Annotated in this window: 53 protein-coding genes and 2 pseudogenes (2 of these 55 running past the window's edge); 40 read left to right on the forward strand and 15 right to left on the reverse strand. The window is 53.7% G+C overall.

From position 1 onward, the window contains the following. Together acrD and narQ are read right to left on the reverse strand one after the other, a co-directional pair. Positions 1–2,519, reverse strand: the 5' portion of a protein-coding gene (gene acrD, locus HV311_RS06815; RefSeq protein ID WP_016153965.1) for a multidrug efflux RND transporter permease AcrD. The gene continues 595 nt to the left of window position 1, outside the view; 2,519 of the gene's 3,114 nt are visible here — the first part of the coding sequence; its start codon is at positions 2,517–2,519; its stop codon lies beyond the left edge, outside the window. 184 nt (positions 2,520–2,703) lie between these two features. After that, the gene (narQ, locus tag HV311_RS06820) at positions 2,704–4,401 is read right to left on the reverse strand and encodes a nitrate/nitrite two-component system sensor histidine kinase NarQ (RefSeq protein WP_016157109.1); all 1,698 of its coding nucleotides are present in this window, start codon (positions 4,399–4,401) and stop codon (positions 2,704–2,706) included. Between the two features lie 263 nt (positions 4,402–4,664). Between narQ and aegA the strand changes: the two genes are divergently transcribed. The 3 genes from aegA (at position 4,665) to HV311_RS06835 (ending at position 8,544) form a co-directional block, all read left to right on the forward strand. Then, positions 4,665–6,644 (forward strand): formate-dependent uric acid utilization protein AegA, encoded by a 1,980-nt coding sequence (gene aegA, locus HV311_RS06825; protein ID WP_049270080.1) that lies wholly within the window; start codon positions 4,665–4,667, stop codon positions 6,642–6,644. A 157-nt stretch (positions 6,645–6,801) separates the two neighbouring features. Next, entirely contained in the window at positions 6,802–7,377 is a 576-nt protein-coding gene (gene nudK, locus HV311_RS06830) for a GDP-mannose pyrophosphatase NudK (protein WP_016157107.1), read from the forward strand. 123 nt (positions 7,378–7,500) lie between these two features. Further along, a complete protein-coding gene (locus HV311_RS06835; RefSeq protein ID WP_016153961.1) occupies positions 7,501–8,544 on the forward strand; it encodes a DUF1176 domain-containing protein in 1,044 nt (347 codons plus the stop codon). Here HV311_RS06835 and tkt read toward each other — a convergent pair. Beyond that, a complete protein-coding gene (gene tkt, locus HV311_RS06840) occupies positions 8,534–10,528 on the reverse strand; it encodes a transketolase (RefSeq protein ID WP_191220894.1) in 1,995 nt (664 codons plus the stop codon). The two genes, HV311_RS06835 and tkt, sit on opposite strands and share 11 nt — an antisense overlap. Positions 10,529–10,808: 280 nt before the next feature. Here tkt and maeB point away from each other — a divergent pair. Then, positions 10,809–12,623 (forward strand): annotated as a pseudogene (maeB, locus tag HV311_RS06845) (NADP-dependent oxaloacetate-decarboxylating malate dehydrogenase); the annotation flags it as partial. A gap of 239 nt (positions 12,624–12,862) precedes the next feature. Here maeB and HV311_RS06850 read toward each other — a convergent pair. Further along, positions 12,863–13,885, reverse strand: coding sequence for an IS110-like element IS5708 family transposase (locus HV311_RS06850; RefSeq protein ID WP_000156884.1), 1,023 nt, complete (start codon positions 13,883–13,885; stop codon positions 12,863–12,865). Between the two features lie 80 nt (positions 13,886–13,965). On the opposite strand from HV311_RS06850, the pseudogene HV311_RS06855 reads away from it, so the two are divergent. From HV311_RS06855 to eutR, 18 genes and pseudogenes are all read left to right on the forward strand, one after another. Next, positions 13,966–14,451: pseudogene (locus tag HV311_RS06855) on the forward strand (phosphate acyltransferase); the annotation flags it as partial. Positions 14,452–14,611: 160 nt separating this feature from the next. Then, the gene (eutS, locus tag HV311_RS06860; RefSeq protein WP_003037995.1) at positions 14,612–14,947 is read left to right on the forward strand and encodes an ethanolamine utilization microcompartment protein EutS; all 336 of its coding nucleotides are present in this window, start codon (positions 14,612–14,614) and stop codon (positions 14,945–14,947) included. A gap of 12 nt (positions 14,948–14,959) precedes the next feature. Then, a complete protein-coding gene (gene eutP / locus HV311_RS06865) occupies positions 14,960–15,439 on the forward strand; it encodes an ethanolamine utilization acetate kinase EutP (protein ID WP_016153958.1) in 480 nt (159 codons plus the stop codon). Further along, a complete protein-coding gene (gene eutQ, locus HV311_RS06870; protein WP_094168970.1) occupies positions 15,417–16,118 on the forward strand; it encodes an ethanolamine utilization acetate kinase EutQ in 702 nt (233 codons plus the stop codon). Before eutP ends, eutQ begins: the two co-directional genes overlap by 23 nt. Positions 16,119–16,127: 9 nt before the next feature. Further along, positions 16,128–16,931 carry an ethanolamine utilization cob(I)yrinic acid a,c-diamide adenosyltransferase EutT gene (gene eutT / locus HV311_RS06875; protein ID WP_019077358.1) on the forward strand — a complete coding sequence of 268 codons (804 nt, stop codon included), beginning with the start codon at positions 16,128–16,130 and terminating at the stop codon, positions 16,929–16,931. Then, positions 16,928–17,944, forward strand: a complete 1,017-nt coding sequence (gene pta / locus HV311_RS06880) for a phosphate acetyltransferase (protein ID WP_191220895.1) — start codon at positions 16,928–16,930, stop codon at positions 17,942–17,944. The genes eutT and pta overlap by 4 nt, the downstream gene beginning before the upstream one ends. Positions 17,945–17,979: 35 nt before the next feature. Beyond that, on the forward strand, positions 17,980–18,273 hold the full coding sequence (gene eutM, locus HV311_RS06885) for an ethanolamine utilization microcompartment protein EutM (protein ID WP_003835054.1): 294 nt from the start codon (positions 17,980–17,982) through the stop codon (positions 18,271–18,273). A 114-nt stretch (positions 18,274–18,387) separates the two neighbouring features. Further along, positions 18,388–18,675: an ethanolamine utilization microcompartment protein EutN gene (gene eutN, locus HV311_RS06890; protein ID WP_016153954.1), complete on the forward strand. Its 288-nt coding sequence runs from the start codon at positions 18,388–18,390 to the stop codon at positions 18,673–18,675. A gap of 11 nt (positions 18,676–18,686) precedes the next feature. Continuing rightward, a complete protein-coding gene (locus HV311_RS06895; protein WP_016153953.1) occupies positions 18,687–20,090 on the forward strand; it encodes an aldehyde dehydrogenase family protein in 1,404 nt (467 codons plus the stop codon). A gap of 12 nt (positions 20,091–20,102) precedes the next feature. Further along, positions 20,103–20,942, forward strand: a complete 840-nt coding sequence (eutJ, locus tag HV311_RS06900; protein WP_016153952.1) for an ethanolamine utilization protein EutJ — start codon at positions 20,103–20,105, stop codon at positions 20,940–20,942. Then, positions 20,932–22,119, forward strand: coding sequence for an ethanolamine utilization ethanol dehydrogenase EutG (gene eutG / locus HV311_RS06905; protein ID WP_016153951.1), 1,188 nt, complete (start codon positions 20,932–20,934; stop codon positions 22,117–22,119). Before eutJ ends, eutG begins: the two co-directional genes overlap by 11 nt. A 27-nt stretch (positions 22,120–22,146) precedes the next feature. Next, positions 22,147–23,379 carry an ethanolamine utilization protein EutH gene (gene eutH / locus HV311_RS06910; RefSeq protein WP_016153950.1) on the forward strand — a complete coding sequence of 411 codons (1,233 nt, stop codon included), beginning with the start codon at positions 22,147–22,149 and terminating at the stop codon, positions 23,377–23,379. Then, entirely contained in the window at positions 23,376–24,779 is a 1,404-nt protein-coding gene (gene eutA, locus HV311_RS06915; RefSeq protein ID WP_094761073.1) for an ethanolamine ammonia-lyase reactivating factor EutA, read from the forward strand. The genes eutH and eutA overlap by 4 nt, the downstream gene beginning before the upstream one ends. Positions 24,780–24,790: 11 nt before the next feature. Further along, positions 24,791–26,152, forward strand: coding sequence for an ethanolamine ammonia-lyase subunit alpha (eutB, locus tag HV311_RS06920; protein ID WP_003038029.1), 1,362 nt, complete (start codon positions 24,791–24,793; stop codon positions 26,150–26,152). A gap of 20 nt (positions 26,153–26,172) precedes the next feature. Next, the gene (eutC, locus tag HV311_RS06925; RefSeq protein WP_016153947.1) at positions 26,173–27,069 is read left to right on the forward strand and encodes an ethanolamine ammonia-lyase subunit EutC; all 897 of its coding nucleotides are present in this window, start codon (positions 26,173–26,175) and stop codon (positions 27,067–27,069) included. A gap of 9 nt (positions 27,070–27,078) precedes the next feature. Continuing rightward, positions 27,079–27,738, forward strand: a complete 660-nt coding sequence (gene eutL, locus HV311_RS06930) for an ethanolamine utilization microcompartment protein EutL (RefSeq protein WP_016153946.1) — start codon at positions 27,079–27,081, stop codon at positions 27,736–27,738. Positions 27,739–27,749: 11 nt separating this feature from the next. Beyond that, positions 27,750–28,280, forward strand: a complete 531-nt coding sequence (gene eutK, locus HV311_RS06935; RefSeq protein ID WP_191220896.1) for an ethanolamine utilization microcompartment protein EutK — start codon at positions 27,750–27,752, stop codon at positions 28,278–28,280. Between the two features lie 48 nt (positions 28,281–28,328). Further along, positions 28,329–29,381 (forward strand): HTH-type transcriptional regulator EutR, encoded by a 1,053-nt coding sequence (eutR, locus tag HV311_RS06940; RefSeq protein WP_019077354.1) that lies wholly within the window; start codon positions 28,329–28,331, stop codon positions 29,379–29,381. 67 nt (positions 29,382–29,448) lie between these two features. Here the strand turns inward: eutR and hemF are convergent, their stop codons facing one another. Continuing rightward, positions 29,449–30,348, reverse strand: coding sequence for an oxygen-dependent coproporphyrinogen oxidase (gene hemF, locus HV311_RS06945; RefSeq protein ID WP_191220897.1), 900 nt, complete (start codon positions 30,346–30,348; stop codon positions 29,449–29,451). A gap of 2 nt (positions 30,349–30,350) precedes the next feature. After that, a complete protein-coding gene (gene amiA, locus HV311_RS06950) occupies positions 30,351–31,220 on the reverse strand; it encodes an N-acetylmuramoyl-L-alanine amidase AmiA (RefSeq protein ID WP_016153942.1) in 870 nt (289 codons plus the stop codon). 211 nt (positions 31,221–31,431) lie between these two features. Here amiA and HV311_RS06955 point away from each other — a divergent pair, with 211 nt between their 5' ends. The 6 genes from HV311_RS06955 (at position 31,432) to HV311_RS06980 (ending at position 37,134) form a co-directional block, all read left to right on the forward strand. Beyond that, on the forward strand, positions 31,432–31,857 hold the full coding sequence (locus HV311_RS06955) for a GNAT family acetyltransferase (protein ID WP_003038048.1): 426 nt from the start codon (positions 31,432–31,434) through the stop codon (positions 31,855–31,857). Beyond that, positions 31,844–32,293, forward strand: coding sequence for a DUF2919 domain-containing protein (locus tag HV311_RS06960; protein WP_191220898.1), 450 nt, complete (start codon positions 31,844–31,846; stop codon positions 32,291–32,293). Before HV311_RS06955 ends, HV311_RS06960 begins: the two co-directional genes overlap by 14 nt. A gap of 59 nt (positions 32,294–32,352) precedes the next feature. Continuing rightward, positions 32,353–32,928: an RpoE-regulated lipoprotein gene (locus HV311_RS06965; RefSeq protein WP_016153940.1), complete on the forward strand. Its 576-nt coding sequence runs from the start codon at positions 32,353–32,355 to the stop codon at positions 32,926–32,928. Between the two features lie 94 nt (positions 32,929–33,022). Beyond that, the gene (gene yfeX, locus HV311_RS06970; protein WP_016153939.1) at positions 33,023–33,922 is read left to right on the forward strand and encodes a porphyrinogen peroxidase; all 900 of its coding nucleotides are present in this window, start codon (positions 33,023–33,025) and stop codon (positions 33,920–33,922) included. A 456-nt stretch (positions 33,923–34,378) separates the two neighbouring features. After that, positions 34,379–35,755 (forward strand): argininosuccinate lyase, encoded by a 1,377-nt coding sequence (argH, locus tag HV311_RS06975; RefSeq protein ID WP_047416385.1) that lies wholly within the window; start codon positions 34,379–34,381, stop codon positions 35,753–35,755. Positions 35,756–35,817: 62 nt separating this feature from the next. After that, entirely contained in the window at positions 35,818–37,134 is a 1,317-nt protein-coding gene (locus HV311_RS06980) for an anaerobic C4-dicarboxylate transporter family protein (protein ID WP_191220899.1), read from the forward strand. Between the two features lie 121 nt (positions 37,135–37,255). Here the strand turns inward: HV311_RS06980 and HV311_RS06985 are convergent, their stop codons facing one another. Continuing rightward, a complete protein-coding gene (locus HV311_RS06985) occupies positions 37,256–38,572 on the reverse strand; it encodes an anaerobic C4-dicarboxylate transporter family protein (RefSeq protein ID WP_016153936.1) in 1,317 nt (438 codons plus the stop codon). 144 nt (positions 38,573–38,716) lie between these two features. On the opposite strand from HV311_RS06985, the gene HV311_RS06990 reads away from it, so the two are divergent. The 7 genes from HV311_RS06990 (at position 38,717) to cysM (ending at position 45,338) form a co-directional block, all read left to right on the forward strand. Next, entirely contained in the window at positions 38,717–39,373 is a 657-nt protein-coding gene (locus HV311_RS06990; protein WP_191220900.1) for a FadR/GntR family transcriptional regulator, read from the forward strand. Positions 39,374–39,547: 174 nt separating this feature from the next. Then, on the forward strand, positions 39,548–40,339 hold the full coding sequence (ucpA, locus tag HV311_RS06995; RefSeq protein WP_016153934.1) for an SDR family oxidoreductase UcpA: 792 nt from the start codon (positions 39,548–39,550) through the stop codon (positions 40,337–40,339). Positions 40,340–40,495: 156 nt separating this feature from the next. Beyond that, positions 40,496–41,512: a sulfate ABC transporter substrate-binding protein gene (locus HV311_RS07000; RefSeq protein ID WP_047416381.1), complete on the forward strand. Its 1,017-nt coding sequence runs from the start codon at positions 40,496–40,498 to the stop codon at positions 41,510–41,512. Next, the gene (cysT, locus tag HV311_RS07005) at positions 41,513–42,346 is read left to right on the forward strand and encodes a sulfate/thiosulfate ABC transporter permease CysT (RefSeq protein ID WP_003038061.1); all 834 of its coding nucleotides are present in this window, start codon (positions 41,513–41,515) and stop codon (positions 42,344–42,346) included. Continuing rightward, the gene (cysW, locus tag HV311_RS07010; RefSeq protein WP_047416379.1) at positions 42,346–43,221 is read left to right on the forward strand and encodes a sulfate/thiosulfate ABC transporter permease CysW; all 876 of its coding nucleotides are present in this window, start codon (positions 42,346–42,348) and stop codon (positions 43,219–43,221) included. The genes cysT and cysW overlap by 1 nt, the downstream gene beginning before the upstream one ends. Then, positions 43,211–44,308, forward strand: a complete 1,098-nt coding sequence (gene cysA, locus HV311_RS07015) for a sulfate/thiosulfate ABC transporter ATP-binding protein CysA (protein WP_016153931.1) — start codon at positions 43,211–43,213, stop codon at positions 44,306–44,308. The genes cysW and cysA overlap by 11 nt, the downstream gene beginning before the upstream one ends. A 118-nt stretch (positions 44,309–44,426) precedes the next feature. Continuing rightward, positions 44,427–45,338 (forward strand): cysteine synthase CysM, encoded by a 912-nt coding sequence (cysM, locus tag HV311_RS07020; RefSeq protein ID WP_016153930.1) that lies wholly within the window; start codon positions 44,427–44,429, stop codon positions 45,336–45,338. Positions 45,339–45,429: 91 nt separating this feature from the next. On the opposite strand, the gene HV311_RS07025 is transcribed toward cysM, so the two are convergent. Together HV311_RS07025 and ptsJ are read right to left on the reverse strand one after the other, a co-directional pair. Next, positions 45,430–46,146, reverse strand: coding sequence for a type 1 glutamine amidotransferase (locus HV311_RS07025; RefSeq protein WP_016157091.1), 717 nt, complete (start codon positions 46,144–46,146; stop codon positions 45,430–45,432). Positions 46,147–46,159: 13 nt separating this feature from the next. Beyond that, the gene (ptsJ, locus tag HV311_RS07030; protein WP_191220901.1) at positions 46,160–47,452 is read right to left on the reverse strand and encodes a MocR-like B6 salvage transcription factor PtsJ; all 1,293 of its coding nucleotides are present in this window, start codon (positions 47,450–47,452) and stop codon (positions 46,160–46,162) included. A gap of 82 nt (positions 47,453–47,534) precedes the next feature. Here ptsJ and pdxK point away from each other — a divergent pair, with 82 nt between their 5' ends. Continuing rightward, the gene (gene pdxK / locus HV311_RS07035) at positions 47,535–48,401 is read left to right on the forward strand and encodes a pyridoxine/pyridoxal/pyridoxamine kinase (RefSeq protein WP_016153927.1); all 867 of its coding nucleotides are present in this window, start codon (positions 47,535–47,537) and stop codon (positions 48,399–48,401) included. Continuing rightward, the gene (locus HV311_RS07040; RefSeq protein ID WP_016153926.1) at positions 48,398–48,637 is read left to right on the forward strand and encodes a hypothetical protein; all 240 of its coding nucleotides are present in this window, start codon (positions 48,398–48,400) and stop codon (positions 48,635–48,637) included. The genes pdxK and HV311_RS07040 overlap by 4 nt, the downstream gene beginning before the upstream one ends. Before the next feature lie 77 nt (positions 48,638–48,714). Here the strand turns inward: HV311_RS07040 and crr are convergent, their stop codons facing one another. From crr to cysZ, 5 genes are all read right to left on the reverse strand, one after another. After that, the gene (gene crr / locus HV311_RS07045; RefSeq protein WP_000522253.1) at positions 48,715–49,224 is read right to left on the reverse strand and encodes a PTS glucose transporter subunit IIA; all 510 of its coding nucleotides are present in this window, start codon (positions 49,222–49,224) and stop codon (positions 48,715–48,717) included. Between the two features lie 40 nt (positions 49,225–49,264). Further along, positions 49,265–50,992: a phosphoenolpyruvate-protein phosphotransferase PtsI gene (gene ptsI, locus HV311_RS07050; protein ID WP_016153925.1), complete on the reverse strand. Its 1,728-nt coding sequence runs from the start codon at positions 50,990–50,992 to the stop codon at positions 49,265–49,267. Positions 50,993–51,037: 45 nt separating this feature from the next. Then, the gene (gene ptsH / locus HV311_RS07055) at positions 51,038–51,295 is read right to left on the reverse strand and encodes a phosphocarrier protein Hpr (RefSeq protein ID WP_002913505.1); all 258 of its coding nucleotides are present in this window, start codon (positions 51,293–51,295) and stop codon (positions 51,038–51,040) included. Positions 51,296–51,678: 383 nt separating this feature from the next. Continuing rightward, entirely contained in the window at positions 51,679–52,650 is a 972-nt protein-coding gene (cysK, locus tag HV311_RS07060; RefSeq protein ID WP_005121957.1) for a cysteine synthase A, read from the reverse strand. A 163-nt stretch (positions 52,651–52,813) separates the two neighbouring features. After that, positions 52,814–53,575, reverse strand: coding sequence for a sulfate transporter CysZ (gene cysZ, locus HV311_RS07065; RefSeq protein ID WP_103284094.1), 762 nt, complete (start codon positions 53,573–53,575; stop codon positions 52,814–52,816). A gap of 230 nt (positions 53,576–53,805) precedes the next feature. Between cysZ and zipA the strand changes: the two genes are divergently transcribed. The 3 genes from zipA (at position 53,806) to HV311_RS07080 (ending at position 57,111) form a co-directional block, all read left to right on the forward strand. Continuing rightward, on the forward strand, positions 53,806–54,804 hold the full coding sequence (gene zipA, locus HV311_RS07070) for a cell division protein ZipA (RefSeq protein ID WP_016153923.1): 999 nt from the start codon (positions 53,806–53,808) through the stop codon (positions 54,802–54,804). 71 nt (positions 54,805–54,875) lie between these two features. Continuing rightward, positions 54,876–56,891: an NAD-dependent DNA ligase LigA gene (gene ligA, locus HV311_RS07075; protein WP_095715115.1), complete on the forward strand. Its 2,016-nt coding sequence runs from the start codon at positions 54,876–54,878 to the stop codon at positions 56,889–56,891. A gap of 1 nt (position 56,892) precedes the next feature. After that, the gene (locus HV311_RS07080) at positions 56,893–57,111 is read left to right on the forward strand and encodes a DUF3820 family protein (RefSeq protein WP_016153921.1); all 219 of its coding nucleotides are present in this window, start codon (positions 56,893–56,895) and stop codon (positions 57,109–57,111) included. Here the strand turns inward: HV311_RS07080 and HV311_RS07085 are convergent. Next, positions 57,108–57,671 carry the 3' portion of a bile acid:sodium symporter family protein gene (locus tag HV311_RS07085; protein ID WP_016153920.1) on the reverse strand. It continues 435 nt past the right edge of the window, so only the last 564 of its 999 coding nucleotides appear in the window; its start codon lies off the right edge, out of view — the gene reads right to left on this strand; the stop codon is at positions 57,108–57,110. The two genes, HV311_RS07080 and HV311_RS07085, sit on opposite strands and share 4 nt — an antisense overlap.

The raw sequence follows: 57,671 nt of genomic DNA on the forward strand, positions 1-57,671 counted from the left end.
TCCATCGCCGTACCGGTACTGACGCCGGGAGCGGCTTCGCCAACAATCTCGACGGCGGAGTAGCCGTTATAGCGTTCCAGACGCGGTGAACCCGTTTCCCAGCGCGACGTGGCAAAGGCCGAGAAAGGCACCATGCCGCCGCTATTATTGCGGACGTACCACAGATTGATGTCGTCCGGGAGCATGCGATATTTTGCTGCCGCCTGTACGTAAACCTTCTTCACGCGACCCCGGTCCATAAAGTCATTGACGTAGCTGGAGCCCCAGGCCGTTTGCAAGGTGTCGTTGATGTCATCAATGGAAACGCCCAGCGCCTGGGCTTTGCGCTGATCGATATCAATTTGCAACTGCGGGCTGTCGTCCAGACCGTTATGACGAACACGGGTCAGAGACGCGTCTTTCCCGGCCAGCTCAATCAGCTTGTCGCGCGCGGCCATTAACGCATCATGGCCCGCACCGGCGTGATCTTGCAGCTCCATATCGAAACCAGCGGAGCTCCCGAGACCGCTAATCGCCGGAGGACTGCTGGCGAAGACGCGGGCTTCTTTAATCTTATTAAAGGCTTTAGTCGCGCGCTCGATGATGGCGAAAGAGGTTCCGGTGGTGGTGTCGCGATCATCCCAGTCTTTTAAGCGGACAAACATCCGCGCCACGTTTTGACCGTTCCCGCCAGGGCCAGAACCGACCGTGGAAAAGACCGACGTAATGTTGTCTTTCTCATGGGTGAAGTAATACTTCTCCACTTCCTCAACTACTTTCAATGTTTGCTGCTGGGTCGAGCCGCTGGGCAACTGTATCGAGGTGGTAAACATGCCGCGGTCTTCGAGCGGCAGGAAGGAGGTTGGCAGGCGCAGGAACAGGAAAACCATACCCCCGAGCAGCAGGCCGTAAATCAGTATCCAGCGCAGGCTGCGGTGCAGGATCCTGGCGACGCCTTTTTCGTAGCGTTCGGCGTTGCGGTTAAACATCCGGTTAAACCAGCCAAAGAAACCGGTTTGGCCGTGATGCTCGCCTTTATGTAGCGGTTTGAGCAGAGTGGCGCACAGGGCAGGGGTGAGGATCATCGCCACCAGAACTGAAAGAACCATTGCGGAGACGATGGTAATCGAGAACTGGCGGTAAATAGCCCCGGTAGTGCCGCCGAAGAAGGCCATCGGGATAAACACCGCCGACAGCACCATTGCGATACCGACCAGCGCGCCCTGGATTTGCCCCATCGATTTCCGCGTCGCTTCCCGCGGTGAGAGGCCTTCCTCACTCATAATACGCTCGACGTTTTCCACCACCACAATAGCATCATCGACCAGCAGGCCGATCGCCAGCACCATCGCAAACATCGTCAGGGTGTTAACGCTGTAGCCAAAGGCGTAGAGCACGGAAAAAGTACCCATCAGGACGACGGGAACGGCGATTGTAGGGATCAGCGTGGCGCGGAAGTTTTGCAGGAACAGGTACATCACAAGAAATACCAGCGCGATCGCTTCCAGCAGCGTTTTCACCACGTCGATAATTGAGGCTTTGACAAAGGAGGTAGTTTCATACGCCACCTTGTATTCCAGCCCGTGCGGAAAATACTGTGAGAGCTCGTTCAGGCGGTCGATAACCAGCTCCGCAGTTGCCATTTCATTAGCACCGGAGGCCAGTTTTACCCCCAGACCGGAAGCCGGGTGGCCGTTGAAGCGGCTGAGATAGTCGTACTTTTCCGCTCCCATTTCGACCGTCGCCACATCACCCAGTTTAACTTCTGAGCCGTCCTGGTTGACGCGTAGCGTAATCGCGCGGAATTCATCCGGAGTCTGCAGCAGCGACTGGGCGTTGATCGTCGCATTCAGCGCTTGTTTGTCCACCGAAGGCGTGCCGCCAAGTTGCCCGACGGCAATCTGCGCATTCTGTGACTCGATAGCATCGGTCACATCTTTGGCGGTCATCTGGAAGCTGTTAAGTTTGACCGGGTCGAGCCAGATACGCATGGAATATTGTGAACCGTAGGCGTCAATATCGCCCACGCCGTTTATACGACTGAGCGGATCCTGGATATTACTGGCGACGTAGTCGGCGATGTCCTGCTTATCCATTGAGCCATCGGTGGAGACGAAGGCGATGGTCAGAATATTGGTGTCACCGGTCTTGCGCACCGTGACCCCTTGATTCTGTACCGCCTGCGGCAGCTTACGCATTGCCGATTGCAGCTGGTTTTGCACCTGCTGGACGGCCTCATCAGGATCGGTTCCAGCGAGGAAGCTCAGCGTAACCGACGCCTGGCCTGTCCCGCTGCTCTGCGACGACATGTACATCAGATTATCGAGACCGGTCATGTTCTGCTCGATAACCTGGGTGACGGTATTTTCCAGGGTTTGTGCGGACGCGCCAGGGTAGTTCGCGGTTACCCGCACGTTTGGCGGTGCCAGATCGGGATATTGCTCAACGGGCAGCGAAAAAATAGCCAGGGCTCCTGTCAGGCACAACAGGATTGCTAACACCCAGGCAAAAATGGGGCGATCGATGAAAAAATTCGCCATTAAAAGGGGACCTCGTGTTTCTGCGTATCGTTATGGGTGTGAATTGCTTCACTTTAGCGGCAAGGTACGGGGCAAACGTGGAGAAAAAAAGAAGATAATGTAAATTATCATGCCCGTTTACAGCATACCTTTCGTGCCAACGCCGTCAGGCCTGGATCGAGAACCGACGGCGCTTTGCGGTTCTTTACGTTAGCTCACCGTCGGATTCTGCCGAACGAAAACTGATGCTCACCAGCGTTCCCCCTCCGGAGGGTTGAGAGAAAGTCAGCGTGCCGCTCAGCCTTTCCGCCCGCTCGCGCATAATATTTAACCCATAGTGCCCCGAAGGCTCATGCGGCTCGCCAATGCCGATGCCGTTATCGCGAATATAAACCGTGTGATTACCATCCGGCGCAGTCACGCAACTGACGGCAATTTCGGTTGCGCTGGCATGTTTAATCGCGTTCAGCACCGCTTCACGGACGATCTGCAGCAGATGCACCTGCATTTGCGCGTCCAGCGCCAGCGTCGGTAACCGGCAATCAAGCGTCAGTTTAGCCGATGTCTGATTTTGCAGCGTTTCCAGCATTTCATGCAGGGCGGAGGGGAGATCGGCCTGCTGTAAAGTCAGGCGGAAGGTGGTGAGCAGTTCGCGTAGCTGGCGGTAGGCGTCGTTCAGCGCCTGAGAAAAATCCGCCATAATGCTTTGCGCTGGGGCGTTATCTTCGGGAATCGAACGCTTCAGCAGCGTGAGCTGAATGCGTAAATAAGAGAGCACTTGCGCCAGCGAGTCGTGCAGCTCGCGCGCAATCGTCGCCCGTTCCTCCATTAACAACAGCTGCTGAAAATGTTTTTGCGCCTGGTTGAAGTACAACCCGCGACCCAGCATCGAGGAGACGCTGTTAAGCAGCGGGGTAGAAGCATTGACGTTCGGGCTTTGCCAGTGCAGTTCACCGTAGACGGTTTCCTGCATGGTGACCGGCAGGATCTGCATCGGCAGCTCGGGGCTTTTTGCGCCTTCGCTAATTCGCCAGTTATCTCCGACGGTGAGTTCCAGGAAATAGGCGGCGTCATGCTCGCGGACGATCTGTAAAATATGGCGGAAGCAGTACACATCAATCTGACTGGTATTTAACGCCTGAGAGCACTGATACAACACTTCCAGACGACGATTAGCTTCGTGGAGATCGTGGGTCTTCTCAGCGACAGACGCTTCCAGTGAGCGGTACAGCTTGTGTAATTCACTCGACATCTGGCTGAAGGTCTTGCCCAACAACCCGAGTTCGTTGGGCAAATCAGTATCCAGCGACGGGATGTCAAACTGACCGTGTTCAATGTGCTGGCTGGCCACCACCAGCTTATTCAGCGGACGCACCACCTGCTGGCGAATACGCCGTAAGGTAAAGAAAACGAGGGTGAATATGCCGATCCCGCCCGCCAGTGAAATACCAAAAACCAGCATCACTTTGCGTTCGGCATAATGTTGCAGCGCCAGCACGAAGAGATCGATTTGATCGACATAGTTATTGATATTGCTCTGGTACCAATTTAAATCGCCATCGATCAGACGGGCGTTCATTTCCAACCAGTTTGCATGTAGACGTCCATAGCGACTTTTTACCGCTTGAGGCACATACCACGCGTTCAGGTTCTGGAGTGCTGGCGAGTTTAGCGCCTGCTGGAAAAGCTGGCGGTGAGCGTTAAGCTGCGGACTTTGGCTTTGCAGATCGTAACCCAGACGGTAACTTTGCATGCGCAATGAGCCAGCCACGTTGATGGCTTCAGCATCTCGCAAGCTGCTGGTCAGCGTGAGCAGAGCAATACCCGTTGAGAGAATCGACAACAGCACTATGTAGAAAAAAGCTTTAGCCAGACTGGCCGAGACCGGACGCTTTACCGTCACTTGTGCATCCTCACACAATACACGTCGCGCCTTAAAACAGCCCGAACGATGCGGTGTATTTGATAAATGTTAATAAAACGCCATGAAACTGGATGGTAACTGAAACGCAATTTCATATGCGATGAAATAAATTGATCTGCCACAGGTTCTGGATAAATAGTTGTGCTTCCTGGGCAAATGAACATTGCCGCTTCCTTCCGTGTCGGTTAATAACAACACTCATATAAAGAATAAGGTTTTTGCAACCAAAAAAGAAGGAAGCCATGAATCGTTTTATTATGGTTAATAGCCAGCAGTGCCTGGGATGCCATGCCTGTGAGGTCGCCTGCGTCATGGCTCACAACGGCGAGCAGCATGTCCTGAGTCAACGGCATTTCCAGCCCCGAATTACCGTCATCAAGCATCAGCAGCAGCGCAGTGCGGTAACCTGCCATCACTGTGAAGATGCGCCCTGCGCCAGAAGTTGCCCGAACGGGGCAATCAGCCATGATAACGACAGCGTTCAGGTGAACCCGAAAAAGTGTATTGGCTGTAAATCGTGCGTCGTTGCTTGTCCTTTCGGCACGATGCAGATCGTACTCACTCCTGTCGCTAAAGGGAAGGTGAAAGCCACTGCGCACAAATGCGATTTGTGTCAGGGACGCGAACAGGGACCCGCCTGCGTAGAGAACTGTCCGGCACAAGCGTTACAACTGGTGACGGAAAATTCGCTTACTGGTCTGTCAAAAGCGCGCAGGCTACGCACCGCCAGTCTGGAAAGCCAGCCCTGGCATGCCAACGCCACCGATTTCGTTTCGCATGCAATTACCAAACGTGAGCAAATGCAGGCGACCCCGGCGCGTGGTGAGCCGGATAAGCTGGCAATTGAGGCCCGTAAAACCAGCTTTGAGGAGATCTATCTGCCGTTTCGTACGGCGCAGGCGGAACGGGAAGCGTCCCGCTGCCTGAAATGCGGCGACCACAGTATTTGCGAATGGACCTGCCCATTGCATAACCATATTCCGCAGTGGATTGAACTGGTCAAAGCCGGGAATATCGACGCGGCGGTTGAGCTTTCTCACCAGACCAACTGCCTGCCGGAAGTGACCGGGCGCGTATGTCCGCAGGACCGACTTTGCGAAGGGGCATGTACGGTGCGTAGCGAGCATGGGGCGGTCACTATCGGAAATATTGAGCGTTACATCTCTGATCGGGCCCTGAGCAAAGGATGGCGACCGGACTTAAGCCACGTGCAGAAAGTGGATAAGCGCGTTGCTATCATCGGCGCGGGTCCGGCGGGTCTGGCCTGCGCGGATGTGCTGGCGCGCAGCGGAGTCAGCGCCACCGTATACGATCGCCACCCTGAAATCGGCGGTTTGCTGACGTTCGGCATTCCGGCCTTCAAGCTGGACAAATCGCTGCTGGCCCGCCGCCGTGAAATCTTCAGCGCCATGGGTATTCATTTCGAACTTAACTGTGAAGTGGGTAAGGATGTGGCGCTGTCGGCGCTGCTGGAGGATTACGATGCCGTGTTCGTGGGCGTAGGAACCTATCGTTCCATGAAGGCGGATCTGCCGAATGAAGACGCGCCTGGCGTTTATGACGCGTTACCGTTCCTGATTGCCAACACCAAGCAGGTGATGGGGCTGGATGAACTGCCTGAAGAGCCGTTCATCGATACCGCCGGACTGAACGTGGTTGTACTGGGCGGAGGCGATACGGCAATGGACTGCGTGCGTACCGCGCTGCGTCATGGCGCACGCCAGGTGACCTGCGCTTATCGTCGTGATGAAGCCAACATGCCCGGTTCGAAAAAAGAGGTGAAGAACGCCCGGGAAGAGGGGGCGAACTTCGAGTTTAACGTCCAGCCGGTTGAGCTGGTGTTGCATGATGATGGGCGAGTCAGCGGCGTGCGTTTTTTACGTACCCAGCTTGGCGAGCCGGACGCGCAGGGGCGTCGTCGCCCGGTTCCCCTCGCCGGGAGTGAGTTTGTCATGCCCGCAGATGCGGTGATCATGGCGTTTGGTTTTCACCCACATGGCATGCCGTGGCTGGAGACGCATGGGGTTAAGGTCGATAACTGGGGGCGCATTGCCGCCAATGTTGAAAGCGCATACCGTTATCAAACCAGTAACCCGAAAATCTTCGCCGGTGGTGACGCGGTACGCGGTGCGGATCTGGTGGTTACGGCGATGGCGGAAGGACGGCATGCCGCCCAGGGGATCGTTGACTGGCTGGGCGTAAAATCAGTCAAATCTCACTAAGTCGCTAAGAAGGCCGGATAAGGCGCGTTAGCGTTGCTATCCGGCTCTGTGCCGCATAATTGCCTGATGGCGCTTCGCTTATCAGGCCGACATTGCACCAAGACAAACCCGGTTTCACGGCGTAGTATTATTTCTCACTTCTTGCTGTGGAGCCGGTATGTCGCAAAAAATTACCCTCATCAAAGATAAGGTCCTTTCCGATAACTACTTCATCCTGCGCAATATCACCTATGACCTGACCCGTAGCAATGGAGAGGTGATTCGTCACAAACGCGAGGTTTACGATCGCGGCAACGGCGCCACTATCCTGCTGTATAACCCGGAGAAGAAAACGGTGGTGCTCATCCGCCAGTTTCGCGTCGCCACCTGGGTCAATGGTAATGAAAGCGGTCAACTGATTGAAACCTGCGCCGGGCTGCTGGATAACGACGAACCGGAAGCGTGCATTCGGAAAGAGGCCATTGAAGAGACCGGCTTTGAAGTGGGTGAAGTGCGTAAGCTGTTTGAGCTCTATATGTCGCCGGGCGGCGTGACGGAGATAATTCATTTCTTTATTGCGCAATACAGCGACAGCCAGCGGGCAAATGCGGGCGGAGGTGTGGAAGATGAAGATATTGAGGTTCTGGAGCTGCCGTTCACCCAGGCGCTGGAAATGATTAAAACGGGTGAGATCCGTGACGGTAAGACGGTGCTATTGCTGAACTATTTGCAGTCGTCGCATCTCATGGACTAATGCGCGGGATTTATATTTCTTTACAAATTTTCGGCCAATCCGACGATTCTTATTGAGCCACATCAGTCGCGCAAGGAAGATACCGCTTAGGCTGTGTGTTTTGACTTCGGGGTTGTACCGTCCATGCGCTATCGCGTTATTTTACTTTTCCTGCTCGGGTTGTTACCCGTCCGTTTGCTGTGGGCCGCGCCCGCGCAACAGACGTTTTCTGACTGGCAGGTGACGTGCAATAACCAAAACTTTTGCGTGGCGCGCAATACCGGAGAACATCACGGCCTGGTCATGACCTTGAGCCGCAGTGCCGGGGCACATACCGACGCCGTGTTGCGTATTGAACTGGGTGGGCTGGAATCGCCAACAGCCAAAGAGAGCGATATTGCGCCACGTCTGCTACTGGATGGCGCGCCGCTACCGCTTCGCGGCGAACACTGGCGTATTACTCCCTGGCAACTGATGACCGATGATCCGGCCACCATCAGCGCATTTTTAACAACCGTACAGGACGCGAAGGCGATAACCCTGCAAAAAGGGGCGCAAAACCTGTCCCTGGTCGGGCTAAAAGCCGCGCTGCTTTTTATCGACGCCCAGCAAAAACGGGTCGGTAGCGAAACCGCATGGATCGAAAAAGGCGACGAGCCTCCGCTCAGCGTGCCTCCCGCTCCCGCTTTAAAAGGCGTGGCTGTGATTAACCCAACGCCAACGCCTCTCACGCAACAAGAGCGCAGTGAATTGCTGGATTACGGTAACTGGCGGATCAACGGTATTCGCTGTTCGATCGATCCGCTGCGTCGCGAGATGCGCGTCACGGCCTTAACGGATGATAAAGCGCTGCTGATGATCGGCTGTGAAGCCGGGGCATATAACACCATCGATCTGGCGTGGGTGGTTTCACGTACTACCCCGTTGACGTCACGGGCGGTACGGCTAAGCCTGCCTTTTAAAACGGATGCGGAAAGTCGCGATATGGAGCTGACCAACGCCACGTTTGATGAGAAGTCGCGCGAGCTGGTAACCCTCGCTAAAGGACGAGGGTTGGCAGATTGCGGTATCCAGACCCGCTGGCGCTACGACGGCCAGCGTTTTCGTCTGGTGCGCTATGCCCAAGAGCCAAGCTGCGATAACTGGCATGGGCCAGATGCCTGGCCCACGCTGTGGATCACACGTTAAGCACCTTATGCGCTTTGTCGACAATGTTATCCACCGTAAAGCCGAAGAACGGGAACAGCTTGTCTGCCGGAGCCGACTCCCCATAACCCGTCATACCGACAATCGCCCCTTTCAGCCCAACATATTTGTACCAGTAGTCGGCAATTCCTGCTTCTACCGCCACGCGCGCGCTGACGTTTGAGGGGAGGACCGATTCCCTATACGCCTCATCCTGGGCGTCGAAAATATCGGTTGAGGGCAGAGAAACCACTCGCACGTTACGACCTTCACCGGTCAGTTTTTCCGCCGCCAGCAGCGTGATTTCCATTTCTGAACCGGTAGCAATCAGGATAACATCCGGCTTACCGCCGCCATCCTTCAGCACATAGCCGCCGCGGGCAATCTGCTGCACTTGCTCAGGCGTCCGCTCAACCTGAGCCAGATTTTGCCGCGAGAGGATCAGCGCCGTTGGCCCGTCATGGCGTTCGACCGCCAGCTTCCAGCCTACCGCCGCTTCAACCTGATCGCAGGGTCGCCAGGTGCTGAAATTAGGCGTCAGACGCAGGCTGGCGAGCTGTTCGACGGCCTGGTGCGTGGGACCATCTTCCCCAAGGCCAATCGAGTCGTGGGTATAAACCATGATTTGTCGGGCTTTCATCAGCGCTGCCATGCGTGCGGCATTACGGGCATATTCGACAAACATCAGGAACGTTGCGGTGTACGGTACGAAGCCCCCGTGGTGAGCGATACCGTTGGCAATCGCGGTCATGCCAAATTCCCGCACGCCGTAGTGGATGTAATTTCCTGCATGATCCTCTTTAAGAGAAGTGGAGCCTTTCCAGATGGTCAGGTTGCTGGGCGCCAGATCCGCCGAACCGCCAAGCAGCTCAGGCAGTATCGGCCCGTAGGCGTTCAGGGTATTTTGCGAGGCCTTACGGGTGGCGATTTTGGCCGGATTGGCCTGCAGCTCGGTGATATATTTCTGGGTCATTTCTTCCCACTCTTCCGGCAGTCCACCGCTCATCCGGCGGGTAAACTCTGCCGCCAGATCCGGATGCGCATGTCGATAAGCGGCGAATTTCTCATTCCAGCTCTGTTGGGCTTTCTCGCCTTTTTCACGAGCGTCCCACGCCCGGTAAATCTCTTTGGGGATTTCAAAGGCAGGATGATGCCACCCCAACTTCTGCCGGGTCAGCGCCACTTCTTCTTCACCCAGCGCAGCGCCGTGCGCTTCCTCTTTCCCGGCTTTATTCGGTGAACCAAAACCAATCACCGTGCGGCAGATAATCAGCGACGGTTTATCGGTAACGGCCTGTGCTTCCTGAATCGCTTTTTTCACCGCCTCAGGGTCATGACCGTCAATCTCGTGCACCACATGCCAGTGATAGGCCTCAAAGCGTTTCGCGGTATCGTCGGTAAACCAGCCGTCGGTTTCGCCATCAATTGAGATGCCGTTGTGATCGTAAAAGCCGATGAGTTTGCCAAGTCCCAGTGTGCCCGCCAGCGAGCACACTTCGTGAGAAATGCCCTCCATCAGACAGCCGTCGCCCATAAAGACCCAGGTATAGTGATTAACAATCTCGTGGTCTGGCTGGTTAAACTGCGCCGCCAGCGTGCGTTCTGCAATCGCCATTCCGACAGCGTTGGCTAAACCCTGACCCAACGGTCCGGTGGTGGTCTCCACGCCCGGCGTATAGCCAATTTCCGGGTGTCCTGGCGTCTTCGAATGGAGCTGGCGGAAGTTCTTTAACTCTTCGAGCGGCAGGTTGTAGCCGGAAAGATGCAGCAGGCTGTAAAGCAGCATTGAGGCGTGGCCATTGGATAAAATAAACCGGTCACGATCGTACCAGGTGGGATCGGACGGGTTATGGCGCAGGAAATCGTTCCACAGTACTTCGGCGATATCGGCCATCCCCATTGGTGCGCCAGGGTGGCCAGAGTTAGCTTTTTGGACGGCATCCATACTTAGCGCACGAATGGCATTGGCAAGCTCTTTACGGGTCATAGGAAATACTCCTTGAAAAGTAAAGTGTTAGATGCGTGTTGTGATTCACACTTTTGAGATAATTGCGGGCGTTGTCAGCAAAAAGCATAGCAGACAAGCATGGTATTGCTGGCTTAAGCAGGTAACATAGATGTTATAAATTGATAACAAATTCTTTCTTTGAATGGTGAGAGTATGGGGACCTTCAAAGTTTGTGCCGTTGACTGAGGTGATAATGTGCGGCTCAGTAGAATGGTTACCCGCGCCACTTTTTTGATAGATACGTGAAAGGAACAACAAGATGGATGACCAGTTAAAACAAAGCGCCCTCGATTTCCACGAATTTCCGGTACCCGGTAAAATCCAGGTTTCTCCGACCAAGCCTCTGGCAACCCAGCGCGACCTCGCGTTGGCCTACTCGCCGGGCGTGGCTGCACCGTGTCTTGAAATTGAAAAGGACCCGCTGGCAGCCTACAAATACACCGCACGCGGCAACCTGGTTGCGGTTATTTCCAACGGTACTGCGGTTCTGGGCCTGGGTAATATTGGCGCGCTGGCCGGTAAACCAGTGATGGAAGGTAAAGGCGTTCTGTTTAAGAAATTCGCCGGGATTGACGTGTTCGACATCGAAGTTGATGAACTCGATCCGGATAAATTTATCAACGTGGTAGCGGCGCTTGAACCAACGTTTGGCGGCATTAACCTCGAAGATATCAAAGCGCCGGAGTGCTTCTACATTGAGCAAAAACTCCGTGAGCGCATGAATATTCCGGTATTCCATGATGACCAGCACGGCACGGCAATCATCAGTACTGCCGCAATCCTTAACGGTCTGCGGGTGGTTGAGAAAAATATCTCTGATGTGCGTATGGTGGTGTCCGGTGCAGGTGCGGCGGCGATTGCCTGTATGAACCTGCTGGTGGCGCTGGGTATGCAGAAACACAACATTGTGGTCTGCGACTCCAAAGGGGTGATTTACAAAGATCGTGAACCAAACATGGCGGAAACCAAAGCGGCTTACGCAGTGGTGGATGACGGTAAGCGTACGCTGGATGATGTCATTGACGGCGCGGATATTTTCCTCGGTTGCTCTGGTCCGAAAGTGCTGACGCAGGAAATGGTTAAGAAGATGGCGCGTGCGCCAATGATCCTGGCCCTCGCCAACCCGGAACCGGAAATCCTGCCGCCGCTGGCGAAAGAGGTGCGTTCTGACGCCATCATTTGCACCGGCCGTTCCGACTACCCGAACCAGGTTAATAACGTCCTGTGCTTCCCGTTCATCTTCCGCGGCGCGCTGGACGTTGGCGCTACTGCCATCAACGAAGAGATGAAACTGGCCGCGGTACACGCCATTGCTGAGCTGGCGCACGCCGAGCAGAGCGAAGTGGTGGCCTCCGCCTATGGTGACCAGGACCTGAGCTTCGGGCCGGAATACATTATTCCGAAACCGTTCGACCCGCGTCTGATCGTCAAAATCGCCCCTGCGGTGGCGAAGGCGGCGATGGATTCCGGTGTGGCAACGCGTCCGATTGCCGACTTTGACGCTTACATCGATAAGCTGACCGAATTCGTCTACAAAACCAACCTGTTCATGAAGCCGATTTTCTCTCTGGCACGCAAAGCGCCGAAGCGCGTGGTGCTGACTGAAGGGGAAGAGGCGCGTGTACTGCATGCCACGCAGGAGCTGATCACTTTAGGTCTGGCGAAACCGATCCTGATCGGTCGTCCGAGCGTTATCGAAATGCGTATCCAGAAACTGGGTCTGCAGATCAAAGCGGGCGTCGATTTTGAGATCGTCAACAATGAATCCGATCCGCGCTTTAAGGAGTACTGGAGCGAGTACTACCAGATTATGAAACGTCGTGGTATTACCCAGGAGCAGGCGCAGCGTGCGGTAATTGCCAACACCACGGTGATCGGCGCGATCATGGTGCAGCGCGGCGAAGCGGATGCGATGATCTGCGGTACGATAGGCGACTACCATGAGCACTTCAGCGTGGTGAAAGAGGTGTTTGGTCATCGCGATGGCGTGCATACTGCCGGGGCGATGAACGCCTTGCTGCTGCCAAGCGGTAACACCTTTATCGCCGATACCTACTATAAGGGCTTCCCCGAACAGTCAACGCCGGTTTTTAATTTCTGTCTGTTCATCAATGAAAGGCAAGGGATAAGACTGCGCTACTATAAACGGTCATGCTGAATCGCTAGTGATTCGGACCCTGATGAAAGACGCTCGTGAGATCCTCCTTCGTTAATCGGATAGTGATATCCAGTAGGATATGCAGATACTTCTCACGGGGGTCTAACCCTTTACCATCAACAATTTACAGTTCAGTTACTACTCAGTTAAATTTTTCATGTTGTTGAATACAGTCTGAAGTCATCGCCGTAATGTAATGATGCCCAGCACAACCTCGCATTCTTGGCGGCGATTGCAACGACAGCACGCCAGTATCCCCGCCTACCAATCAACGAGCAGACCCAACGGCTAAACGGGTCCGTTCTATTCTCTGCCCCTACCATTACAGAACGGGCTCCCTGGACCAGTAGGGTTCGCAGATAGGCATCACCCGCTTTTGTTATCCTGCCAAGCTTTGATTTTCCGCCACTACTGTATTGTGATGGCGTTAGCCCCAACCAGGCTGCCAGTTGGCGCCCGTTCTTAAAATCATGGGCATTGCCAATACTGGCGACCAGCGCACTCGCTGTGGTGGGCCCAACACCTTTCAGTTCCATTAACTGCTGGCTGCGATGATCTGTTTTGGCCACACGAGATAATACCCTGTCATATTCGGCGATTTTCTCTTCAATATTAGTGACATGTGTCAATAGATCATCAATGCACAGCCTAACCTGTACTGGCAGAGTTTCCTTCTGGTCAGAAACAACATGACGCAGAGCATCAGTGCTTTGTGGGGCAATAACCCCGAATTCAGATATCAGGCCCCGAAGACGGTTATACGTTGCTGTTCTTTCCTGGATAAATCCCTGTCTTGTCCGATGTAAGCATTGCATTGCCTGCTGGCTTTCGTCTTTGACTGGTACAAAGCGCATATGCGGCCGCTGCACTGCCTCACAAATAGCTATTGCATCAGCTGCATCATTTTTCCCGGTCTTACCCGCCATGCGATAGGGTGAGACAAATTTCGGAGCCATCAACCGGACATCATGGCCATACTGCCTGAATAATCTTGCCCAATAGTGGGCACCCGAGCAGGCTTCCATTCCAATGACACAGGGAGGTAAACCTGCGATGAGTTCAGAAAGTGCTGCACGCGACACCTTGGGTTTAACCAGAACAGCTTTACCATTTTGGTCAATGCAGTGAACAGCAAACACATTTTTAGCAAGATCGATACCGACAGTGGTGATGGTCATAACGAATCCCTCTGGGTCAATGTTTATCCTATGATTGCACGAAAGTTAATCAGGCGCATATCTAGGGGAAGTCCCTTCCATTCGTTAACGACGATCCTACGCCGGAGCAACTGGCGGAAATCGCCGTGATGGCGGCAGAAACCGTGCGTCGCTTTGGTATCGAACCGAAGGTAGCGCTGCTGTCGCACTCCAACTTTGGTTCATCTAACTGTCCGTCGGCCAGCAAAATGCGCGAAGCGCTGGAGCTGATTAAGGCGCGTGCGCCTGAGTTGATGATTGATGGCGAAATGCACGGCGATGCCGCGCTGGTGGAAAGCATCCGTCATGACCGCATGCCGGACAGTCCGCTGAAAGGCTCAGCGAATATTCTGGTGATGCCGAATATGGAAGCTGCCCGTATTAGTTACAACTTACTACGCGTTTCCAGCTCTGAAGGCGTAACGGTCGGCCCGGTGCTGATGGGGGTTGCGAAACCGGTTCACGTATTAACGCCGATCGCTTCTGTTCGTCGTATCGTTAATATGGTGGCGCTGGCGGTCGTAGAAGCCCAAACTCAGCCGCTGTAATTTCACTTTAATTTATTTCCGGCGCGGGTTTCTCCCGCGCCTTTTTATTTCCCCTTTCTTAGTGATCCACTTCACCTTTTAAACATGGTTGCCGAATTTTGTTATTTACTCTGACAAAAAATTGCCACGATGAGGGCAGTTTTAGCGGAGGCGGTGAGCAATGGAAAAAGAACGCATTATTCAGGAATTTGTGCCGGGGAAACAGGTTACGCTGGCGCATCTCATTGCGCACCCTGGTGAGGAACTGGCAAAAAAGATCGGCGTTCCCGAAGCGGGCGCCATCGGCATTATGACGCTGACGCCAGGCGAAACCGCGATGATTGCCGGTGACTTAGCTATGAAGGCGGCAGATGTACATATCGGCTTTCTCGATCGATTCAGCGGTGCGCTGGTCATCTACGGCTCGGTAGGCGCGGTAGAAGAAGCGTTATTACAGACGGTAAGCGGTCTGGGTCGGTTATTAAATTTCACTTTGTGCAACCTGACAAAAAGTTAATCAGAGGCGGCGATGAAACGTATTGCGTTTGTCGGTACGGTGGGGGCGGGGAAAACAACGCTCTTTAATGCGCTACAGGGAAATTATTCCCTCGCCAGAAAAACACAGGCCGTGGAGTTTAATGAAAATGGCGATATCGACACGCCAGGAGAATATTTTAGCCATCCGCGCTGGTATCACGCCTTAATTACCACGCTGCAGGATGTTGATACGTTGATTTATATACACGCGGCAAATGATAAAGAAAGTCGCTTACCTGCCGGGCTGTTGGATATCGGCGCCAGTAAACGACAAATCGCCGTTATCAGCAAAACGGACATGCCGGATGCCGACGTCGCCGCAACGCGACAACTACTTCGCGGGATAGGGTTCCAGGAGCCGATTTTCGAACTCAACAGCCATGACCCGCGCAGCGTGCAGCACCTGGTGGATTATCTGACTGAGCTCAGCCAAAAGGAGGAAAGGGCAGGTGAAAAAACTCATCACAGCTAACGATATTCGTGCGGCCCACGCACGCGGCGAACAGGAAATGTCGGTTGTTCTGCGCGCCAGCATCATCACCCCGGAGGCGCGCGAAGTTGCGGAGCTGCTGGGCGTCACCATCAGTGAATGCGATGAATCCGCGCCAACCGCTGCTGCTGCACCGGTTGCGGTGGATGATGGCAAAACGGAAAGCCAGCGCATTCGCGAAACCATCATTGCGCAGTTACCGGAAGGGCAGTTTACCGAAAGCCTGGTCGCCCAACTGATGGACAAAGTCATGAAGGAGAAACAGTCGCTGGAGCAGGGCGGAATGCAGCCGAGCTTTAACTCGGTGACCGGCAAAGGTGGCGTCAAAGTCATCGACGGCAGCAGCGTGAAGTTTGGTCGTTTTGACGGCGCACAACCGCACTGCGTGGGTTTAACCGATCTGGTGACCGACCAGGACGGTAGCAGCATGGCCGCCGGGTTCATGCAGTGGGATAACGCTTTTTTCCCATGGACGCTGAACTACGACGAAATCGACATGATTCTGGAAGGCGAGCTGCACGTTCGCCACGAAGGTGAAACCATGATTGCTAAAGCCGGGGACGTGATGTTTATCCCGAAAGGCTCCAGCATCGAATTTGGTACGCCATCGACGGTGAAATTTCTGTATGTGGCCTGGCCTGCGAACTGGCAGTCCTGCTAAGGCGGATGTATGAAGGATTTCATTACCGAAGCATGGCTCAGAGCGAATCATACGCTCAGCGAAGGGGCTGAAATTCATCTCCCCGCTGACGCTCGCCTGACGCCATCTGCCCGGGAATTACTGGAAAGCCGACATCTGCGCATTAAGTATATCGACGAGCAGGGCAGCCTGTTTATTGATGACGAAGAACAGCAGCCGCAGCAGGTGCATGGTTTAACCAGCAGCGATACGCATCCACAGGCCAGTTGCGAACTGTGTCATCAACCGGTGGTGAAGAAAGCAGACACGCTGACGCATCTGACAGCGGACAAGATGGTCGCTAAAAGTGACCCGCGCCTGGGATTTCGCGCCGCGCTGGACAGCACCATCGCCCTGGCCGTGTGGTTGCAGATAGAGCTGGCGGAACCGTGGCAGCCGTGGCTGGCGGATATCCGTTCGCGTCTGGGCAACATTATGCGCGCCGACGCTATCGACGAGCCGCTGGCAGCACAAGCTATTGTCGGTTTAAGCGACGAAGATTTACACCGGCTTTCGCATCAGCCGCTGCGCTATCTGGACCACGACCATCTGGTGCCTGAAGCCAGTCATGGCCGTGATTGCGCGTTGCTTAATCTGCTGCGTACCAAAGTTCGTGAAACGGAGACGGTGGCGGCCCAGGTATTCATCACCCGTAGTTTTGACGTGATGCGACCGGACATCATGCAGGCGCTCAATCGCCTTTCCAGTACGGTCTACGTGATGATGATTCTGAGCGTAGCGAAGCATCCACTGACGGTTAGCCAAATTCAACAGCGACTGGGGGAGAAGCAATGATCATTGAACGTGCTCGTCAACTCGCCCAGCGCTCACCTGCACGGGTGGTGTTCCCGGATGCGCTGGATGTTCGGGTGTTGAAAGCGGCAAATTACCTGCATCAGCACGGTCTGGCACATCCTGTTCTCGTCGCCAGTCCGTTTGCGCTGCGCCAGTTTGCCCTCAGCCATCGGGTGGCGATGGATGGCATTCAGGTTATCGACCCGCAAAGCAACCAGTGCATGCGTGAAGAGTTTGCGCTGCGCTGGCTGGCCCGCGCGGGAGATAAAACGCCTGCAGATGCGCTGGAAAAACTCAACGATCCGCTGATGTTCGCCGCCGCCATGGTTAGCGCGGGTAAAGCTGACGTCTGTATTGCGGGCAATTTGTCGTCGACAGCAAACGTGCTGCGCGCTGGGTTACGCATTATTGGGCTACAGCCAGGCTGTAAAACGTTGTCGTCAATTTTCCTGATGCTGCCGCAGTACCTCGGGCCGGCATTAGGGTTTGCCGATTGCAGCGTCGTGCCGCAGCCCACAGCCGCACAGCTGGCGGATATTGCGATTGCCAGCGCGCAGACATGGCAGGCGATCACCGGTGAAGAACCGCGCGTGGCCATGCTGTCGTTTTCAAGTCAAGGCAGTGCTCGTCATCCTAACGTCGCTAACGTGCAGCAGGCTACGGAGATCGTTCGTGAGCGTGCCCCGCAGCTTACCGTGGATGGGGAACTGCAATTTGATGCCGCCTTTGTTCCGGATGTCGCCGCGCAAAAAGCGCCCGCCAGTCCGTTAAAGGGCAATGCCAATGTGATGGTCTTCCCATCGCTGGAGGCAGGCAATATTGGCTACAAAATCGCCCAGCGTCTGGGAGGGTATCGTGCCGTAGGTCCGTTGATCCAAGGGCTTGCCGCACCGCTTCATGACCTCTCTCGCGGCTGTAGCGTACAGGAAATTATCGAACTGGCGTTGGTGGCAGCAGTGCCGCGTCAGACTGACATGAGTCGTGAAAACGCCTCACACACACTGGTTGTTTAGGTCCCGTTCTGGACCCCTTATGAGAGGAAAACACAATGGAAGCATTAGGAATGATTGAAACCCGGGGCCTGGTTGCACTGATTGAGGCTTCTGACGCAATGGTTAAAGCGGCACGCGTGAAACTGGTCGGCGTGAAGCAGATCGGCGGCGGTCTGGTTACTGCAATGGTCCGTGGCGACGTAGCGGCATGTAAAGCCGCAACGGATGCTGGTGCTGCTGCTGCACAGCGTATTGGTGAGCTGGTTTCCGTACACGTGATCCCGCGTCCGCATGGCGATCTGGAAGAAGTGTTCCCGATCAGCTTTAAAGGCGACAGCAACGACATGTAAGTCGTCCATGTGACGCCACAGACTTCATTGCTGGCGTCACCCTCTCTCCTTTTCACATTACCTTCTGCGGAGGGTAGGGGGAGGTTTTACCTGAAATATGCCACGGAGGCGCGTATGAAACTGGCAATCGTCACAGGACAAATTGTTTGTACCGTACGCCATCAGGGGCTCGCGCACGACAAGTTGCTGATGGTGGAAATGATTGATGCCTGCGGAAATCCCGACGGGCAATGTGCTGTTGCTATCGACAGCATTGGGGCGGGAACCGGAGAGTGGGTGCTGCTGGTCAGCGGAAGCTCAGCCCGTCAGGCGCACCGTAACGAATCATCACCTGTCGATCTGTGCGTGATTGGCATTGTTGATGAAGTGGTGGCAGGTGGTCAGGTGATCTTCCATAAATAAGGCAGAAAATCATGAATCAACAGGATATTGAACAGGTCGTGAAAGCGGTGCTGCTGAAAATGAAAGACAGCAGCCAACCCGTCAGTGCCGTTCAAGAAATGGGCGTTTTTGCCTCCCTGGATGACGCAGTGGCGGCAGCAAAACTGGCCCAGCAAGGGCTGAAAAGCGTTGCCATGCGCCAACTGGCTATCACGGCTCTACGTGAGGCGGGCGAAAAACATGCCCGAGAATTAGCGGAACTTGCCGTCACAGAAACCGGCATGGGACGCGTTGAAGATAAATTTGCCAAAAATGTGGCGCAGGCACGCGCCACGCCGGGCGTGGAATGCCTGTCTCCACAGGTTCTGACCGGTGATAACGGCCTGACGCTGATTGAAAATGCGCCGTGGGGCGTGGTGGCCTCGGTGACACCGTCCACCAACCCGGCTGCGACCGTTATTAACAACGCCATCAGCCTGATTGCGGCTGGCAACAGCGTGGTCTTCGCACCGCATCCGGCTGCCAAGGGCGTGTCTCAGCGCGCTATCACTCTGCTTAACCAGGCGGTAGTTGCAGCAGGCGGACCGGCAAACCTGCTGGTTACCGTGGCCAATCCGGATATCGAAACCGCCCAGCGTCTGTTTAAGTACCCAGGCATCGGCCTGCTGGTGGTGACCGGCGGTGAAGCCGTAGTGGATGCCGCGCGTAAGCACACCAACAAACGTCTGATTGCCGCCGGTGCGGGAAATCCGCCGGTGGTGGTTGATGAAACGGCTGATCTGGCACGCGCAGCCCAGTCGATCGTCAAAGGCGCTTCGTTTGACAACAACATTATCTGCGCCGACGAAAAAGTGCTGATCGTGGTCGATAGCGTCGCTGATGAGCTGATGCGTCTGATGGAAAGCCAGCATGCAGTCAAGCTGACCACGGCTCAGGCCGAACAGCTGCAACCGGTGCTGCTTAAAAATGTCGATGAACGCGGTAAAGGCACGGTCAGTCGTGACTGGGTTGGCCGCGACGCAGGAAAAATCGCTGCGGCGATTGGTCTGAACGTACCGGAGCAAACCCGGCTGTTGTTCGTCGAAACCTCTGCGACTCACCCGTTTGCCGTAACCGAACTGATGATGCCGGTTCTGCCGGTCGTGCGGGTCGCCAACGTCGATGAGGCCATTGAACTGGCGGTCAAGCTTGAAGGCGGCTGTCACCATACGGCGGCGATGCACTCGCGCAATATCGACAACATGAACCGCATGGCAAACGCCATTGATACCAGCATTTTCGTTAAGAACGGACCGTGCATTGCCGGTCTTGGACTCGGCGGCGAAGGCTGGACCACGATGACCATTACCACGCCAACCGGGGAAGGGGTGACCAGCGCACGCACATTTGTGCGTCTGCGTCGCTGTGTGTTGGTGGATGCCTTCAGAATTGTATAAGGAGTGAACGACATGGCGCACGACGAACAACGTTGGCTGACACCCAGATTGCTAAAAGCGGCAACGCTATGTAACCAGACGCCCGTAAAGAGCGATTCACCGCTGTGGCTGGGCGTGGATTTGGGGACGTGTGATGTGGTGTCGATGGTTGTCGACAGTGACGGACAGCCGGTTGCAGTTTGCCTGGACTGGGCCGACGTCGTGCGCGATGGCATCGTCTGGGATTTCTTCGGTGCGGTGACCATCGTTCGTCGCCATCTCGATACGCTCGAACAACAGTTGGGTTGCCGCTTTACCCACGCGGCAACCTCGTTTCCACCGGGAACTGACCCACGGATCTCGATCAACGTGCTGGAATCTGCCGGGCTTGAAGTCAGTCATGTGCTCGACGAACCGACCGCGGTGGCAGACCTGTTGCAGCTTGATAACGCTGGCGTGGTGGATATCGGTGGCGGTACCACCGGGATTGCGATTGTGAAGCGAGGCAAGGTGACTTACTCCGCCGATGAAGCGACCGGCGGGCACCACATTTCTCTGACGCTTGCCGGGAACCGTCGCATCCAGTTGGAAGAGGCGGAGCAGTACAAACGCAGCAACGGTAAAGAAATTTGGCCGGTGGTTAAGCCGGTCTACGAAAAAATGGCGGAAATTGTGGCTCACCATATTGCCGGACAGGGCGTGGCTGATTTATGGCTGGCCGGTGGTTCCTGTATGCAGCCGGGCGTTGATGAACTGTTTCGTAAGCGTTTCCCGGAACTGCAGGTGCATTTACCCCAGCACAGCCTGTTTATGACCCCGCTGGCGATTGCAAATAGCGGAAAAGAAAAAGCGGAAGGAATCTATGCAAGCTGAATTGCAGACCGCGCTCTTTCAGGCATTCGATACCCTGAATCTGCAACGCGTAAAAACGTTTAGCGTTCCACCGGTTACGTTGTGTGGACTGGGAGCGCTCAGTACCTGCGGACAGGAAGCACAAACGCGCGGCCTGACGCATATGTTCGTCATGGTCGACAGTTTCCTGCACCAGGCGGGGATGACCGCCGCACTGGAACGCAGCCTGGCGATGAAAGGCGTGGCGATGACGCTGTGGCCATGTCCGGTGGGCGAACCGTGCATTACGGACGTCTGCGCGGCGGTCGCGCAACTGCGTGAATCGAAGTGCGATGGCGTAGTGGCCTTTGGTGGCGGTTCCGTATTGGATGCCGCAAAGGCTGTGGCGTTGCTGGTGACCAATCCTACCCAGACGCTGGCAGACATGGATGAGAGCAGCGCGTTACGCCCGCGTCTGCCGCTGATTGCCGTACCGACTACCGCCGGAACGGGTTCAGAAACCACTAATGTCACGGTGATTATCGACGCCGCGACCGGGCTTAAAAAAGTGCTGGCCCACGCAACCCTGATGCCGGATGTGGCGATTCTTGACGCCGCGCTGACGGAAGGTGTGCCCGCACACGTAACGGCGATGACCGGGATCGATGCGCTGACGCACGCCGTTGAAGCGTATAGCGCTCTGAACGCGACGCCGTTTACCGACAGTCTGGCGATTGGCGCGATTGCGATGATAGGTAAATCGCTGCCGAAGGCCGTTGGCTATGGTCAGGATCTGGCGGCGCGAGAAAGCATGCTACTGGCTTCCTGTATGGCCGGGATGGCGTTTTCCAGCGCGGGGCTGGGCCTGTGTCACGCGATGGCGCACCAGCCGGGTGCGACGCTGCACATCCCACATGGACAGGCTAACGCCATGCTGCTGCCCACAGTAATGGGTTTCAACCGCATGGTGTGTCGTGAGCGTTTCAGCCATATCGGACGGGCGCTAACCAACAAGAAGTCGGACGATCGCGATGCCATCAACGCCGTCAGCGAGCTGATTAGCGAAGTGGGCCAGACCAAACGACTCTCTGACGTTGGGGCGAAGCCCGAGCATTACAGCGCATGGGCTCACGCCGCGCTGGAGGATATTTGTATTCGCAGTAACCCACGCACCGCCACGCAGGCCGACATTATCGCGTTGTATGCGGCGGCACAATAAATACACATATGACAGGGAGTGAAGGTTATGGGAATTAACGAAATCATCATGTACATCATGATGTTCTTTATGCTGATTGCCGCCGTGGACAGGATCCTGTCGCAGTTCGGCGGTTCGGCACGCTTCCTCGGTAAGTTCGGGAAGAGTATTGAGGGATCGGGCGGCCAGTTTGAAGAAGGTTTTATGGCGATGGGCGCGCTGGGTCTGGCGATGGTCGGTATGACCGCGCTGGCACCGGTACTGGCGCATGTGCTCGGGCCGGTGATTATTCCACTGTACGAAATGTTGGGTGCTAACCCGTCGATGTTTGCCGGAACGCTGCTGGCGTGCGATATGGGCGGCTTCTTCCTGGCGAAGGAACTGGCGGGCGGCGACGTTGCGGCGTGGCTGTACTCCGGCCTGATCCTCGGGGCGATGATGGGGCCGACGCTGGTCTTCTCTATTCCGGTTGCGCTGGGGATTATTGAGCCGTCCGACCGTCGTTATCTGGCGCTGGGCGTGCTGGCTGGGATCGTCACCATTCCGATTGGCTGTATTGCGGGTGGTTTGATCGCGATGTACTCCGGTGTCGAAATCAACGGGCAGCCGGTGGAGTTCACCTTCGCACTGATCCTGATGAACATGATCCCGGTGCTGATCGTTGCCGTGCTGGTGGCGCTGGGACTGAAATTCATCCCGGAAAAAATGATCAACGGCTTCCAGATCTTCGCGAAATTCCTGGTGGCGCTGATCACCATCGGTCTGGCGGCAGCGGTGATCAAATTCCTGCTCGGCTGGGAACTGATTCCGGGTCTTGATCCTATCTTCATGGCACCGGGTGACAAGCCGGGTGAAGTGATGCGCGCCATCGAAGTTATCGGTTCTATCTCCTGCGTGCTGCTGGGTGCGTACCCAATGGTACTGCTGCTGACCCGCTGGTTTGAAAAGCCGCTGATGAGCGTTGGTAACCTGTTAAAAATCAATAACATTGCGGCTGCGGGCATGGTGGCGACGCTGGCGAACAACATCCCAATGTTCGGCATGATGAAGAATATGGATACCCGCGGCAAAGTGATCAACTGCGCTTTTGCGGTCTCCGCAGCCTTCGCTCTGGGTGACCACTTAGGTTTCGCCGCGGCCAACATGAACGCGATGATCTTCCCAATGATTGTCGGCAAGCTGATTGGCGGCGTGACGGCGATTGGTGTGGCTATGCTGTTGGTACCGAAAGACGAAGATGTTCCGGCACCAGCAGAAACCAACCCGGAGGCGCAATCGTGAATACTCGCCAGCTACTCAGCGTCGGTATCGATATCGGCACCACCACCACTCAGGTGATCTTCTCGCGCCTTGAGCTGGTCAACCGTGCGGCGGTGTCGCAGGTGCCGCGTTACGAATTCATCAAACGCGAAATTAGCTGGCAAAGCCCGGTGTTCTTTACCCCCGTTGATAAGCAGGGCGGGTTGAAAGAGGCCGAACTTAAGGCGCTGATCCTCGCCCAGTATCAGGCGGCGGGAATTGCGCCTGAGACCGTCGATTCCGGCGCGATCATCATCACCGGAGAAAGTGCCAAAACCCGCAACGCGCGACCAGCGGTGATGACGCTTTCTCAGTCGCTGGGGGACTTCGTGGTTGCCAGCGCCGGTCCGCATCTGGAATCAGTGATTGCCGGTCACGGCGCAGGGGCTCAAACCCTGTCAGAGCAGAAGTTGTGCCGCGTACTGAATATCGACATCGGTGGCGGGACGTCGAACTACGTCCTGTTCGATGCCGGAAAAGTCAGCGGTTCGGCCTGCCTGAACGTCGGCGGACGACTGCTGGAAACGGACGGTCAGGGGCGGGTGGTGCATGCGCATCAGCCAGGACAGATGATTGTTGATGACGTATTTGGCCCTGGCACCGACGCCCGGACCCTTAATGCGGCGCAGCTTGTTCAGGTGGCCCGACGGATGGCGGCGCTGATCGTTGAGGTGATTGACGGCACGCTGTCACCGCTGGCGCAGGCGCTGATGCAAACCAGTCTGTTGCCGACGGGTGTGAAGCCGGAAGTGATTACGTTGTCCGGCGGGGTGGGCGAGTGCTACCGCAACCAGCCTGCCGATCCATTCTGTTTTTCCGATATTGGGCCGCTGTTAGCGACGGCGCTGCATGAACATCCGCGTCTGCGTGAGATGAACGTGCAGTTCCCGGCGCAAACCGTGCGCGCCACGGTGATTGGCGCCGGTGCGCATACGCTGTCGCTTTCGGGCAGCACCATCTGGCTGGAAGGTGTGGCGCTTCCGCTGCGCAATCTGCCGGTGGCGATTCCGGTTGATGAGGCTGATTTGGTGGCCGCCTGGCAACAAGCGCTGATGCAGCTCGATCTGGACCCGCAAACAGACGCTTACGTGCTGGCGCTGCCCGGTTCGCTGCCGGTGCGCTACGCCGCGCTGTTAACGGTTATTGATGCGCTACTGGCCTTTGTCGCGAGCCATCCGAATCCGCATCCCCTGCTGGTGGTAGCCGAGCAGGATTTTGGTAAAGCCCTGGGCATGCTGTTACGCCCACAGTTACAGCAACACCCGCTGGCAGTCATCGATGAGGTGGTTGTCCGGGCGGGGGACTATATCGACATTGGTACGCCTCTTTTTGGCGGATCGGTTGTGCCGGTGACGGTGAAATCACTCGCATTTCCTTCCTGAGGGAACGACTTATGAAACTAAAGACCACATTGTTCGGCAATGTTTATCAGTTTAAGGATGTTAAAGAGGTGCTGGCAAAAGCCAACGAACTGCGTTCGGGGGATGTGCTGGCAGGGGTAGCTGCAACCAGTTCGCAAGAGCGAGTGGCGGCCAAACAGGTGCTGTCGGAAATGACGGTAGCGGATATCCGCAACAACCCGGTGATTTCCTATGAAGAGGACTGCGTGACGCGTCTGATTCAGGACGACGTCAACGAAACGGCCTATAACCGCATCAAAAACTGGAGTATCAGCGAGCTGCGCGAGTACGTGCTGAGCGATGAAACCTCCGTTGATGACATTGCGTTTACGCGCAAAGGATTAACGTCGGAAGTGGTCGCAGCGGTTGCAAAAATTTGCTCTAACGCGGACCTGATCTACGGCGGTAAGAAAATGCCGGTGATCAAAAAGGCCAATACCACCATTGGTCTGCCGGGCACCTTCAGCTGTCGTTTACAGCCGAACGACACCCGTGATGACGTGCAGAGTATTGCGGCACAAATCTACGAAGGTCTGTCCTTCGGGGCGGGCGATGCGGTCATTGGCGTTAACCCGGTAACCGATGACGTGGAAAACTTAAGCCGCGTACTTGATACCGTGTACGGCGTCATCGACAAATTCAATATCCCGACCCAGGGCTGCGTCCTGGCGCACGTTACTACCCAGATCGAAGCCATTCGTCGCGGCGCGCCGGGCGGGCTGATTTTCCAGAGTATCTGCGGCAGCGAGAAAGGCTTAAAAGAGTTTGGCGTTGAGCTGGCCATGCTGGATGAAGCGCGTGCAGTGGGCGCTGAGTTTAACCGTATCGCCGGGGAAAACTGCCTGTACTTCGAAACCGGACAAGGGTCTGCGCTCTCCGCTGGCGCTAACTTCGGTGCCGATCAGGTGACGATGGAAGCACGTAACTACGGTCTGGCGCGTCACTACGATCCGTTCCTGGTGAACACCGTTGTCGGCTTTATCGGGCCGGAGTATCTCTACAACGACCGTCAGATTATTCGCGCGGGTCTGGAAGATCACTTTATGGGCAAGCTGAGCGGCATCTCAATGGGCTGCGACTGCTGCTATACCAACCATGCTGATGCTGACCAGAACCTCAACGAAAACCTGATGATTCTGCTCGCCACCGCTGGCTGCAACTACATCATGGGCATGCCGCTCGGTGATGACATCATGCTCAACTATCAGACCACCGCCTTCCACGACACCGCGACCGTGCGCCAGCTGCTGAACCTGCGTCCGTCGCCGGAGTTTGAACGCTGGCTGGAAACCATGGGCATTATGGCAAACGGTCGCCTGACCAAACGGGCGGGCGATCCGTCACTGTTCTTCTGATGACGCGGGGATGACACACGATGGATCAAAAACAGATTGAAGAAATTGTACGCAGCGTGATGGCGTCAATGGGTGAGTCGCAGCCGCAGGCTCAAGCGCCGGCAGTACAAGCGCAATGCAGCACCACCCAGTGTGCCGCGCCGACCGGTGAAAGCTGTGCGATGGATTTAGGCTCAGCCGAGGCTAAAGCGTGGATTGGTGTTGAGAATCCGCACCGCGCAGAGGTGTTGACTGAACTGCGTCGCAGCACTGCGGCGCGTGTATGTACCGGTCGAGCCGGTCCACGTCCGCGTACCCAGGCGCTGCTGCGCTTCCTGGCCGACCACTCGCGTTCGAAAGATACGGTATTGAAAGAAGTGCCGGAAGAGTGGGTAAAAGCCCAGGGGCTGCTGGAAGTGCGCTCGGAAATCAGTGACAAAAACCTGTATCTGACGCGTCCGGATCTGGGGCGCCGTCTGAGTGCGGAAGCCATTGAAGCGCTGAAATCACAGTGTGTAATGAACCCGGATGTGCAGGTGATTATCTCTGATGGCCTGTCTACGGACGCTATCACCGCTAACTACGAAGAGATCCTGCCGCCGCTGTTGTCTGGCTTAAAACAGGCCGGATTGAAGGTCGGGACGCCGTTCTTTGTTCGCTATGGTCGCGTGAAAATCGAAGATCAGATCGGCGAACTGCTGGGCGCGAAAGCGGTGATCCTGCTGGTTGGGGAACGTCCGGGCCTGGGCCAGTCGGAAAGCCTTTCTTGCTACGCCGTCTATTCGCCGCGTGTGGCGACGACCGTTGAAGCTGACCGTACCTGTATCTCGAACATTCACCAGGGCGGTACGCCACCGGTTGAAGCGGCGGCGGTCATTGTGGATTTGGCCAAGCGCATGCTGGAGCAAAAAGCATCCGGCATCAATATGACCCGTTAAGGAGGCATCATGCCAGCATTAGATTTGATTAGACCTTCAGTCACCGCAATGCGCGTGATTGCCTCGGTAAATGACGGTTTTGCCCGTGAACTTAAATTACCGCCACATATACGTAGCCTCGGACTCATCACAGCAGATTCTGATGACGTGGCGTATATTGCCGCAGACGAAGCGACAAAACAGGCAATGGTGGAAGTGGTTTATGGCCGCTCGCTGTATGCCGGCGCGGCGCACAGTCCCTCTCCAACTTCGGGTGAAGTGCTGATTATGCTCGGTGGACCCAACCCGGCTGAAGTTCGTGCAGGTCTGGACGCGATGGTAGCCAATATTGAAAGCGGCGCGGCGTTTCAGTGGGCGAATGACGCAGAAGATACCGCCTTCCTGGCGCATGTGGTTTCGCGTACCGGCTCGTATCTCTCGGCGACCGCAGGATGCCGGCTTGGCGATCCGATGGCGTATCTGGTGGCGCCGCCGCTGGAAGCGACATTTGGTATTGATGCTGCGCTGAAATCGGCTGATGTACAACTGGTGACTTACGTTCCGCCGCCGTCAGAAACCAACTATTCGGCTGCGTTTATGACCGGTAGCCAGGCTGCTTGTAAAGCTGCATGTAACGCCTTTGCCGATGCCGTTCTGGATATTGCCCGTAACCCAATCCAGCGCGCGTAAGAGAGGTTGTGATGATCAATGCACTGGGATTACTGGAAGTGGATGGCATGGTCGCTGCCGTGGATGCGGCGGATGCCATGCTGAAAGCCGCGAACGTGCGCCTGCTTAGCCACGAAGTGCTCGATCCTGGCCGGTTGACGCTGGTGGTGGAAGGCGATCTGGCGGCGTGCCGCGCAGCGCTGGATGCCGGTAGCGCCGCTGCTGCGCGTACAGGCCGTGTTATCAGCCGTAAGGAAATCGGCCGACCGGACGATGATACCCAGTGGCTGATCGGCGGTTTTCAGCGCCAGCCGAAGAAACCAGAACAGAAGCCAGAAGTGAAAACAGATGTAAAAACGCAGAGGATGCAGGACGCCCCGTTGACGCCTGAATCCTCTGATCAACTTCTGACGCTGTTGGCATCGGTCCGTCAAGGAATGACGGCAGGGGAAGTGGCTGCCCACTTTGGCTGGTCACTTGATGAAGCCAGAAAGGCGCTGGAACAGCTCTTTTCTGACGGAGCGTTGCGTAAACGCAGTAGTCGCTATCGCTTAAAAAATTAACCTGTCGGAGGGCCGGGGGCTTCGTTGAAGCTTCCGGCTTAAAAGATCATGAAAAAGAACCGTACTGCAAACCTGCACCATCTTTATCATGAAGCATTACCCGAAGACGTTAAACTTACGCCGAAAGTGGAGGTGGACAACGTTCACCAGCGGCGAACAACGGATGTGTATGAGCATGCGCTGACGATTACCGCATGGCAGCAGATCTACGACCAGTTACATCCGGGAAAATTTCATGGCGAGTTCACGGAAATCCTGCTCGATGATATTCAGGTGTTCCGTGAATACACCGGACTGGCGTTGCGTCAGTCGTGTCTTGTCTGGCCGAACTCTTTCTGGTTTGGTATTCCGGCCACGCGCGGCGAACAGGGATTTATTGGCACCCAGTGTCTGGGGAACGCTGAAATTGCCACCCGCCCTGGCGGGACAGAGTTTGAACTGAGTACGCCGGATGATTACACCATTCTGGGTGTCGTCATTTCGGAAGAGGCGATTGCCCGTCAGGCCAACTTCCTGCATAACCCGGAAAGAGTGCTGCATATGCTGCGCAACCAGTCGGCGCTGGAAGTTAAAGAACAACACAAAGCCGCGTTATGGGGCTTTGTGCAGCAGGCGCTGGCGACGTTTAGCGAAAATCCGGAAAACCTCCATCAACCTGCGGTACGCAAAGTGCTGGGCGATAACCTGCTGCTGGCGATGGGCACTATGCTGGAAGAAGCGCAGCCGATTATCACGGCTGAGAGCATCAGCCATCAGAGCTATCGTCGCCTGCTGTCGCGTGCGCGTGAATATGTGCTGGAAAATATGTCAGAACCGCTGACCGTGCTCGATCTGTGTAATCAACTGCACGTCAGCCGTCGGACGTTGCAAAACGCCTTTCACGCGATCCTTGGTATCGGTCCGAATGCCTGGTTAAAACGCATTCGCCTGAACGCCGTACGTCGCGAGCTGATAAGCCCGTGGTCGCAGAGTACGACGGTGAAAGACGCCGCCATGCAGTGGGGATTCTGGCATTTAGGGCAGTTTGCCACCGACTACCAGCAGCTGTTTGCGGAAAAACCTTCATTGACGCTGCATCAGCGCATGCGCCAGTGGGCATGATGCGATGAATGTGCCGGATGTGACGCAAATGCGTTTTATCCGGCCTGGGGGCTGGTATTGTCTGGGGTTACACCCAGTCGCGAACCTGAATAAACGCGCTAAGGGCGGCTTCCGGGCTGTTCGCTTCCGGCTGCCAGTCATACTCCCAGCGCACCAGCGGCGGCATCGACATCAGAATCGATTCCGTACGGCCGCCGGTCTGCAGACCGAATAACGTGCCGCGATCCCACACCAGGTTAAATTCCACATAGCGTCCGCGACGGTAAAGCTGAAAATTGCGTTCACGTTCGCCCCAGCTCATTGCTTTGCGGCGCTCAACGATGGGCAGATACGCTTCGGTATAGCCTTGACCTACCGCCTGCATAAAGGCGAAGCCGTGGTCGAAATCCGGCGTATTCAAATCATCGAAAAACAGCCCGCCAATGCCGCGCTGTTCGTTGCGATGCTTGAGGAAGAAGTAGTCATCGCACCACTTTTTGTAACGGGGATAAACGTCTTCGCCGAACGGCTGGCACAGATCTCGCGCCGTGCGGTGCCAGTGAATCGCATCCTCATCAAAGCCGTAGTAGGGCGTTAAGTCAAAGCCGCCGCCAAACCACCAGACCGGGTCAGTGCCCGGTTTTTCCGCGATAAAAAATCGCACGTTGGCATGACTGGTCGGAATGTAGGGATTCTGCGGATGTACCACCAGCGAGACGCCCATGGCCTCAAAGCTGCGTCCCGCAAGCTCCGGGCGATGGGCGGTAGCCGAGGCCGGCATTGCCTCGCCGTGAACGTGGGAGAAGTTGACGCCCGCTTGCTCGAAAATACCGCCGTTACGCAGCACCCGGCTGCGCCCGCCGCCGCCTGCTTCACGTTGCCAGTTATCCTCAACAAACTCGGCGCCGTCTACGGCGGATAACTGCTGGCAAATATCATCTTGCAGGCTGAGCAGGAACTGTTTTACGCGCTGTGCATCGGGCTTCATGGTTAACGTTTCTTCGAGTGTGCTTTCTGGTTATCAAACCAGTGGAAATAGCTGATGATGCCATTGGCGATAGCGGTGGCGATTTTCTGGCGAAATGCCGCCGTACCCAGCAGACGTTCTTCTTCCGGGTTGGTAATGAACGAGGTTTCGACCAGTACCGACGGAATTGATGGTGATTTTAGCACCACGAAGGCGGCTTGTTCCGTACTGCGGCTGTGAAGACGATGTACCGGCTTGATCTTTTTGAGAATATGCGAGCCTAACGTCAGGCTGTTTTTAATGGTATCCGTTTGCACCAGATCGAACAGCACCTGCTGCAGCAAATGGTCTTTATCGGTGGTCTTCTTCCCGGCCACTTCATCGGCCCGGTTTTCACGATCGGACAGATACTTCGCCATGGCGCTACTGGCACCGCGATTGGACAACGCAAAGACCGACGCACCTGCAGCGCTCGGATTGGTAAAACCATCGGCGTGGATCGACATGAACAGGTCCGCGCCATGCTTATGTGCGATCTCGACGCGATCGTAAAGCGGAATAAATGTATCGCCGGAGCGCGTCAGGCGCGCATCAATCCCCTGGTTGCGTAGAATCGAGCGCACGTTTTTGGCAATCGCCAGTACCACGTGCTTTTCCTTCGACCCATTGCGACCAATTGCGCCGGTATCAATCCCTCCGTGACCCGGATCAAGGACAACAACGCGCTTAGCGCCGGCTTTTTTCGCTTTCGGTTTGCTGTGTCCATTGCTGGTCTTAAGCGCTTCTTCTTTAGCGATGGCTTGTGACATGCCTGACAGCGTTAGGGCGGCCAGCCCGGCTTTCAACACCTGGCGGCGCGATGTGAGTGTTTTTAGTGGTTTAAAAGTGCTCATACGGCCTGAGTTGTAAAAAAAGGTTCTAAACGTTATATCGTATCGCGTTGTCCGTTGCGACGGATCGGGATAAGAATTGTTTTACTTTTCATTTCAATACGTGACAATTCCGTATTATGCCATTTTTTCCGCCGCTTCGCGTCAGATATTGGCTAAATCAGCCGTTCGCGCCATAATCGCTTTTTAACGTCCTGAAAAGGTAACCAATACCATGGAAATACGCGTTTTTCGCCAGGAAGATTTCGAAGAGGTGATCACCCTCTGGGAGCGCTGTGATTTGCTGCGTCCATGGAACGACCCTGAAATGGACATTGAGCGTAAAGTCAATCATGACGTCAGCTTGTTCCTGGTCGCTGAAGTGAATGGCGAGGTGGTCGGTACGGTGATGGGCGGATATGACGGGCATCGCGGCTCGGCCTATTACCTGGGCGTGCATCCTGAGTTTCGCGGTCGCGGCATTGCCAATGCGCTGCTCAACCGGCTGGAGAAAAAGCTCATTGCCCGCGGTTGTCCGAAGATTCAAATCATGGTGCGTGACGATAATGACGTCGTACAGGGTATGTATGAACGTCTGGGCTATGAACATGCGGATGTACTCAATCTGGGCAAGCGTTTGATCGAAGATGAAGAGTACTGAGTTTCATCCGGCCGACTATGACGCTCATGGGCGTCTGCGCCTGCCTTTTCTCTTCTGGTGCGTGCTGCTGCTGCAGGCGCGCACCTGGGTTCTGTTTGTGATTGCCGGTTCTTCCCGTGAGCAGGGCAACGCGCTGCTGAATCTGTTTTATCCCGATCACGACGCTTTCTGGCTGGGTTTGCTTCCCGGCGTTCCTGCGGTATTGGCATTTTTACTCAGCGGGCGACGCTTTGCGTTTCCTGTGTTATGGCGCTGGCTGCGCGGGTTACTGATCCTCGCTCAACTGGTGCTGCTGTGCTGGCAGCCGGTGATGTGGCTGGCAGGCGATCCGGTCAACGGCGTCGGGCTGGCGCTGCTGGTGGCGGATGTCGTTGCGCTGATCTGGCTGTTAACTAATCAACGTCTGCGCGCCTGTTTTTCCCTCGAGAAAGAATAACGGCACTTTTTGGCGAAACCGGACTCCAAGCAACGTTGATAAATAAGGAAGGAAGTGAAATGAAATCACTGCGTTTGACTTTATGCGCGATGCCGCTGCTATTGACCGGGTGTTCAACGTTGTCATCGGTGAACTGGTCTGCCGCCAATCCGTGGAACTGGTTTGGTTCTTCAACGCAGGTCACTGAGCAGGGCGTCGGAGCGTTGACTGGCGCAACCCCGCTGGATGAAAAAACCATTGCTGATGCGCTGGACGGTGATTACCGCCTGCGTAGCGGGATGAAGACCGATAACGGTAATGTGGTGCGCTTTTATGAAGCGATGAAAGATGACAAGCTGGCGATGGTTATCAATGGCAATCAGGGAACGATTAGCCGTATTGATGTAGTCGACAGCGATATTCCCTCTTCTGCGGGTGTCGAAATCGGTACACCGTTTAGCGACCTTTACACTAAAGCCTTTGGTAATTGTCAGAAGGCGACTGGCGATGACAGCGCGGGTGTTGAATGTAAAGCAGAAGGAAGTCAACATATTAGCTACGTCTTTTCCGGTGAGTGGAGCGGGCCTGAGGGCTTAATGCCGTCTGACGATACGTTGAAAGCATGGAAAGTAAGCAAAATTATCTGGCGGCGTTAATTTGCGTCTGAACAAATCGGCTTGTTAAAAAAACAGGTAGAATAGCGCCCATCAATGCCACGATGTCGTGGCATCTTTTTTTTCAGGAGGAACAATGTCTCAGGTTCAGAGTGGCATTTTGCCAGAACATTGCCGTGCGGCGATTTGGATTGAAGCCAATGTTAAAGGCGACGTTGAGGCCCTGCGTGGGGCCAGCAAAACCTTCGCCGATAAGCTGGCGACCTTTGAAGCGAAGTTCCCGGATGCGCATCTGGGCGCGGTTGTTGCTTTTGGCAACAACACCTGGCGTACACTGAGCGGCGGCGTTGGTGCAGAAGAGTTAAAAGACTTTATCCCTTACGGTAAAGGTCTTGCGCCAGCCACCCAGTATGATGTGCTGATTCATATTCTCTCTTTGCGTCATGACGTGAATTTCTCCGTTGCACAGGCGGCAATGGAGGCCTTTGGCGACTGTATTGAAGTCAAAGAAGAGATCCACGGTTTCCGTTGGGTTGAAGAGCGCGATCTCAGCGGCTTTGTTGACGGTACTGAAAACCCGGCAGGCGTTGAAACGCGCCGTGAAGTCGCGGTTATTAAAGATGGCGTGGATGCTGGCGGCAGCTATGTGTTTGTGCAGCGTTGGGAACATAACCTGAAGCAGCTTAACCGCATGAGCATTCATGACCAGGAAATGATGATTGGGCGTACCAAGGAAGCCAATGAAGAGATCGACGGTGATGACCGTCCGGTTACTTCTCACCTGAGCCGCGTCGATCTCAAAGAAGATGGTAAAGGACTGAAAATTGTGCGCCAAAGCCTGCCATACGGCACCGCCAGCGGTACGCACGGCCTCTATTTCTGTGCCTATTGCGCACGTTTGCACAACATCGAGCAGCAACTGCTGAGCATGTTTGGCGACACTGACGGCAAGCGCGACGCGATGCTGCGCTTCACTAAACCGGTGACCGGCGGCTATTATTTCGCGCCATCGCTGGATCGTTTGCTGGCCCTGTAATTTTTTGATGCCAGATGGCGCTGATGCCGCCATCTGGCACAATATAGCTCTCCCTTGAACCACCCAACGTCCGCCATGCTGATGATGCACTCGCGTTGACGCTCACCCTGAAAAATCACCTCCCACGTTCATTATTATTTACCTGCCAGTTTCTCGGTTATGACAACGGTATTAAATGGAATTATTTAGAATTAATAAACTATTAATACCAATTTATTACTTTAAAAATTCTGAATATATCTGAATTAAATCACAATTTAAATGTGAGGAAGATCAAGTTTTTTAATGCAATTTATGAAAACAAAATAAATAATAAGTGTAATTAATTTCGCTATAAATTGATTTAATGCCTTCATTTGTTGACAATTAAAATGACTGTCTTGTAATCTGAAAATGACCGAAAAATAACGGAATTTATATTTAACCATTTTGCAACAAAGGGTCATTGGAGGTTTTATGTCTACAAAATTATGGGGTGGGCGTTTTGATATGCCTACAAATAAACTGGTCGAATCTTATAATGCGACAATTATGCTGGAACAACGTCTCTGCCCTTTTGATATTCAGGGGAGTATTGCTCACGCCACTATGTTGGGCCGTCAGGGGATTATCACGCAGGATGAAGCGAATGCGATTATTGGCGGGTTAAGGCAAGTTAATAAAGAGATTGAGGACGGGCAATTCGTTTTTGATACCGTTGATGAAGATATTCATATGGCGATAGAAAGACGTATGACAGAAATAATTGGTCCTGTTGGCGGGAAGCTACATACTGGCCGCAGTCGTAATGACCAGACGACTGTCGATTCGAAAATGCACATGAGATCGACTATTCGTGAAATTCAGCAGGATATCGTTCATCTACAAAAAGTTATTATCAGCAAAGCTGAAAATAACATTAATGCGATCATGCCTGGCTATACTCATTTACAGACCGGTCAACCTATTCTGCTGTCGCACTGGATAATGGCATATTATTGGATGTTACGCCGTGACTGGACTCGTTTTGCAGACCTTTATCAACGCATGGGGGAATGCCCTTTAGGTTCAGCAGCCCTTGCCGGTACTACTTTCCCCATTGATCGTGATTTCACGGCTAAAGAGCTTGGCTTTGACAAGCCGACTGAAAACAGTATTGATTCTGTCAGCGATCGTGACCATATGGTTGAATTCACTGCTGCCGCTGCTATGTGCTTTATGCATCTTACCCGTTTGTCAGAAGAACTGGTTTTATTCTCAAGTCAGGATTTTAAGTTTATTGAGCTTTCAGATGATTTCTGTACCGGTTCCAGCATCATGCCACAGAAGAAAAACCCCGACGTGGCTGAAAAAATGCGCGGTAAAGGGGGGCGTATGTACGGAAATCTAATGGCGATGTTGACCATTATGAAAGGTATCCCTCTGGCCTATAATACTGATATGAGTGAGGATAAAGAGCAGGTCTATGACTCTATGGATACCTTACAGACCAGTCTGAAAATTATGGCGCCGATGCTCGAAAAAATGGTTATTCTTTCAGATAATACTCGTAGCGCAGCGGCAAGAGGATTTTCAAACGCAACCGATATGGCTGACTACCTGGTTCGTAAAGGCATTCCTTTTAGAGAAGCTCACCATATTGTTGGCAGTGCTGTTAATTACTGTATAAAACATAGAAAAATGTTGGAAGAGCTTACCCTGGATGAATTCCACACATTTGATGATAAAATCGAAAATGATATTTATGAGAGTATATCTCTCGAAGCATGTATTAAATCAAGAATGTCTTATGGTGGCACAGGGACTGATGCTGTTAAAAAACAGATCGAAATTGCTAAATCATATTTAAACTAATCCCGAGCATAGTAATTAATATCTCCCGGATGCAATATCCGGGAGACGCTTTGAGGTGAAAAATGGATGCTTTGTTTTTTATACAATTATTTATTGTACTCGCCTGTATTGGTATAGGTGGGCGTTATGGCGGAATGGGGCTGGGTGCTGGTGGAGGACTTGGTGTTGCAATATTAGTTCTGGGTTTTGGACTAAAACCCTCCGCACCATCTATTACTGCAATGCTAATTATTATTTGTGTGATTGGCGCTGTCAGCGTATTACAGGCCGCTGGTGGGCTTGATTACCTGGTGCGCGTGGCTGAAAAATTACTCCGTAAAAAACCACAGGCAATTACTTTTGTTGCCCCCATATTAACTTCCATATTTACGCTATTCTGTGGGACTACTTACGTTGCTTTCTCTTTGTATCCGGTTGTCGCTGAAGTTGCTGCTGAAGCAAAGGTCCGTCCGGAGCGAGCGTTGTCCGCAACGGTTATTGCGGCCAGTGTCGCGGTTGCTGCCAGTCCGATGAGTGCGGCAACCGCTGGGATGCTGGCTATTCTGCATGAATATGCCGGGATTAGCCTTGGGCAAATACTGACGATTGCTCTCCCATCATTCTTTATGGCAGCTATTGTTACCAGCCTTTCAGTTTATAAACGCGGAAAAGAGCTGGAGGATGATCCGGAATTCCAGAGGAGAGTTGCTGCTGGCGAATATGAGTTCATGCATACTGAGCAGAAAAAAGAATTTGTTGCTTCAGCTGGCGCTAAAAAAGGTGTCGTTATCTTTGCGATTGGTGTGGTACTGGTACTTATTTTAGGTTCTTTTACTGAGTTACTCCCTTCCTGGGATGGAAAAAGACTGTCAACCCCAATGGTTATTCAGATGGTCATGTTGACAGCCGCTTTGTTTATTATGATTGTCAGTAAAGTACCAAGTAGTACCTTGAATAGCGGCTCAGTCTTCCGTGCAGGTTTGATGGGAGTGGTAGCAATACTCGGTGTTTCATGGATGACAGCGACGTTTTTTGATGCCTATCAGCCAGAACTGATTAAGGTTTTTGGTGGCATTGTCAATGATGCACCAATGCTATTTGGTGTGGTTGTATTCTTGTTCTCGCTGGTCATTATGAGCCCGGCGGCGACGGTAGCTGCCATCATGCCACTCGGTGTTACTTTAGGTATTCCCGCCCCGTTTCTTATCGCTATTTTTGCTTGTACCTGTGGTGACTTTATTATACCTGGAGCAAATCAAATCGGCTGTGTTGCATTTGATCGAACAGGTACCACAAAGATTGGACGCTTTGTTGTCAACCATAGCTATATTCGTCCGGGCTTTGTGATGGTTATCTCTCAGGTAATTTTTGCTTATCTCATTGCTCAGGTTGTTCTGTAAAGTACATTCTATGGAAAATTGCAGTGGCGCTATTCAGAAGTGAGTAACAGGCATCCTCTCTGAATTCATTCGGGGGGGATGCCATGAAGAAAAGGTTTACCACAATTAAATTGCTCTCTCACTACATCAGCATTTTGGAAAAAAGGAAGCAAAAAAGAGTTGATGCTACAACGGTGACAAGACCAGGTAGCATGTAGCTGTGATTAACCACATACTTGCCAATTCGAGTTGTCCCGGTACGATCAAACGCCACACAGCCAATCTGTGCCCCCCCTGGAATAATGAATGATCCACAAGTCAGCGGGAGCAGGGCGACCAGGGTTTCTGCCGGATATCCCATTAACACCCCAGCGGGGAGTAGCGCTACAGCAGTCGCTGCGGGGCTATAAATTACGGCTGAAAGACCAAAAACAATAATGCCGAACAAGACTGGATTCTGAAAACCGTGGAAAGCCGTGTTAAATAATTCGTGCCATGCCTCAAAAAAGGAGTTCATCATCCATGACAGACCAAATATGGCGACAACACCCACAAGACCTGCTTTAAAGACAGAACCTGAATCGAGCTTTGACGGAGAAATTCGACATACCATCATAATAATACATGCTGTTGTCAGCATAACTATTTGCAGCGTGGTAGGGATACTCATACGCTCCATTCCGGTACCGTTATTCCACTCAGGACGTAATTCAGGAATTGAACCCATAAGTACGACCAGAATGATACCGGTAAGGAAAATCAGCAATCCTCTCTTCGCCTCTTTTGTCACTATATTGGCTGTTCGCTCTTCAGCTTTTACTGATTCAAACTCACCTTCAGCAACCCTGCGTTGGAATTCCGGATCATTTTTAAGCTCATGACCTCTTTTAAAGACGAACAGGCAGCCGACAACGCAGCCAAGGAACGTTCCGGGAACGGTGACTAACAAGATATCTAAAGCAGAGACATGTAATCCAGCAAGGACAGCAATTGTCCCTGTAACGACCGCACTGACCGGGCTGGCAATAAGCCCAAAATTGGCAGCGATTACTGACATCGACATGGCTCTCTCTGGCCGTACCCTGGCATCTGCTGCAATTTCAGCAATGACTGGATAAACCGAAAAGGCAACATATCCTGTTCCGCAGATAGCAGTAAAAAGGTAAGCGACTGCGGGGCCGAGGAAAGTGATCGCGCCCGGCCACTTTCTGAGGATCCGTTCTGCCATCGTAACGAATAAATCAAGCCCGCCAGCCGCCTGGAGGATTGTGATGCAAGTGATAACCGCAAGGATAATAGAAATAACAGTGAAAGGAGGTGAGTCGGGAGGGAGTCCAAAACCAAAAGTCAGGATAGCGAGTCCTAACCCGCCAGCAGCCCCCAGGCCAATCCCACCAAAACGCCCACCTATACCGATACATATAAGTACTATCGCAAACTGAGTTACGAATAACACCATAATTAATTCCTTTTTATTAACAAATGGCTTGGTATAATTTGAATAATAGGGGCTATAATCTTACCATAACAGTATATTAAGCAATCTAACTTATTAGATTATTTATACTCATCAGTTTTGCAGCACTTTAATCCGAGAGTGTTTATGGATAACAAAAACGAACTGTTTGAAAGTATTAAAAATTATCTGCTTGATGATGCTAACCGCAATGCTGATGGTCGCATTGAAACTGAAACTGAGCTTGCCGTTCGTTTTAATACATCAAGATATAAAGTTCGTCAGGCGCTCAGCACACTGGTACAGATGGGAATGTTGGAACGATCTCCTCGTCGTGGCAGCGTCTTGAAGAATTTGGAACAGCACAACATAAATCACCAGTTGTTAATGCAGTTTGATTTGTCTGGGTTTGATATCACAGAATTTACAGAGGCAAGGATCCTGATTGAATGCGCGATTATCCCTCTGGCAACGCGTAGAATTTTCCCGGCGATGCTCTCCAAACTTGAAAATGAGCTAAGGCTTATTGAAGAGAATGCGGATAACCCCCAGGTGGCCGATCGTCACGATAGAGATTTTCATTTGCTCTTGCTACAGGCGAGTGGCAACCGGGTGCTGCAGGTTTTCTCTGATGTCCTCATTATTTATTTTGAGAAAACAAGGGAGTCGTTACCTGCGAACGATCGTCAGTATTTTCTTGATACGGCGGCAAAACAGAGGGAAATACTGCTTCATATTAAAAAAGGGGATGCGCAGATGGCATCGGAGTTGATGAGAACCCATTTGCTGGAAAAACGGCTGTAAGTCTTCTGTTAACCTGGTCAGAGCATGTTTACTATTGGGTCCCCGCAATGCCGGGGACTTTTTTTACCTGAGATTAACCTGATTTAGTGAGCTATTCCTCAGCACTTATTTGTTATTGCTGTATCTTCTGCGTGAATGAAGCGAATGCTTCATATTCAAAAGGAGAATATTGAAATGGGAAAACTCACGGGCAAAACAGCATTGATTACGGGCGCATCTCAGGGTATTGGCGAAGGGATCGCCAGAACATTTGCCCGCCATGGCGCGAACCTAATCCTGCTGGATATCTCCGATGAGATTGAAAAACTGGCGGATGAGTTGGCTGGGCGCGGGCACCGTTGCACCGCCGTACACGCTGACGTCAGAGATTTTGCGTCGGTCACGGAAGCGGTAAAACGCGCGAAGAAGATTGAAGGCAAAATCGATATTCTGGTCAACAATGCGGGCGTATGTCGCCTCGGCAACTTCCTTGATATGAGCGATGAAGATCGCGATTTCCACATTGATATCAACATTAAAGGTGTCTGGAACGTGACGAAAGCCGTTCTGCCGGAGATGATTGCGCGCAAAGACGGGCGCATCGTGATGATGTCCTCTGTGACCGGCGATATGGTTGCCGATCCGGGCGAAACGGCCTACGCGCTGTCGAAAGCCGCAATCATCGGTTTGACCAAATCTCTGGCGGTGGAATACGCGCAGTCCGGCATTCGCGTTAATGCTATTTGCCCGGGCTACGTACGTACGCCGATGGCGGAAAATATCGCTCGTCAGTCTAATCCGGAGGATCCTGAATCCGTATTAGTCGAAATGGCAAAAGCGATCCCGATGCGCCGCTTGGCCTGCCCACTTGAGGTTGGTGAACTGGCGGCATTCCTGGCGTCGGATGAGTCCAGTTACTTGACTGGCACGCAAAACGTGATTGATGGTGGCAGCACCCTGCCTGAAAGCGTTAGCGTCGGCGTCTGATTGATGCCGGTCTCCTCCCCGTGCGCTGGGGAGGAGGTACCCTTATTCTCTTTTCAACTTTCAAATCATCAAACGGTATATAAAACCGTTACTCCTTTAGCACTGGTTATAAATATGATGACCATAAGAAAGTCATTAAATTTATAAGGGTGCGCAATGGCCGTTAACTTACTGAAAAAAAGAACCCTGACGCTGGCAGCAATGCTGTTGCTGGTGGGTCAGGCGCAGGCAACGGAGCTGCTGAACAGTTCATACGATGTCTCTCGCGAGCTGTTTGCCGCCCTTAACCCGCCGTTTGAACAGCAATGGGCGAAGGATAACGGCGGTGACAAACTGACGATTAAACAATCTCATGCCGGGTCATCAAAACAGGCGCTGGCGATTCTGCAGGGGCTGAAAGCCGATGTGGTGACCTATAACCAGGTGACCGATGTACAGATCCTGCATGACAAAGGCAAGCTGATCCCGGCCGACTGGCAAAGCCGTCTGCCGAATAACAGTTCGCCATTCTATTCCACCATGGCGTTTTTGGTGCGTAAGGGTAACCCGAAGAATATCCACGAATGGAACGACCTGGTTCGCCCGGACGTGAAACTGATTTTCCCGAATCCGAAAACCTCCGGTAACGCGCGTTATACCTATCTGGCTGCGTGGGGTGCGGCAGATAAAGCGGATGGTGGGGATAAAGCCAAAACTGAACAGTTCATGACCCAGTTTCTGAAAAACGTGGAAGTGTTTGATACCGGCGGTCGCGGGGCAACCACCACATTCGTGGAACGCGGTCTGGGCGATGTGCTGATCACCTTTGAATCAGAAGTGAACAACATCCGTAAACAGTATGAAAACCAGGGCTTCGAAGTGGTGGTGCCGAAGGTCAACATTCTGGCGGAGTTCCCGGTGGCCTGGGTAGATAAAAATGTGCAGGCTAACGGTACTGAAAAAGCGGCAAAAGCGTACCTGAACTGGCTGTACAGCCCGCAGGCGCAAACCATCATTACCGATTTCTACTACCGCGTGAATAATCCGCAGGTGATGGACAAACTGCAGGATAAATTCCCGCAGACCGAACTTTTCCGCGTGGAAGACAGGTTTGGCTCGTGGCCTGAGGTAATGAAAACGCACTTTGTCAGCGGCGGTGAGTTGGACAAACTGTTGGCGGCGGGGCGTAAGTAAATGTTTGCTGTTTCTTCCCGACGCGTGCTGCCCGGCTTTACCTTAAGTTTGGGCACCAGCTTACTGTTTGTCTGCCTGATTTTGCTGCTGCCGCTTAGCGCGCTGGTGATGCAATTGGCGCAAATGAGCTGGGCGCAATACTGGGATGTGATTACCAACCCGCAGGTGGTGGCGGCTTATAAAGTGACGCTGCTGTCGGCGTTTGTGGCGTCGATTTTTAACGGCGTGTTTGGTTTGCTGATGGCGTGGATCTTAACCCGCTATCGCTTTCCGGGCCGTACGCTGCTGGATGCGCTGATGGATCTGCCGTTTGCGCTGCCTACGGCGGTAGCAGGTCTGACGCTGGCATCGCTGTTTTCGGTCAACGGTTTCTACGGCGAGTGGTTGGCGAAGCTGGATATTAAAGTGACCTACACCTGGCTTGGCATTGCGGTGGCGATGGCTTTTACCAGCATTCCATTCGTGGTGCGTACCGTGCAGCCGGTGCTGGAAGAGTTAGGTCCGGAGTATGAAGAAGCGGCGGAAACGCTCGGCGCTACGCGCTGGCAGAGCTTTCGTAAAGTGGTACTGCCGGAGCTGTCTCCCGCGCTAGTCGCGGGCGTTGCGCTCTCGTTTACCCGCAGTCTCGGTGAGTTTGGTGCGGTTATCTTTATCGCCGGAAACATCGCATGGAAAACGGAAGTGACCTCGCTGATGATTTTTGTTCGTTTGCAGGAGTTTGACTACCCGGCCGCCAGCGCGATTGCCTCCGTGATCCTCGGGGCTTCGTTGCTGCTGCTGTTTTCAATTAACACCCTGCAAAGTCGCTTTGGTCGACGCGTGGTAGGTCACTGATGGCAGACATTACCCAATTGAAACGTTATGGCGCACCCCGCATCAACTGGGGGAAATGGTTTCTGATCGGCACGGGCATGCTGGTATCCGCCTTTATTTTGCTGGTGCCGATGGTTTACATCTTCGTGCAGGCGTTCAGCAAGGGGGTGATGCCGGTATTACACAACCTGGCTGATCCGGACATGCTGCACGCCATCTGGCTGACGGTGCTGATTGCGCTGATTGCGGTGCCGGTGAACCTGGTGTTTGGCGTGTTACTGGCCTGGCTGGTGACCCGCTTTAACTTCCCTGGACGCCAGTTGTTGCTCACATTACTGGATATTCCATTTGCCGTTTCACCAGTGGTCGCTGGCCTGGTCTATCTGCTGTTTTACGGCTCTAACGGCCCGCTTGGCGGATGGCTGGATGAACACAACCTGCAAATTATGTTTGCCTGGCCGGGAATGGTGCTGGTGACGGTGTTCGTGACCTGTCCGTTTGTGGTGCGCGAACTGGTGCCGGTGATGTTAAGCCAGGGCAGCCATGAAGATGAGGCGGCGGTTCTGCTTGGCGCATCCGGCTGGCAAATGTTCCGTCGCGTTACGCTGCCGAATATCCGTTGGGCATTGCTGTACGGCGTGGTGCTGACCAACGCCCGTGCGATTGGCGAGTTCGGCGCGGTATCGGTGGTTTCTGGCTCGATTCGCGGTGAAACCTTGTCTCTGCCGCTACAGATTGAATTACTGGAGCAGGACTACAACACAGTCGGCTCCTTTACCGCCGCGGCGCTATTAACGCTGATGGCGATTATTACCCTGTTTTTGAAGAGCATGTTGCAATGGCGCCTGGAAAACCAGGAGAAACGCGCGCAGCAGGAGGAAAATCATGAGCATTGAGATTGCCAATATTAAGAAGTCTTTTGGTCGCACCCAGGTGCTGAACGATATCTCGCTGGATATTCCTTCAGGTCAGATGGTCGCTCTGTTGGGGCCTTCCGGATCGGGCAAAACCACGCTACTGCGCATCATCGCCGGGCTGGAGCATCAGTCCAGCGGGCATATCCGTTTCCACGGCACTGATGTCAGCCGTTTGCACGCCCGCGACCGTAAGGTGGGGTTCGTGTTTCAGCACTATGCGCTGTTTCGTCATATGACCGTTTTCGACAATATCGCTTTTGGTCTGACTGTTCTGCCACGGCGTGAGCGCCCGAATGCGGCGACGATCAAAGCAAAAGTGACCAAACTGCTGGAGATGGTTCAACTGGCTCATCTGGCGGACCGTTTCCCGGCACAGCTTTCCGGTGGGCAAAAGCAGCGCGTGGCGTTGGCGCGTGCGCTGGCGGTAGAGCCGCAGATCTTGTTGCTCGACGAGCCGTTTGGCGCGCTCGATGCTCAGGTGCGTAAAGAACTGCGTCGCTGGCTACGTCAGTTGCATGAAGAGCTGAAGTTCACCAGCGTGTTTGTTACCCACGATCAGGAAGAAGCGACGGAAGTCGCAGACCGCGTGGTGGTGATGAGCCAGGGTCATATTGAGCAGGCTGATGCGCCCGATCAGGTATGGCGCGAACCGGCTACCCGTTTTGTCCTGGAATTTATGGGTGAAGTTAACCGCCTGCAAGGGACGATTCGCGGTGGACAATTCCACGTGGGCGCACATCGCTGGCCGTTGGGCTATACGCCTGGCTATCAGGGTCCGGTGGATCTGTTCCTGCGTCCGTGGGAAGTGGACGTCAGCCGTCGTACCAGTCTGGATTCACCGTTGCCGGTACAGGTGCTGGAAGCCAGCCCGAAAGGACACTACACCCAATTAGTTGTGCAACCCTTGGGGTGGTATAACGAACCGCTGACGGTGATTATGCAGGGCGATGATTCCCCGAACCGCGGCGAACGTCTGTTTGTTGGGCTGCAAAATGCGCGTTTGTATAATGGCGACCAGCGTATTGAAACGCGTGAAGAGGAACTTGCCCTGGCGCAAAGTGCCTGATAGGTTAATTCGTATAGTTATCATCCGGTGGCGCTGCGCTTACCGGGCTTAACGGGTGGTGCATGACCTGTAAGCCGGGTAAGCGCAGCGCCACCCGGCATTTTATTGAGCTGAAAACGTGAACACATTAGAACAAACAATTGGCAATACGCCTCTGGTGAAATTACAACGTCTGACGGCGGATAACGGCAGTGAAATTTGGGTCAAGCTGGAAGGCAATAATCCCGCAGGTTCGGTGAAAGACCGCGCGGCGTTGTCGATGATCGTTGAAGCGGAAAAGCGCGGGGAAATTCAGCCTGGCGACGTGCTGATTGAGGCCACCAGCGGTAATACGGGTATTGCGCTGGCGATGATTGCCGCGCTGAAAGGCTACCGCATGAAGCTCCTGATGCCAGACAACATGAGCCAGGAGCGACGTGCGGCGATGCGTGCTTACGGGGCTGAACTGGTTCTGGTGACCAAAGAGCAGGGGATGGAAGGGGCGCGTGATTTAGCCCTTGAGATGGCGCAGCGCGGAGAAGGTAAACTTCTCGATCAGTTTAATAATCCTGATAACCCGTATGCGCACTACACGACTACCGGACCCGAAATCTGGCAGCAGACGTCAGGACGTATTACCCATTTCGTCTCCAGCATGGGGACGACTGGCACCATTACCGGCGTATCGCGTTTTCTGCGTGAACAGGACAAACCCGTCACCATCGTTGGCCTGCAGCCGGAAGAAGGCAGTAGTATTCCGGGCATTCGTCGCTGGCCAGCGGAATATATGCCGGGCATTTTCAACGCCTCGCTGGTGGATGAGGTGCTGGATATTCATCAGAACGATGCGGAAAACACCATGCGTGAACTGGCCGTTCGCGAAGGGATTTTTTGCGGAGTGAGTTCTGGCGGCGCGGTTGCGGGCGCGTTACGCGTGGCGCGCGCGACACCGGGGGCTGTGGTGGTGGCGATTATCTGCGATCGCGGCGATCGCTACCTTTCCACCGGGGTCTTTGGCGAAGAGCATTTCAGCCAGGGATTAGGTATTTAATTTGTCGGCCTGATAAGCGTAGCGCTAGCAGGCAACCGTACGGCAGGATCGCCGGATGACGACGCAAAGCGTCTTCTCCGGCCCGCACTGTTCAATCGTTACGTTTTTCTACCAACTTATCAAGGAATTGCCACAGCGTCTCATTCATCTGCTGGTAATCCCAGGTGCGCATCTCTTCAACAGCGCGAATAAAGCGCTTCCCTTTCGCTTCGGCCAGTTCTTGCTCAGAGTGCTGAATTAATCCTTCGACCGCTTCGGCGGTAAACTCCATATGGCACTGAAAACCATAGACGAAATTACCGTATTGCACGATTTGTCGCGGACATCCCTCGCTTGTGGCAAGAATTGTCGCCTGGTCGGTTAATCCCGGCATGTCATTGTGCCAGTGACCCACGTTGAGCGGTGAGCCGAAATGGCTGAACAACGGATGCTGTTGGCCTGCCTCGGTCAGGGCGATCGGATAGTGACCAATCTCTTTTTCCGGGCTTTGGCACACCTTCGCGCCCAGTGCTTCGCCGATTAACTGCGACCCCAAACAGATCCCCACCACGATTTTTCGTGCCGCAATCGCCTGGTTTATCAGATGCTGCTCTGCCTGAGAGTCAAAGTATGGGCACTCTGCGAGTGTGGTGCGGGGTGACTGCGGCCCACCAAATACCACCAGCATATCGAAGCCATCGGCATTAGCGGGAACAGTTTCTCCGGCGTAAACGCGCGACCAACTGATCGTATAGCCGCGTGATTCGGCCCACGGCAGGTACGCGCCAGCAGATTCGAAAGACTCATGAATAACAAAATGAACTCGCACTTTTTCTCTCCTGTTAGCGCTTTAGCGCCTGATGGATATCAGTCGCCAGCTTATCAATGTCGCTGTCTGCTAATGTTGACAGCGTAATGCGCAAGCCATGCGCAGGCGTATTGACGCCAAACACTTCGCCTTCACGTACCAGCCAGCCGGACTTTGCCAGCGCAAAAGCGATCGCCTGGCTGTTATCTTCTAGCGGCAGCCACAGATTAAGACCGTCGCAGTCGGGCAGCGTAATGCCATGAAGCCGCAGAGCCGCTGTCAGCTTTTGCTGCTGGGCGGCGTAAAACTGCTGAGTTTGCGCCAGCGTGTGTTGATAAGTCTCGTCACTCAGGCAGGCGCAGGTCAGATCCTGCAGCAGATGGCTGACCCACTGACTGCCGGCGTTGAGCCGTAAACGCAGTTTCGCGGAAGTGAGTGGATCGCTGGCGACGATGGCCAGGCGTAAATCCGGGCCTAAAGTTTTCGACATTGAGCGGACAATCGCCCAGTGCGTTGTTTCCTTCGCAATCACCGGATACCAACGGCATGCGGACAGCAGCGCAAAGTGGTCGTCGACGATCACCAGCGTCTGCGGATAGCGGGTCAGGATTTCCTGCAATTGCGCCGCGCGGGATGCGCTCAGACTGCATCCTGTCGGATTATGGGCGCGCGGCGTCAGAATCACCGCCCGCGCGCCTTTCTGTAGCGCGATTTCCAGCATGTCTGGCTGCATGCCTTCGCTGTCAACGTTGACCGGACTGGCGGAGAATCCGGCATAACGCAGCATGTTGATGCTGCTCAAAAAGCATGGATCTTCTACCACAACGCTGTCGCCAGGCAGTAAATGGGCGCACAGCAGCCGCTCAATGGCATCAATGGCGCCGCTGGTGATATCAATTTCTCCCTTGGCTGGCATCGCATCTTGCATCCATTGTGCGGCCCACGCCTTAAGGCCGGGTGATACAGCGGCATCACCGTACAAACGAGGATTCTTATTTATTTTCGCGAAATAACGGCTGAGGTCGGGAAGACGCGCGGGGGCTGGATTACCGCCGGAAAGATCGATAAGCGCGGTATCCGGATTGCCGCCTTCCAGCGCAACGGGGGCTGAAATCCCCTTGATTACCGTGCCGTTACGTCCCTGGCTTTGTGCCAGCCCGGTGGTGACCAGGCGTTTATAAGCCGCCGCGACAGTATTACGGTTAACGTTCAATGCTGTTGCCAGTTCACGCACCGGCGGCAACGTTTCTCCTGCCGCCAACGTGCCTGTAGCGACATGTTGACGAATACTGTCAAAAATTTCGTTAGCGGTTTTTCCGTCGATCATTATTGACCTATGACAAAATGAATTTTAGCATATGACGATAATAGTGAGGCGTAAGCCCGCTGTCCAGCGAGAGGAGAAATTTATGGAGCAGGGGAGTGATATTCAGTCAGTGCTCTTCGGCGACAAGCATCGGGCGTTACAGACCGATATCGTCGCCGTCCAGTCACAGGTGGTTTATGGCAGCGTAGGCAACAGCATCGCCGTTCCGGCCATTAAAGCGCAGGGATTACGCGTGACGGCAGTGCCAACGGTGCTGTTCAGTAATACCCCGCATTATGAAACATTTTACGGCGGCGTTATTCCGGCCGACTGGTTTAGCGGGTATCTCCGCGCCTTGAATGAGCGTGATGCTTTACGCGAGCTGAAGGCGGTGACTACAGGCTATATGGGCAGTGCAGAGCAAATCGCTCTGTTAGCACAGTGGCTGGAAACGGTGCGGGCTACGCATCCGACAGTGTGCATTTTGGTTGACCCGGTGATTGGCGATACGGACAGCGGTATGTATGTAAAAGCTGAAATTCCGCAGGCCTACCGTCAGCACCTGCTGCCGCTGGCTCAGGGACTGACGCCGAACGTGTTTGAACTGCAAATGCTGAGCGGAAAGCCGTGTCGTACGCTTGATGAAGCCATCACGGCGGCGCAATCGCTGCTTACCGAAACGCTGAAATGGGTGGTGATCACCAGCGCGCCGGGGGATAGCGAAGATATTATTAACGTTGCGGTGGTGACGGCTGAAACGGTTGAGGTGTTCGCTCATCCACGGGTAAAAACGGATCTGAAGGGAACTGGCGATCTGTTTTGTGCTGAGCTGGTGAGCGGTATTGTGCTGGGTAAAGCGCTGACAACCGCGACGCACGATGCAGCTCAGCGCGTACTGGAAGTGATGAAATGGACCAATCTGTGCGGTTGTGATGAGTTAATTCTGCCACCGGCAGGGGAGGCGCGATGAAGAGTTACCGGCTGGTGGTTCGCCAGAATGGGCGTATGGTTGGACATTTTGACACCAGCGGGGCAACGGCGCTGGAAGATATCTGTGTGGCGCGGGCCATGTTTGGCATCGCGGGTGGCTACAATTGTGAACTGTTAGTGGCGGATTCGGAGCGACGGATGCTGGAAAGCGGGCCGGAAGGGATGAAAATCCTGATGCGCGAGGCGTGTTACCGACCAGTCACCTCACAAATTTAGCGTTATCCGGCAGATTTTGAGGTCTGCCAGATAAAAAAAATGGCGCCATCAGGCGCCATTCTTCTCTGCAGCAAGAATTACTTCTTGATGCGGATAACCGGAGTTTCACCCACTGTCACGCTACCGGACAGTTTGATCAGCTCTTTGATTTCGTCCATGTTGGAGATAACAACCGGAGTCAGGGTAGACTTGGCTTTTTCTTCCAGCAGCGGCAGATCGAATTCAATAACCGGGTCGCCCACTTTAACACGCTGACCTTCTTCAGCGATGCGCTTAAAGCCTTCGCCTTTCAGTTCAACGGTATCAATACCGAAGTGAACAAACAGCTCAATGCCGCTGTCGGATTCGATAGAGAAAGCGTGGTTGGTTTCAAAGATTTTGCCGATGGTGCCATCAACAGGGGCGACCATTTTGTTACCGGTTGGTTTGATAGCGATGCCATCACCAACGATTTTTTCAGCAAAAACTACATCCGGCACGTCTTCGATGTTGACGATCTCGCCAGAGAGCGGAGCAACAATCTCAATAGTTCCGGTGTCTTTCTTATCATCAGAAACCAGAGATTTCAGTTTATCGAACAAACCCATGATCTTCTCCTAAGCAGTAAATTGGGCCGCATCTCGTGGATTAGCAGATTGTTTTTTCTTCAATGAACTTGTTAACCAGCGTCATTAACTCGTCCGTTGTCGGTTGAGCAAGAGCCTGCTCTGCTAACACCTTCGCATCTTCGAAGTTCGTGTTACGGATAATCTTCTTAATGCGCGGGATAGAAATGGCGCTCATAGAGAATTCGTCCAGACCCATCCCCAGCAACAGAAGTGTAGCACGTTCGTCGCCTGCAAGCTCACCACACATGCCAGTCCATTTGCCTTCCGCATGAGAAGCATCAATAACTTGCTTGATCAGCGTCAGCACAGATGGCGACATCGGTTGGTAAAGGTGTGAAATCATATCATTACCACGGTCAACTGCCAGGGTGTACTGCGTTAAATCATTGGTGCCGATACTAAAGAAATCAACTTCTTTGGCTAAATGACGCGCAATTGTTGCCGCTGCCGGTGTTTCCACCATCACGCCAATCTCAATGCTTTCGTCAAATGCTTTACCTTCGTCGCGCAGTTCCTGTTTGTAGATTTCGATCTCTTTGCGTAGTGCGCGCACTTCTTCAACAGAGATGATCATTGGGAACATGATGCGCAGTTTGCCGAAAGCAGAGGCGCGCAGGATAGCGCGAACCTGATCCCGTAGGATCTCTTTACGATCCATGGCGATACGTACGGCACGCCAGCCCAGGAACGGGTTCTCTTCTTTCGGGAAGTTCATGTACGGCAGCTCTTTATCGCCGCCGATGTCCATGGTACGGACGATGACCGCCTGAGAGCCACAGGCTTCAGCAACGGCTTTATACGCGGCAAACTGTTCTTCTTCAGTCGGCAGCGATTCACGGTCCATGAACAGGAATTCGGTGCGGTACAGACCAACACCCTCGGCGCCATTACGCTCAGCGCCTTCAACGTCACGAACGGTACCGATGTTGGCGCAAACTTCAACCTGATGTCCGTCCAGCGTGATAGCCGGGAGATCTTTCAGCTTAGCGAGTTCCGCTTTCTCGGTAGCAACCTGCTCCTGAACGGCGCGCAGTTGCTCAATAACTTCGTTGGTCGGATTGACGTAAACCTGGTTGTTTACGGCATCCAGAATCAGATAGTCGTCGTTTTTAACCTGAGAGGTGACGCTACCCGTACCTACGATGGCAGGCAGTTCCAGAGAACGCGCCATGATAGAAGTATGGGAAGTCCGTCCGCCCGCGTCGGTGATGAAACCCAGCACCTTGTTCAGGTTCAGCTGTGCGGTTTCTGACGGGGTCAGGTCTGCGGCTACCAGGATAACTTCTTCCTGAATAGCGCTCAGGTCGATAATAGCCAGACCCAGGATGTTACGCAGCAGGCGTTTACCGATGTCACGTACGTCAGCCGCACGTTCTTTCAGGTATTCATCATCCAGCTCTTCAAGGGCTGTGGCCTGACCTTCGATAACTTCATGCGCAGCTGCATCAGCCGTCATGTGCTTATCTTTAATCAGGGCTATGATTTCCTGCTCCAGCTCCTCATCTTCGAGCAGCATGATATGCCCTTCAAAGATGGCTTCTTTTTCTTCACCGAACGTTTCACCAGCTTTGGTTTTGATCGCTTCCAGTTGCGCAGATGCCTTGGCACGACCGCTCAGAAAACGTTCAACTTCCTGATCAACCTTGTCGGCAGAAATTTTTTTCCGGTCAATGACGATCTCGTCTTCTTTCAGCAGCAATGCTTTACCGAAAGCGATACCCGGGGATGCTAAAATGCCTGAAATCATAACCCTACCTTACTTGTGACTGATATTTAAAAGAACTCGTTGAACTTACTCGAGTTCAGCCATCAGTTTAACCAGATGCTCAACTGCTTTCTGCTCGTCTTCACCTTCTGCGGACAGGGTGACAACGGTACCCTGAGTCAGGCCCAGAGTCTGCAGTTTAAACAGGCTTTTGGCGCTAGCGCTTTTGCCGTTGGAAGTCACAGTAATTTCAGAAGTAAAGCCTTTTGCTTCTTTAACAAACTGAGCAGCAGGGCGAGTATGCAGACCGTTCGGAGCGGTAATGGTAACTTCTTGCTGGAACATTATATTTCCCCAACTTATAGGTTTAGTGTTGTGGAACTAAAGTCTAGCCTGGCGGTTCAACTTTAGCCTGTATTGTTAGCATCGGCGTAAACTGGACGCGACACAAAAGGAGTTCGGTGCAATCCGTTGCTGGCAACTTCTTGCCGCTGACGTTTCGTTCGTCATTAAACATTATGCCGCGAAAGGAAGAGTTGAACCAAATCATAAAATCGATTCAGCTAGCGCTTTTCCTGTAACGATTAATTTCGCGCATCAAAATAATTAGTTTGGTTAAATACCAGTTCCGGCGGGTTGAATCAATGCCAGGAGAGTTGAAAATTTGAAGCAGGCCACAAAAAAGCACCCCAAAGGGTGCTTTTTTACGCGTTTTTAACATGCTGGCATTACTGTTGCAGTTCTTTCTCTGTGAAGAGATCGGCAAACAGTGCAGTGCTCAGATAACGCTCACCCGATGACGGTAGGATAACCACAATATTCTTATTGGTAAAGGATTCATCTTCCTGGAGCTTAAGCGCGGCAGCCACGGCTGCGCCAGAAGAGATCCCCGCCAGAATACCTTCTTCTTCCATCAGGCGGCGCGCGGTAGAAATAGCTTCATCATTGGTGATGGCAACGACTTTATCGATAAGCTTCAGATCAAGGTTGCCAGGAATGAAGCCCGCGCCAATACCCTGAATTTTATGCGGGCCAGGTTTGAGTTCTTCACCCGCCAATGCCTGGGCGATAACAGGGGAGTCAGTAGGTTCTACCGCGACGGTGATCAGGTCGGTTTTGCCTTTAGTGCCTTTAATGTAACGGGTCACGCCAGTTAGCGTACCGCCGGTGCCGACGCCGGAAATAAAGACATCAACCTGGCCATCGGTATCTTCCCAGATTTCCGGGCCGGTGGTTTTTTCGTGAATTTCCGGGTTCGCCGGGTTGCTGAACTGCTGCAGCAGCAGGAATTTTTCGGGATCGCTGGCTACGATTTCTTCCGCTTTCTGAATTGCGCCCTTCATACCTTTTGCGCCTTCAGTCAGCACCAGGTTCGCGCCCAGCGCTTTTAAAAGCTTGCGGCGCTCAATGCTCATGGTTTCCGGCATGGTCAGAGTCAGTTTGTAACCACGGGCGGCGGCAACATAGGCCAGCGCAATCCCCGTGTTGCCGCTGGTCGGTTCTACCAGCTCAACGCCCGGTTTCAGTACACCACGTTTTTCGGCATCCCAAATCATATTGGCACCGATACGGCATTTGACGCTAAAGCTTGGGTTGCGTGATTCCACCTTCGCCAGAATGCGTCCGTTACCGATACGGTTCAGTCGAACCAGCGGCGTATGACCGATAGTCAGCGAGTTATCTTCAAAAATCTTACTCATGGCCTGTCCTTAACTGTATGAAATTGGGATACCGCTTCAGCATACCTGTTGAGAAAGTATGGGGAAGTAAGGAATTCGCATATCTATATGCTGATGAGAAATAATGCGTAGCAGTATGGAATAAGAGCGGGCATAAGCCAGCCCGCTTTTACACATTTTTGCATTACTTCCATAACGCATGCTTAGCACGATAGCAGTCTACCCACATCGCCGTGGCACCACAAACCGCTACCGGCATGATGAACAGATTGAGCACCGGAATCATGGTGAACAGGCTGGTCAATGCGCCAAACTGCATATTGGTCACCTTGCGCGTGCGCAGCGCGACGCGCATCTCCTTAAAAGGGACCTTATGGTTATCAAAAGGATAATCGCAGTACTGAATAGCCAGCATCCACGCGCTGAACAGGAACCACAGGACCGGGGCGACGGTCTGCCCAATGCCTGGAATAAAATAGAGGATCAGCAACACGAAGGCGCGCGGGAGATACCACGCCAGCTTTTGCCATTCGCGTTTCATAATGCGCGGAACGTCTTTCATAATGCCGAGAATGCCGGTGTCGGGCGGTGTTGCGCCCGTTAAGCGCGCTTCCAGCTGTTCAGACAGCAGACCGTTAAACGGTGCGGCGATCCAGTTGGCGATAGTGGAGAACAGGTAGCCGAACACCAACAGCACGGAAATAGTCACAATCGGCCACAGTAAATAGCTGAGCCACTGAAGCCAGTCAGGGACGTGACTCATCAGCGCGGGAACCCAGTTACCGAGCTGCGTAAATAACCACCAGAATGCGCCGCCCATCAGCAGGATATTCACCAGCAAAGGCAGAATAACAAAACGACGAATGCCCGGTTGGGTGATGAGCTTCCATCCCTGAGAAAAGTAATAAAGGCCGCTGCGAGGTACAACTGCAGATGATGAAACCATGGTCAGGACGTACTCCTTGTTATATAAGCTCTGGTAAACTGTGCGTATCTTACCGGGTTGTTGAGCGTTAAGCTGTTCGGAAATGTTCGAAAAAACAGCAAAAAGCACAATTTTGTTCATCTTTATGCCGTGAAAGCCAAGAGTACACTTGCACTTGGCGTAATCGACAAATACTCTTAGTGAGTAAATGTTTGCCGTGGTGGCAAGGTGTTAGAACAACAGAGAATATAATGATGCAGGATTTGCGTCTGATATTAATCATTGTTGGCGCGATCGCCATAATCGCTTTACTGGTACATGGTTTTTGGACTAGCCGTAAAGAGCGGTCTTCTATATTCCGCGATCGCCCACTGAAACGCATGAAGTCTAAACGTGAAGACGAGGATTCGTTCGACGACAACGTCGAGGAAGACGAAGGCGTGGGCGAAGTTCGCGTTCATCGTGTGAATCATGCTCCCGGTAATGCGCAGGAACATGGTGTTCCTCCTCAGTCGCCGCAACACCAGTACCAGCCGCCTTATGCGTCTGCTCAGCCGCGTCAGCCTGCGCAGCAGCCTGCACAAGCGCCGGTACCGCCGCCGCATGTTCAGCAGCCGCAGCAGCCTGTACAACCGCAGCAGCCGGTGCAACATCAGCCTGTTCAGCAGCCACCTGTGCAGCAACCTGTTGCCCCGCAGGTTCAGCAACCTGCTCAGCAGGCACCGCAACCTGCGCCGCAGACCTTCCAGCCAGCAGAGCCTGTCGTTGAACATCAACCGCAGCCCGAGCCGGTAGTAGAAGAAGCGCCTGTTGCTGAAAAACCGCAGCGTAAAGAAGCGGTCATCATTATGAACGTTGCGGCTCATCATGGTAGCGAGCTCAACGGGGAAGTGCTGCTCAACAGCATTCAGCAGGCCGGTTTCAAATTTGGCGATATGAATATTTTCCATCGTCATTTGAGCCCGGATGGCAGCGGTCCGTCGCTGTTCAGCCTCGCTAATATGGTTAATCCGGGAACGTTTGACCCAGAAATGACGGGCGACTTCAGCACCCCTGGTGTGACTATTTTTATGCAGGTTCCGTCCTACGGGGACGAGCTGCAAAACTTTAAGCTGATGCTGCAGTCTGCACAGCACATTGCCGATGAAGTGGGTGGTGTGGTGCTCGACGATCAACGTCGCATGATGACGCCGCAGAAACTGCGCGAGTATCAGGACCGCATCCGCGAAGTTAAAGAATCTCGCGCCTGATTTTCCTGTGGCGTGACATTTCCTTTCTAAACCCCCGCCTGTCGGGGGTTTTTTATCATTGATGGTGCGATATGGAATCAATCGAACAACAACTGACAGAACTGCGAACCACGCTTCGCCATCATGAGTATCTCTACCATGTGATGGACGCGCCGGAAATTCCCGATGCGGAATACGATCGCCTGATGCGCGAACTGCGCGAACTGGAAGCGCAGCATCCGGACCTTGTTACCCCCGACTCGCCAACCCAACGCGTTGGCGCCGCGCCGTTAACCGCGTTCAGCCAGATTCGCCATGAAGTGCCGATGCTGTCGCTGGATAACGTGTTTGATGAAGAGAGTTTTCTCGCCTTCAACAAGCGCGTGCAGGACAGGCTAAAGAGTACCGATAAACTGACCTGGTGCTGTGAACTGAAACTGGACGGCCTGGCGGTGAGTATCCTGTATGAAAACGGTGTGCTGGTCAGCGCTGCAACGCGTGGTGATGGCACCACGGGTGAGGATATTACCTCTAACGTGCGCACCATTCGCGCGATCCCGTTAAAACTGCGTGGCGAAAACATCCCTTCACGTCTGGAAGTGCGCGGTGAAGTGTTCCTGCCGCAGGCCGGATTTGAAAAAATTAACGAAGAGGCCCGCCGCACTGGCAACAAAGTGTTTGCTAACCCGCGTAACGCAGCGGCCGGTTCATTGCGCCAACTCGATCCGCGTATCACAGCGAAGCGACCGCTTACTTTCTTCTGCTATGGCGTTGGTGTGTTGGAAGGCGGCGTGCTGCCAGATACCCATCTGGGCCGCCTGCTGCAATTTAAAGAGTGGGGCCTGCCGGTAAGCGACAGAGTGGCGCTTTGCGACTCCCCGGAGGAAGTACTTGCTTACTATCACAAGGTTGAAGAAGACCGACCAACGCTGGGATTTGATATCGATGGCGTGGTGATCAAAGTCAACTCCATGGCGTTGCAGGAGCAACTGGGCTTTGTCGCCCGCGCGCCGCGCTGGGCTGTGGCCTTTAAGTTCCCGGCGCAGGAGCAGATGACTTTCGTACGCGATGTTGAGTTTCAGGTTGGACGTACCGGGGCGATTACGCCCGTCGCCCGCCTTGAGCCGGTCCAGGTTGCCGGGGTGCTGGTCAGTAACGCAACGCTGCATAACGCTGATGAAATCGAGCGTCTGGGGTTGCGTATTGGCGATAAAGTCGTCATTCGCCGTGCGGGCGATGTCATCCCGCAGGTGGTGAACGTCGTGCTTTCTGAACGCCCGGAAGATACCCGCGAAATTGTGTTTCCAGCGCATTGTCCGGTTTGTAACTCTGATGTTGAACGTGTGGAAGGCGAAGCGGTCACTCGCTGCACCGGCGGTTTAATCTGTGGAGCACAGCGTAAGGAATCGCTGAAACACTTTGTTTCCCGCCGCGCGCTCGACGTTGACGGTATGGGCGACAAAATTATCGATCAACTGGTCGAGAAAGAGTATGTCCACACGCCGGCGGATCTTTTCACCCTGACCGCCGGTAAACTGACGGGGCTTGATCGTATGGGGCCGAAGTCGGCGCAAAACGTGGTCAACGCGCTGGAAAAAGCGAAAGAAACCACGTTTGCCCGTTTCCTCTATGCGCTAGGCATTCGTGAAGTCGGCGAAGCCACGGCTGCAGGTCTGGCGGCGTATTTTGGCACGCTCGACGCGCTGGAAGCCGCTTCCATTGAAGAGCTGCAAAAAGTGCCGGATGTCGGCATTGTGGTGGCGACGCACGTGTTTAATTTCTTCGCCGAGGAGAGCAACCGCGAGGTAATTGTTCAACTGCTGGCGCAGGGGATCCACTGGCCAGCGCCGGTGGTCATCAACGCTGAAGAAATCGACAGCCCCTTCGCAGGTAAAACGGTGGTGCTGACCGGGAGCCTGAGCCTGATGTCGCGCGATGACGCCAAAGCGAGACTGACCGAGTTAGGTGCAAAAGTGGCCGGTAGCGTGTCGAAGAAAACCGATCTGGTGATTGCCGGTGAAGCGGCGGGTTCGAAACTGGCAAAAGCACAGGAACTGGGTATTGCCGTGATCGATGAAGCTGAAATGATCCGCTTACTGGATGCCTGAGATGGAAAAAGAGCAGCTGGTTGACATCGCTAATACTGTGATGCCCTTTGGCAAATATAAAGGGCGTCGGTTGATTGATGTCCCGGAAGAGTATCTGCTGTGGTTTGCCCGTAAGGATGAATTCCCGCCGGGCAAGCTTGGCGAGCTGATGCAAATCACACTGCTGATTAAAACTGAGGGGCTGACGCAACTGGTGCAGCCCCTGAAACGTCCTCTTTAAGCCTTCGCGGCGCGGCTTTTCTGTTGCGCCTGCAATGCGTCCGTCTGTTGCTTGTAGCGACGCGCCAGCACGGCGCACACCATTAGCTGTATTTGATGGAAGATCATCAACGGCAGCACCATCATCCCAATCACCGAAGTCGGGAACAAAATATTTGCCATTGGGATCCCGTTCGCCAGGCTCTTTTTCGAACCGCAGAATACAATGGTGATTTCATCAGCTTTGTTAAAGCCGCATTTGCGCGCAACAAAGACATTTATGCCAATCACGATTGCCAGCAGTATGATGCTGACCACCACGATAAACAGCAGTGAACCCACCCCCACTTTGTGCCAGATCCCGTTAACGACGGCTTCACTGAAGGCGGAGTACACCACCAGCAAAATAGAGGATTGATCCGTTTTCGCGATCCATTTTTTATGTCGAGAAACCCAGTTTCCAATCCACGGACGTGAAAGGTGACCCAGCACGAACGGCAGCAGCAGCTGCAACATGATTTTTCCCACCTGCTCCAGGCTGCCTTCTGCGCCGTGCATATTCATCACCAGCCCTACCAGCAG

Source organism: Citrobacter sp. RHBSTW-00881 (genome assembly GCF_013728515.1).
GTDB lineage: Bacteria > Pseudomonadota > Gammaproteobacteria > Enterobacterales > Enterobacteriaceae > Citrobacter > Citrobacter braakii.

What these genes read in the sequence shown, in the direction of transcription:
- aegA (WP_049270080.1), top strand. Translation starts at nt 4,665, where the DNA reads ATGAATCGTTTTATTATGGTTAATAGCCAGCAGTGCCTGGGATGCCAT.
- eutP (WP_016153958.1), top strand. Translation starts at nt 14,960, where the DNA reads ATGAAACGTATTGCGTTTGTCGGTACGGTGGGGGCGGGGAAAACAACG.
- eutL (WP_016153946.1), top strand. Translation starts at nt 27,079, where the DNA reads ATGCCAGCATTAGATTTGATTAGACCTTCAGTCACCGCAATGCGCGTG.
- ucpA (WP_016153934.1), top strand. Translation starts at nt 39,548, where the DNA reads ATGGGAAAACTCACGGGCAAAACAGCATTGATTACGGGCGCATCTCAG.
- argH (WP_047416385.1), top strand. Translation starts at nt 34,379, where the DNA reads ATGTCTACAAAATTATGGGGTGGGCGTTTTGATATGCCTACAAATAAA.
- HV311_RS06835 (WP_016153961.1), top strand. Translation starts at nt 7,501, where the DNA reads ATGCGCTATCGCGTTATTTTACTTTTCCTGCTCGGGTTGTTACCCGTC.
- cysK (WP_005121957.1), bottom strand. Translation starts at nt 52,650, where the DNA reads ATGAGTAAGATTTTTGAAGATAACTCGCTGACTATCGGTCATACGCCG.
- cysW (WP_047416379.1), top strand. Translation starts at nt 42,346, where the DNA reads ATGGCAGACATTACCCAATTGAAACGTTATGGCGCACCCCGCATCAAC.
- eutM (WP_003835054.1), top strand. Translation starts at nt 17,980, where the DNA reads ATGGAAGCATTAGGAATGATTGAAACCCGGGGCCTGGTTGCACTGATT.
- nudK (WP_016157107.1), top strand. Translation starts at nt 6,802, where the DNA reads ATGTCGCAAAAAATTACCCTCATCAAAGATAAGGTCCTTTCCGATAAC.
- HV311_RS07080 (WP_016153921.1), top strand. Translation starts at nt 56,893, where the DNA reads ATGGAAAAAGAGCAGCTGGTTGACATCGCTAATACTGTGATGCCCTTT.
- HV311_RS06980 (WP_191220899.1), top strand. Translation starts at nt 35,818, where the DNA reads ATGGATGCTTTGTTTTTTATACAATTATTTATTGTACTCGCCTGTATT.
- eutN (WP_016153954.1), top strand. Translation starts at nt 18,388, where the DNA reads ATGAAACTGGCAATCGTCACAGGACAAATTGTTTGTACCGTACGCCAT.
- crr (WP_000522253.1), bottom strand. Translation starts at nt 49,224, where the DNA reads ATGGGTTTGTTCGATAAACTGAAATCTCTGGTTTCTGATGATAAGAAA.
- pta (WP_191220895.1), top strand. Translation starts at nt 16,928, where the DNA reads ATGATCATTGAACGTGCTCGTCAACTCGCCCAGCGCTCACCTGCACGG.
- HV311_RS06850 (WP_000156884.1), bottom strand. Translation starts at nt 13,885, where the DNA reads ATGACCATCACCACTGTCGGTATCGATCTTGCTAAAAATGTGTTTGCT.
- tkt (WP_191220894.1), bottom strand. Translation starts at nt 10,528, where the DNA reads ATGACCCGTAAAGAGCTTGCCAATGCCATTCGTGCGCTAAGTATGGAT.
- eutH (WP_016153950.1), top strand. Translation starts at nt 22,147, where the DNA reads ATGGGAATTAACGAAATCATCATGTACATCATGATGTTCTTTATGCTG.
- eutT (WP_019077358.1), top strand. Translation starts at nt 16,128, where the DNA reads ATGAAGGATTTCATTACCGAAGCATGGCTCAGAGCGAATCATACGCTC.
- HV311_RS06955 (WP_003038048.1), top strand. Translation starts at nt 31,432, where the DNA reads ATGGAAATACGCGTTTTTCGCCAGGAAGATTTCGAAGAGGTGATCACC.
- cysA (WP_016153931.1), top strand. Translation starts at nt 43,211, where the DNA reads ATGAGCATTGAGATTGCCAATATTAAGAAGTCTTTTGGTCGCACCCAG.
- zipA (WP_016153923.1), top strand. Translation starts at nt 53,806, where the DNA reads ATGATGCAGGATTTGCGTCTGATATTAATCATTGTTGGCGCGATCGCC.
- eutR (WP_019077354.1), top strand. Translation starts at nt 28,329, where the DNA reads ATGAAAAAGAACCGTACTGCAAACCTGCACCATCTTTATCATGAAGCA.
- ptsH (WP_002913505.1), bottom strand. Translation starts at nt 51,295, where the DNA reads ATGTTCCAGCAAGAAGTTACCATTACCGCTCCGAACGGTCTGCATACT.
- eutB (WP_003038029.1), top strand. Translation starts at nt 24,791, where the DNA reads ATGAAACTAAAGACCACATTGTTCGGCAATGTTTATCAGTTTAAGGAT.
- cysT (WP_003038061.1), top strand. Translation starts at nt 41,513, where the DNA reads ATGTTTGCTGTTTCTTCCCGACGCGTGCTGCCCGGCTTTACCTTAAGT.
- HV311_RS06990 (WP_191220900.1), top strand. Translation starts at nt 38,717, where the DNA reads ATGGATAACAAAAACGAACTGTTTGAAAGTATTAAAAATTATCTGCTT.
- eutJ (WP_016153952.1), top strand. Translation starts at nt 20,103, where the DNA reads ATGGCGCACGACGAACAACGTTGGCTGACACCCAGATTGCTAAAAGCG.
- eutG (WP_016153951.1), top strand. Translation starts at nt 20,932, where the DNA reads ATGCAAGCTGAATTGCAGACCGCGCTCTTTCAGGCATTCGATACCCTG.
- yfeX (WP_016153939.1), top strand. Translation starts at nt 33,023, where the DNA reads ATGTCTCAGGTTCAGAGTGGCATTTTGCCAGAACATTGCCGTGCGGCG.
- ptsJ (WP_191220901.1), bottom strand. Translation starts at nt 47,452, where the DNA reads ATGATCGACGGAAAAACCGCTAACGAAATTTTTGACAGTATTCGTCAA.
- ligA (WP_095715115.1), top strand. Translation starts at nt 54,876, where the DNA reads ATGGAATCAATCGAACAACAACTGACAGAACTGCGAACCACGCTTCGC.
- eutK (WP_191220896.1), top strand. Translation starts at nt 27,750, where the DNA reads ATGATCAATGCACTGGGATTACTGGAAGTGGATGGCATGGTCGCTGCC.
- hemF (WP_191220897.1), bottom strand. Translation starts at nt 30,348, where the DNA reads ATGAAGCCCGATGCACAGCGCGTAAAACAGTTCCTGCTCAGCCTGCAA.
- HV311_RS06895 (WP_016153953.1), top strand. Translation starts at nt 18,687, where the DNA reads ATGAATCAACAGGATATTGAACAGGTCGTGAAAGCGGTGCTGCTGAAA.
- HV311_RS06985 (WP_016153936.1), bottom strand. Translation starts at nt 38,572, where the DNA reads ATGGTGTTATTCGTAACTCAGTTTGCGATAGTACTTATATGTATCGGT.
- ptsI (WP_016153925.1), bottom strand. Translation starts at nt 50,992, where the DNA reads ATGATTTCAGGCATTTTAGCATCCCCGGGTATCGCTTTCGGTAAAGCA.
- eutC (WP_016153947.1), top strand. Translation starts at nt 26,173, where the DNA reads ATGGATCAAAAACAGATTGAAGAAATTGTACGCAGCGTGATGGCGTCA.
- HV311_RS06965 (WP_016153940.1), top strand. Translation starts at nt 32,353, where the DNA reads ATGAAATCACTGCGTTTGACTTTATGCGCGATGCCGCTGCTATTGACC.
- amiA (WP_016153942.1), bottom strand. Translation starts at nt 31,220, where the DNA reads ATGAGCACTTTTAAACCACTAAAAACACTCACATCGCGCCGCCAGGTG.
- cysZ (WP_103284094.1), bottom strand. Translation starts at nt 53,575, where the DNA reads ATGGTTTCATCATCTGCAGTTGTACCTCGCAGCGGCCTTTATTACTTT.
- HV311_RS07040 (WP_016153926.1), top strand. Translation starts at nt 48,398, where the DNA reads ATGAAGAGTTACCGGCTGGTGGTTCGCCAGAATGGGCGTATGGTTGGA.
- pdxK (WP_016153927.1), top strand. Translation starts at nt 47,535, where the DNA reads ATGGAGCAGGGGAGTGATATTCAGTCAGTGCTCTTCGGCGACAAGCAT.
- eutS (WP_003037995.1), top strand. Translation starts at nt 14,612, where the DNA reads ATGGAAAAAGAACGCATTATTCAGGAATTTGTGCCGGGGAAACAGGTT.
- HV311_RS06960 (WP_191220898.1), top strand. Translation starts at nt 31,844, where the DNA reads ATGAAGAGTACTGAGTTTCATCCGGCCGACTATGACGCTCATGGGCGT.
- HV311_RS07000 (WP_047416381.1), top strand. Translation starts at nt 40,496, where the DNA reads ATGGCCGTTAACTTACTGAAAAAAAGAACCCTGACGCTGGCAGCAATG.